The following is a 55,776-nucleotide window of genomic DNA, read 5'->3' on the forward strand; positions in this document are numbered from 1 at the left end:
CGGCATCAGGCGCAATGGGTTCTCCGATGGCGGCCGTGAAGCGGTAGGGGACATGGAGGGGGGCCTTGGAGAAGAAACGGTTGCCGGAGTAGGAGAAGATGCTCCCCCACAGCTCGTCCATGTAGATGGGAACGATGGGGCAGCGCGATTTTTTCGCCAGCATTTCCAGCCCCCTGCGCGCGGCGCACAGGGTGCCCGTGCGGGTGAGCTGGCCTTCCGGGAAGATGCAGATCACTTCTCCGGCCTTGAGGGCCTGAATGGCCTTGGACAGGGATTCCCGGGGATTCCGGGAGGAAATGGGGAGGCAGTTGAAGAGTTCCAGAATCCAGCCGAGCCAGCGGATGGCTACGAATTCCTCCGCCACGATGAAGCGGATGGGCCGCGGACAGATGAGGGAAAGGAACAGCGCGTCCCCGTACGTGACGTGGTTGGAGACGATGATGGCTCCGCCGTCCTCCGGAATGCGGTCCTGGTGGATGATGCGGGAGCGGTAGACGATCCTCATGATCCAGAGGCCCATCATGCGGATGAATTCGCGGGGAATGAGACGGAACGCCACAATCGTGATGACCACGCCCAGGGCGGCCAGCACCCAGAATTGGTTCTGGATGGAGAAGATGTTCCTGAGCATGAGCTGGAAGCCGACGGCCACCAGGCCCATCAGGCAGTCCATCAGGTTGCCCGCGGCGATGACCGTGCTGCGGTTGGAGGGATCGCAGTTGTCCTGGAGGTGAGCGTTCAGCGGCACCAGGTACGCGGCGGCGAAGGCTCCCGTGATACCGAAGCCGATGTTGCTGGGCAGCGAGCCAGGAGCGAAGAAGGACAGGAAGATGCAGCCGATAGTGAAGCCGATCGCGCCCAGGGGGATGAGGCCCAGTTCAATTTTTTTACGGCAAATGATGGAGGCTATGACGCCGCCCACCACCGTGCCGCCGCTGAGCCACGCCATGAGAATGGCCGCGGACATGCTGAATCCGGTGCCGTCAATGGGGTGCTCCTGGGCGATCTGGAGGGAGATGAGCATCAGGGCCCCGGCCAGGAACCAGAAGTAGGAGACGCCGATTTCGCTGAGCCTCAGGTCCCGCTGACTCCACAGGTACTTGAGCTGCACGAAGTGCTCGTAAAAGAGCTTCCACTCGAATTTCCGGGTCTGGTTGGCCGGGTACCGGGGAAGGGACAGGGCCGCAATGGCTACGGGAACGGCGATGCAGGTGAGGATGAGCGTGGGGAAGGCGGCGGCTTCCCAGCCGTCGTTGGAGGAAACTTGCAGGATGTCGAACCAGACGAAGATGCCGATCTGCGCCGCCAGCATGGACAGGATGAGGCTCATTTCCATCAGCCCGGAGGCGTAGCCAAGCTGGCGGGAGCCCACCATGTCCTTCACCACCCCCTTTTTCGCCGGGCTCAGGATGGTCGCCTGGACGGAGAAGACGCAGAACCAGAAGACGGCCATTTCAATGTTCTCATACTTGTAGCACAGGAACATGGCCCCCAGCACCAGGATCTGGAGGAAAGACATGAACTGGATGATGCGGGCCTTGCAGAAGCAGTCCGCCAGCCAGCCGACGAAGGGGGAGAACAGGATGTAGGGCAGTACGAAGATGCAGGCAAGGATGTACTGGAGGGAGTTGACCCAGGAGTCCGGCCCGTACACGGCGCTGTTGGCGGCCAGCCAGACGCCCAGGGGAATCAGCAGGAACTGGGCGGCTTTTTCATTGAAGGCGTTCTGGGCTTGAATGAGAATCAGGGAATAAAAGCCCCTCCATTCCTTTTTTGAGGGCATTTTTTTCTTAGATGTCTGTACGTCATCCATGTGGGGCGGATTGTAGCAGATCACAGGGGGTAGGGAAGGATAATCTGTTTCCGTACCGGAGCGCTCCGGGGAAGGCGTGCAGGAGGCTTTTTCCCGATTTTTGGAAAGGAAAAGGATGTGGGGACGGTGGAACGGCCATGGCCGGACGGAGGTGAAAGCGTGTATTCCCGCAGTGAAGCGGAGGACGCGCCACCGGGCCTGAAAACCCCCGTGGAGCGCCGCAGCCCCGTACGGCTTTGCACGGATGAGGGGCCGGAAGCCGGAGAATCCTTGTCATGAAGCGGTTCGGCAAACAGGCTTTATGGTTGACATGAAGGTAGGGGGCCGTAGGATGCTGGCAGAAAGCTATCACCCGAAGAGAGATCATATGAATACTTCCCAGACGATAGGCGTGCTGCTGGCCGCAGGCGCAATCCTTCTGCCTTCCTGTGAAACGGAACGCGTGAATGAACGCCCCATCGGCATTTATCCTACGGAAAATGTCTATCCGTCCGGCTCCGGCGCCATGGGCGCCCAGGGCAGCAGCCTGTTGAATGAGATTCAGCGTGAAAATTCTCTGGATCCGGTAGCGGGTCAGAATTCCGGCTTCAATCCGGATCCGGCCCAGACCAATTCCGGCACCATCGGCAACATGGTGGGAGGCACCAACAATATCACGCCTCCGCCGCCCGTTGCGCCCAAGCCTGTCGTTCCCAATCCCGTGAGTGACTCTGCCAGTTCCGGCATTGCCGCTCCCAGGCCCGTGGAGCCCTCCACTGCCTCCTCCATTCCCGTGGCGTGGCCCACGGCGGACCCCACGGTGGTGGTCAGCCCGTATGACCGCACCAAGAAGATCAAGATTCTGAACCGGGGCACCAACAAGCCCTACCCTTCCGGTACCGTGCTGCGGGACACCAACTTCCCGAACGAGATCAAGAAGTTCCGCGTGCCCTGATGCGGTCGCCGCGAAAAGATGATGCCCGCGCCCCTGAACATGCTGTATGTTCCGGGGCGCTGGTGTATTCTACCCCCTGTGAAACCATGAGCGAAGCTTCCAGAAAACAGCTTTCCTTTTCCTCCGTAGCCATTCTCGGCCCCGGCCTTCTGGGCGGTTCCCTGGCGCTTGCCGTCAGGAAGCAGCTGCCGCATGTCCACGTGCGCCTGTGGGGCAGGAGGGAGGAGCCGCTGGAATATGCCCGCTCTTCCGGAGCCGCCCATGCCGCCTCCACCCGGTTGGAAGAGGTGGTGGAAGGCGCGGACCTGGTCGTGCTGGCTACCCCGGTGGGCGTGATGTCCCGCCTCGTTTCCGGAATGCTCCCCCTGCTGAAACCGGGCGTGCTGGTGACGGACGTGGGTTCCGTGAAGGGCTGCGTCCACCAGTCCGTGGGTTCCGCTCTGACGGAAACCGGCGTGGCGTTTATCGGCTCCCATCCCATGGCCGGTTCTGAAAAGCAGGGCATGGAGCATGCCTCCGGGGAGCTTTTCCGGGACGCCACGTGCATTCTGACCAATGACGAGCACGTGCATGAAGACATGCTGCTGCTGCTCCAGCGGTTCTGGGAGCGCGTGGGCTGCCACTGCATCCGCATGAAAGCGGCGGACCATGATTCTTCCGTAGCCCGCATTTCCCATATACCGCATGCCTTGTCCGCCCTGTGCGTCCACACCGCCCTGGACGGGGGGGATGTGAAGCTGCTGGGGCTGGTGTCCGCCGGCGGTTTTCGCGACACCACCCGCGTTTCCATGGGGGAACCGTCCATGTGGGCGGAAATCCTGACGGAGAATGCCCCCGCCGTCCTGGACCGGCTGGACGAAGCCCTGTCCCAGTTGGGGGAGATGCGGAACCGTCTGGCCTCCGGAGACAAGGAGGCGCTGCGGGAATGGCTGAAGGCCGCGGCGGAGAGCCGGGCGCAGGCTCTTGGCCTGTGAGAGGCGCCGGGAGCGTTCTGCTGCCGGATGTGCCTTTGCAGGAAGGGAAAGGAACGGCCTGTTATCAAATTGTTAACAATCCGGGATGGACGGCCCGATGTTCCGTTTTATACTTGCCCCATGCGTTTATCCAACATGAATACCCCGCGCCGCCGCCGCCAGGGGCGCGGTTTGCACCGTGCCGCCGCCATTGGGAGCCTGCTTGTCCTCGGGCAGTCCGCCTATGCCGAGACTAAACCCGCCGCCGCAGAGGAGGGCGTGCAGGAAATGCCGGAACGCGTGATGACCATCCGTTCCAAGTCCCTGCGGGCGGAGACGGTCAGTTCCGCCACCCTCACGAACATGAAGACGGAAGAAGTTCCGCAAACGGTAAACGTTATTACGCGGGATCTGATGGATTCCAAGGGTTCCGATTCCCTGGTGGAGGCCCTGCGCATGGATTCCTCCGTCAATACGGGGGGGGACATGCTGCTGTCCCGCACGGCGGACCAGTACACCATCCGCGGTTTTGCCGGCACCGATGTGCAGATAGGCAACATGCCTCTTCCCCGCGGCATGGGATACGGCATGGATACGTCCCTGATAGAAAATATTGAAATTGTCAAAGGCCCCATCGGGTCCATTTCCGGCGGCCAGACCAGTACGCTCGGGGCATACGGCGCCGGCGGTTCCATTAACCTGATCCTGAAGGCGCCTGATTTTGAGGAACGGACGGAGTTGACGGCTTACGCCCGTCTTTCCCATCATGGGCAGAAGTACCGCGTAACTATTGACGACACCCGGTACAGGGGTAATGAAACGGACGGTTTTGCCCTGCGCACGGTGGTAGCCGCCGAGTATGAACGCCCGTTCTGGCTGAGCAACGGAGCCAACGGTGGCCAGAAGTACACGGTTTCCCCCATTTTCCGCTGGCAGCATGATTCCCGTACCAAGACGGTGCTGACGACCAGTTTCCAGTACCAGAATTCGCCGACGACGATGGGCATCCCCGTGCTGGGCGGCCACTTTGTGGGGCCGTATGACGCCTGGTACGGTTCTCCGAGCGGAAGGCTCAATGCCAAATCCCTGCTGGCGATGCTGGATTTCGAGCGCAAGCTGGAGAAGGTCTGGACAATCCGCATCGGCGGCGGCATGGGGTACAGCGATGTGGACTACAATGTCTGGGGCATTTCTTCTTCCGCCGGACGCGGAATGAGCACGGAGGATTATTACAACCAGATGATTGCTTCCGGAAAGGCCAAATACGAAGCCGCGTGGAGCGACGAGTGGAACATCAACTGGAATTTCTATTCCAACGCGCTGGCGGAGTTCAAGACCGGACAGGTGGAGCATGAAGCCCTGATGGGCGTTTCCTACACGGGGAGCAGCACCTATGGCGACGGTTCCAGCCTGGTGACGAACGCTACCGCGAACACGAACGGCTATTTCTCCCTGTACAATCCTCCGCCCTTTTTCCCCGCCGGGCGCGACTATTCCGGAGCCAATGCGACGGATACCGTGGTTCAGCGGGCGGGCGTCCTGCTGCAGGATGTCCTTAGCTACGGACAGTGGCGTTTCCTGGCCGGCGTGCGCGGGGACGCGCATTTCAGCCTGGACAATAATTACGCGTTTGCGTGGAGCCCCCGTTTCGGAATTACCCGCATGTTCGGTGAGCGCGTAGCTCTGTTCGCCAATGCGGCCCGTACTTCCGCCCCCAATTTCGGGTATCTGGATGAAAACGGGAAGGAACTGACCGATTCCTGGCGTACGGACCAGATGGAATTCGGCTTCCGGGTCAGCCCGGTGGACAAGGTGTGGTTCTCCGCTTCCTGGTTTGACATCATCCAGAATAACACTCCCGTAGCCATAGACGGATATACCAACCGGTACTATTCGGACGGCTCCAAGAGGGCGGAAGGCGTGGAACTTTCCCTGAACGGGGAAATCACCAAGAACTGGAGTTCCTACCTTTCCTACACCTACACCCGCACCAAGAACCGGACCTCCGGGGAAGTGTATCCCACCATCGCTCCGAATGCGCTGGCCCTCTGGCAGAAATACCGCATTGACGGCGGCCTGCTGAACGGCACGGTGCTGGGCCTGGGCTACCGTTGCAAGGATTCCTACTACGCCACGTTCCGCGGTGCAAAGATTGCGGATAATTATACCATACCTTCCTACAGCGTGTTTGACTTCACGGTGGAAATCCCCCTGCCGGAAACCAAATGGCTGAAGGATGCCACCCTGAGGCTGGCCGTATACAACATTTTCGACAAGAAATACGTGCAGTCCACCCGCCACGCCGTGCAGTGCACGGTGGGAGAGCCCCGCACGTTTGAAGTAGGCGTGAAGACTACCTTCTAACCATTCCTTCCAGCCATGAGTTCCCCCGTCATTTCCGTCACCCGCCTCAAGCGCAGCTTCAAGTCCGGTTCCGAGGACATAGCCGTGCTGAAAGACATCAGCCTTACCGTGAACCAGGGAGAGTTCGTCGCCGTCATGGGCGCGAGCGGCTCCGGAAAAAGCACCCTGCTGAACGTGCTGGGGGGGCTGCTGCCTCCGGATTCCGGCACGGTGACGGTGGATGGGCTGGACCTCGGCTCCATGTCTGATGCCGCCCTGACAGTGTACCGGCGCGACCGCGTGGGGTTCATCTTCCAGATGTTCAACCTGGTGGGAACCCTGAACGTGGAGGAAAACATCCTGCTGCCCTCCCTGGCGGGGGGCAAAAAAGTGGCCTCTTCCACTCTGGACGCCATGATTGAAAAAGTGGGGCTGTCCCACCGCCGGCACGCCATGCCGGATACGCTCAGCGGCGGGGAACAGCAGCGGGTGGCGATTGCCCGTGCGCTGGTTTCCGGCCCGGCGCTGGTGCTGGCGGATGAACCCACGGGCAATCTGGATTCTGAAAACACCCGGCTCATGGGGGACCTGTTCCGGGATTTGCACCGTACGCAGGGCTGCGCCTTCGTGCTGGTGACGCATGCGCCGGACGTAGCCATGTGGGCGGACCGCGTGATTGTGCTCAAGGACGGCCGCATCGTGGACGACAGGCCCACGGCGGAATTTGCCGGACCTGTAGAATTGTCCTCCTTCTATGAACGCACGCTGAATGACGCCTTATGACGCTGCTGTTCAAACTGATTTGGCGGGACCTGCGCGCCAACCCCGGCCGGGTGGCGGTCAGCGTGTTCGCCATCCTCGTCTCCGTCAGCCTCATCGTCTGGATGATGGGGAGCTATGATACGCTGGTCAAGGAGTTCGATAACGACGCGGAGGCCTACATGGGCAGCTATGACCTTTGCCTGGTGCCGGAGGCGCCCAAAGGGCTGCTTCCCCCCGGGCAGTACCCGCGGTTCAGTGATCCGGATCTGGCCGCTCGCCTGGCTGCCTCCCCTCTGGTGGAATCCGTGAACGCCGCCTGCCAGGTGCCCCGCCTCCAGATCGGCTGCGGGAATGAACGCGGCAGCTTTGACGAGCAGACGCGCGACCGCATGGGGATTCCTCCGCAGAGCCCCATCCTGGTGGGGAACCATGCCGTGGAATGTCCTTATGATTTGAAGGAAGGCGTCTGGCCGGATATGGCTTCCTCCTCCGCCATGGAGGGGGTGCTGGGCAGCGGAAGCGCCAAGTATTTCAGCGCGGGCGTGGGAACCGTCATGAACGTGCGCGTGGGAACGCACGTGTACGACGTGAAGGTCGTGGGCATCGTCAAGCAGGCCAAGGCTACCCCCGGCGTCATTATGGGACCGGGCGGCATGTCCGGACCGGCTTTTTCCTCCCTCTTTGTGCCCGTAAAGGTGTGTGAAAAAATCACGGGCCAGCCTTTTGCCCCCAATTTGATTTACGTTCAGCTCAAGGAAGGGGTGGACAAAAAGGAGTTTGTGGACGGCCTCCGGCAGGAGCTGGCCCAGGCCTCCGCCGTGGTGGCGGATACGGATTCCATTATCCAGCGGCTTTCCAGCGACCGTTCCGTCCGTTCCCAGAAGGAGAGTGCGGAGATGTCCGTCTGGCTCGTCCTGTTCTCCTGCGTCTTCATCATTTTCACGACCCTGAGCATCGGCGTCAGCGAGCGCACCCGCAGACTGGCCCTGATGCGTGCGCTGGGGATGAGCCGCATGCAGATCGCGCTGCTGATTGTGGGAGAGGGGCTTTTCCTGTGCATTCCGGCGCTGCTGGGCGGCCTGGCCGCCGGCTTTTGCCTGGTGTACCTTCTGGAGGAAGGTTCTTCCTCGGTCCCCGTCCTGACCTGGACGACGGTGCTAGCTGCCGCCGCGTGCGCCGTGGGGGGGGCCTTGCTGGCTTCCATCATTCCCGCATGGCGCGCTTCCCGCCAGTCTCCGCTGGAAGCGGCCGTGCCCTCTTCCGGATTCATCGGGAAAGTGAGCCGCGTTCCCGTGTGGTCCGTGATCGCCGGGCTGGCGTGCGTGTGCCTCCAGCCTGCGGCCCTGCTTCTGCCGGGCCTGGAGGTGGAGACGCGCAAGTGGATCTTTTTCTGGCTGGGGTATCCCGGCCTGGTGGCCGGTGCGCTGTTCCTGGCTCCCGCCTTCGTGCGCGTGACGGAGTGGGCCGGGTCATGGATCACGGGGCTGCTGCTGCGCGTGCCGCATTCTTTCCTGAAAGTGCAGCTCAGCCGCAACCTCAGCCGTTCCGTGGGAACCGCCGTATCCATGTCCGTGGGCCTGTCCCTCTTTGTAGGGGTGCAGACGTGGGGATATTCCATGCTGGTTCCCTTCTTTCCGGATACGTCCACGCCCGGAACGCTGGTTTCCTTCCTGCATACGGAGTTCAAGCCTGCGGACGTTCCGGAGCTGATGGCGCGGCCCAGCCTGCGTAATTCGCGGATGTATCCCATTTACGTGGATGAACCGGACATTGCCCCGGCGCAGATGAAGACCCCAGGTTTTTCCGGAATGCGCAACCGCTCCATCGTGCTGGCTGGCATTCCCGTGGCGGAGATGGCTCAGGGAAGCCATCCCCTGTTCAGGCCCGTGTTCGTTTCCGGCAACCCGCAGGAAGCCTATGCCATGCTGGAATCCACCCGTTCCCTGCTGATTCCGGATACCTTTGCCCGGATGGTGGGGCTGAAGGCCGGGGATGACCTGATGCTGGTGAATCCGTCCCATCAGGGGCGCCGTTCCGGGAATGCTCCGTCTGCCGGAGCTCACGGACGGGGCAGAGGCCCCGGCATGCAGGGGGAACCCTGGAAGGTGGCGGGAGTCGTCTCCTTCCCCGGCTGGCACTGGCTGACCAAGACCAGCGGCATGCGCGTGCGCCGCGGCGGCTTTGTGGCGGCCCTGGCGATTGCCGATGAACGCTGGCTCAAGGAGGAATACGGCCATCAGGGGTTCCAGTTCATCTGGGGGGACACCGCCCCCGGGGTAAGCAACCTGGAGCTCCAGAACGACCTGGGGGAATACGCCCTGATGAAGGTGAGGCAGCAGGAGAACGAAGGGGAAGGCGTGAAGCCGCTGGTGAAGGCCCTGACCCGGGAAAGCCTGGGGGGGAGCGTCACCAGCCGCGGTGACGACGTGATCTTTACGATGAGCAAGCTTCCCATCATCATGATGGTGATTGCCGTGCTGGCCGTGCTCAATACTGTTCTGGCCTCCGTGCAGTCCCGCCGCCGGGAATTCGGTCTGATGCGGGCGGTAGGAGTGCCGGCCGCCATGGTGATGCGGATGCTCTGGGCGGAGACGCTGATGGTCTCCCTGTGCGCCGTCGTCATGAGCCTGGCCCTGGGCGTGCTGGGAGCCTGGTGCTCCATCCAGATTCTGGAATACGGCTATCACTTCGGCATCGTCACTCCTCCCATCACGATGCCCTGGGCCCATCTGGGGTATGCGGTGCTTCTGGTGCTGGCCCTTTCCTCCCTGGCGTGCCTTCTGCCTGCGTGGCGCATGAAGCGCGCGTCTGTGACGGACTTGCTTTCCGTCCGGGAGGGGTAGGGGGCCTTCTGGATTATATTTGTCGAAAAAAGTATTGATTGCTGAAAATTAAGCAAATAGGATCAGCTGTATACTTTAGAATGAAATATTTTTACCATGACCGGAATGGAGAATTGCATGGTCCTGCTGAACTGGATTTTCTGGCCTGTGAGGTAAAATGGGGCGGTCTGCCTGATCATTTGATGATCCGTCCAGTAGATGGTGAAGAATGGGTTGCCCTGGCGGAGGCAGTGAAAAGGGAAACGGGAACCGGATTTTATCCGAACGTGATGTCTGTTCCGCCGGAAGAGGTAGCCGGTCTGTCGTTTTGGAAGCGTCTCCGGTATTATTATCGGAGATCATGGAGAATGGCATTCGTCTTTTCCGGACGCGCTTCCCGGCGGGAATGCCTGTCCGTTTTCCTGTCCATGACGCTGGCGGATTGCCTGGGGCTGGCGGTTGCCCAGATTCTGCTGGGGCTTGCTCTTCCTCCCCTGATGCCGGGAATCGACGTGTTTTCCTGTTTGTTCTTCATCTTCCTGCTCTTGAGATTGTTGCTGGGGTTGCTGATTGTCCTTCAATTCTTTGCCTTGTGTTGGAGAAGGCTTCATGACTTGTCCCTGGCGGGCGGTTGGTCGTTTGTTCTTCCTTTTGTCCTTCTGGCTGGCAGTTTGCCGGTAGAATGGTTGTTTGGTCGTTTGTTCCAGTCTGATGCGTGGGGAATGTTCATGGCACATGCAGGAAAGGCCGGAGTAATGGCGGCAGGAGGAATGGGAGTGGCCGTTTTCGTGTTGTCCGGAACCTGGGTTGTTGCGCTGCTGGGCCTGTTTCCCGGTACGAAGAAGGAAAATCAATACGGTCATCCCCCGGAGGTATGACCGTTCCGTTTCCCGGACAGAGAAGAACCGGGGATTTTTCCCTTCGCCGGAAAGGGAGGATAATATCGACAAACCCCGTAATGCGTGTTTGACTGAAAGGGCTTTCCCGTGAACCTGTCTTCTTCCAGTCCTGGTCCTTTTTCTGAAAGGAAGTTCAGCTTGCCTGAATGGATGGCGGCAAGATGGAGGTGGCTGTTTTCTTGGTCCGGCCGCATTTCCAGCACCTCATATTTATATGCGTGGCTGTTTTATGGCGCGTGCATGGGGACGCTGGTTTTTTCAGGATATTGGGCCGCGGTGAATGGGAGCATTCATCCGCGTTTTATGGTAACGGCTGAGCATGGAATAAACCTGGCGTGTTTGAGTGCGGCCATGCTTGTTCCATGCCTGGGACTTGTTTTTCGCAGGCTCCGTGATCTTGATCTGGGCCTCCTCTGGGCGGTTCCCGTTTACGCGGCTTCCTTGGGATGTGCGGAGACGGGCTTTTATCATGTGTACGGATGGGCGCGGGCTGCGGCGGGAGGGAATGCCTCCCTTTTAATTTGCGGCGCCATGTTTTTCTGCATGTTTCTGTTTTGTTCCCTGGCGCCGCTTGCGCTGGGATGTGTTCCCGCCAACAGCCGGTCCGGCATTTCCGGGCGAACCGGGGAAAGAACGGAAGGAAAGGAGTGATTGTGAAACGTTATTATTACCATACGCCGGATGGGGAATTGCATGGGCCGTCCGATTTTGATTTCCTGGTTAGGGAAGTCCGCTATGCCGGATTACCGCTGGGACTGATGGTCAGGGAGGAGCGTTCGGAAGACTGGATATGGATAGGAGACATTCCGGGAGCTCCGCCGGAATGGAAGTTGCTCAAGGAGCGGTATTCCGGAACCGGGGAATGGATGAAAGTGGGCAAAATATGGAAATGCGGCAGAAGAAGTCGTTTTAAGTGGTTTTTTTCCCTGCTGGTGATGCAGTCCCGTTCCTCGCGCCGGGAGGCGGCTGTTGCCTACGGCGCACTTCTGGCGTCTGCTCCTCTCGTCTGGATAGTTTGTTTTTGTGGAGCCTGCGATGTTTTTGAACCTCTTCCTTTTGGGATGCTTTTTGCTCTTCTGTCGGGGTTGTTGCTGTTGTTTTTCTTCTTGTTTTGCTTCATTGCGCTGGGCGTCAGACGTTTTCATGATGCCGGGCTGGATGGGGGCTGGTTGGCGATCGTCTGGCCGGTATGGATAGCAGTCCTGATTTGTTCTTTTAAGGGAAAGTTTCTGGCAATGTCCTTTTGCTGGGATCTTGTAGGGGGAATATTTACGGGCATAGCTGTCTTGACTGCTCCCGTCCTGTTCAGTCTTTTGCTGCCGGAGCAAAAGCGCAAAAACATCTATGGAGAGCCTTCCTGGAATAGAAAATAAGCGCATGAAAAAGAAAATAGAAATCGCTTCCTGGCCGCGAAGGTCCCATTACGAGTATTTCCAGACGTTTGAATGTCCCATGTTTTCCATCACGTCTCCCGTGCGGGTGGATGCCTTGTACCGTTATGCGAAACAGGAGGGGATTTCCTTTTTCGCCCTGTGCCTGTTTGTGCTGTTGAAGGCGGTGAATAAGATTCCCCAACTGCGCCAGAGGGTGGAGGAAGGGGAGGTGTGGGAGTATGAATCCGTGGACGCCCTGGTTCCGGTGCTGGCGGCGGATGGGGAATTCACCCAGATTTTAGTAGAGTACCGGGCGGAGCTGGCTGATTTTCTGGAGCATGCCGTTCCGCTCATTCAGGCGGCCAAGCAGGCTCCGGCCCGGGCGAATCCCTGCCATCGGACGGATATTGCCGTGTTCAGCTGCCTGCCGTGGATTCCATTTACGCAGGTGGCCAGCGCCTACAGGGTGTTCCGGGGGCAGTACCTTCCCCTCATCCATTGGGGGAAGATGGAGGCGGACGTTTCCGGCAGGCTGATGATGCCCGTGGCCATTCAGGCGAACCATGTGCTGGTGGACGGGGTCCATGTTGGTAATTTTTATAAAAATATTGATTGTTTTTGTTGCGGGTTTTAGGCTGGGACGCATGGCTTCCCTGTTGCCCCTTCCGGCGATTACCGGTCTCTGCTTTCCTACAGAAAGGCGGAGCAGATTTATGATCTGACCTATTATTTTTGTAAGGCGTACTTGTCTTCTCGCGACAGGACGGTTGATCAGATGGTTCAGGCTGCCCGTTCCGGAAAGCAGAATATTGCGGAGGGAAAGGAGGCGGGGCTGGTCTCCATGGAAACGGAAATCAAGCTGATGAATGTAGCCAGAGCCAGTCTGGATGAATTACTGAGTGATTATGAAGACTTTTTGAGAGTGAGAGGCTTTCCCGTGTGGGAAAAGGATTCACGAGAGTCCCTTTTTGTCAGAAAGAAGGGTGCGGATAAATGTCTGGCCCGGGATTATTTTTTGGAACTGGCCCGGACAAGGCCGCCGGAGGTGGTGGCCAATATGGCCATTTGCCTGATTTTCCAGGCCAAGTATTTATTAATGCGGCAGCTCAGGTTTTTGGAGGGGAAGTTTCTTGGAGAAGGGGGGATGAGGGAAAGAATGAGCCGGATGAGAAGGGATAGGGGTGATGATGGGAATTCCCTATAATCCCTAAAGTTTCCTGTGAGCCCCATAGGCCCTATTCTTCTCCCAAGGTTTTACTGATTCCCGGCCAGGCATCCCGGACAGTTCTGGACTGAGTGCCCCGGAGATATTTCCACCAGCTCCGGTTCCCGGTCCGTCAGGCAGAGTTCCGGGTTCCCGAGGGTATTTCTGGGGCGGAAGCTGCATCCGCAAGGCTCCTGCATCATGTTGGGAGGCAGTCCGGGAATGGTGTAGAGGGGGGAGCCTTTCGCATGTAGTCCGGGAATGGATTTCATCAGGGCCCTGGTGTAGGCGTGCCGGGGATGTTCCAAAAGCTCCCGCGCCAGGGCGCTTTCAACAATGCGGCCTGCGTACATGACGTTGATGCGGTCCGCATATTGGCGCACCACGCCGAGGTCATGCGTGATGAGGATGACGGAGGTGCCCATGTCCTGCTGAAGTTTTCTGATGAGGTCAAGCACCTGCTTCTGCACGGTGACGTCAAGGGCAGTAGTGGGCTCGTCCGCAATGAGGATTTCCGGCTTGGTGATGAGGGCCATGGCGATCATGACGCGCTGGCGCATGCCTCCGGAGAATTGATGGGGATAGGCGTCCATGCGCTGTTCCGCGTCCGGTATGCCTACCAGGGCAAGCTGTTCCAGCGCGCGGTCGCGTGCCTCTTTTTTGCCGGCTCCCTCATGAATGACGAGGGGTTCCGCCACCTGCTCCCCGATGGTCAGGTACGGATTGAGGGAGGTCATGGGATCCTGGAAGATCATGGAGATGCGCTTGCCGCGGATGGAACGGAGTTCCTTTTCCGGACAATGAAGCAGGTCCGTGCCGTCCAGCATGGCGGAACCGCTTTCAATGCGGCCCGGAGGCATCGGGATGAGCCCCATCATGGAGTAGCAGGTGACGGATTTTCCGGATCCGGATTCCCCCACGATGCCGAGCGTTTCCCCCGGCGCCACGTCAAAGGACACGTTTCTCACCGCCCGGACGATGCCGGCCCTGGTGTGGAAGGAGGCGCTGAGGTTCCTGACGGAGAGCATGCGGAGAAGGCGGGATTGTCAGTCATTGCGCACGCGCGAGCGGGCGGAAAAGATGACCGGGATGCCGGGAGCGGGGTAGGCTTCCCTGATTTTGTTGCGCAGGTACTGGGAGTAGCTGTCCGTGAGTAGGTTCTTGTCATTGACGAAGAGGACGTAGCGCGGGACGGGAATGGTGTTGTACTTGGGATCCACCGCCGTGGTGACGTAGTAGATTTTCAGTCTTCTGGTGGAGCCGCTGGCGGTGCCGGGAGGGTTCATCTGCTGGGCAAGCTGGATGAGGCGGTTGAGCTGTCCGGTGGTGGGCAGGTTACGGGATTCCCGGCGGATGCGCGTGATGACCTTGAAGATGATTTCCACGCCCTCCGCTTTTTTTGCGGAGGTGGCGATGAAGGGCGCATAGTTGATGAAGAAGAGTTCCCTGCGCACCTGTTCCTCCACTTCCGCCATGCGGTCCTTGCGCGGGGCATTCGGGTGGAAGAGGTCGAATTTGTTCACGATGATGATGCAGGGTTTCCCTTCCTCCGCAATGATGCCGGCGATACGGCGGTCCTGCTGCGTGATGCCTGCCGCAATGTCAATGACCAGCAGGCAGATGTCCGCCCGGCGGATGGCTTTTTCACTGCGCATGGCGGAGAACACTTCCACGGAGGTGTCCCGCCGGGAGCGCGGGCGCATGCCGGCGGTGTCGATCAGCACGTAGGGCTGGCCGTCGTGCAGGTAGGGGACGTCAATGGCGTCGCGGGTGGTGCCCGCCACGTCGGAAACGATGGTGCGCTTGTCCCGGAGGATGGCGTTGACCAGGGAGGATTTGCCCGCGTTGGGGCGTCCAACGACGGCCACCTTGATGGGGGGGGCGGCGTCCTCCCCGTCTTCCGGTTCTTCCTCCAGTTCTTCTTTCAGCGGGGCGCCCTCCTGTTTGAGGAAGTCGTCCAGCCGGGAGGCGAGTTCGGAGAAGCCCCTGCCGTGGGCGGCGGAGAGAAAGATATGGTCGTCAAAGCCCAGTCCGGCGAATTCTCCCAGGTTCAGATCCTGCTTTTCATGGTCCGCCTTGTTGAGCAGGAGGATGACGGGAACGTCCGACTTGCGGAGGTGGTCTGCAATGCTCTGGTCAATGGGGGTGAGGTGGTCCCGGCAGTCCAGCACGAAGAGGATGAGGTCCGCCGTTTTCATGGCTATGTCCGCCTCTGCCGCCACCTGTTCCGCAAAGCCGTCGGTCAGGCGCGCGCCGATGCCGCCCGTGTCCATGATTTTACAGGCGCGGTCCGTAATCTTGCAGGGGGCGGAGAGCCGGTCGCGAGTGACGCCGGGTTCATCATGCACGATGGCGATGCGCCTTCCGGCCATTCTGTTGAAGATGGCGGATTTCCCGACATTGGGCCTGCCTACGATGGCGATGGTGGGGACGTGCTGCATGCGCGCCATGTTACCCGAAGGGCCGGAGCTGTGAAAGCTAATTCCGCGCCAACGGCGGGCGCTTCCGCCGGGGGCTTATCCCTTGTGCCTGGCCTGATTGTGAAGGTACAGCGCCACGGCGATCGTGATGACGTTGGGAAGCCATAGCAGGATGTAGGGGAGCATCGTGTCGCTTTTCCGGGACAGGTCCGCAAAGATCAGGGCCACAAAGTAGAGGGAGGCGATCAGGATGCCCAGGGCAAATCCCGTGGAGGTGTCTTTTCTGCGGGTGTTGATGGCCAGGGGCACGCCAATGAGGGCAAAGACGATGCAGGCCAGGGAGAAGGAGGCGCGCCTGGGCAGTTCCGTGGCGAATTCCGTGGTCTGTTTTTTATCCAGATAGCCGGGCGTGTTCAGGGCTTCCCTGATTTCCCGGTTGGTGAAGCGGTTGGCCTTGATGCGCCGGGAGCGGGATTTGTCCAGGTTGATGCTCAGGGGCATTTCATCCATGGTCACGCTTTGGGAGATGGAGTCCTTTTCCTGCGTGGTGATGAGCGGATTGATGAGGTGCAGGTAAAGGGTTTTTTTCTCGGGAGAGAAGTCCATGGTCACGCGTTCCGAGTGCATGGCCACGGCGGGGGATTTGTCGTCCGCCTTCTGATAGATGTGCATGCCGTGGATGACGTCGTCCACGCGCTTGTCAATGTAGATTTCCAGATTATCGAATTTGGTGATGGCCTGTCCTTCATTGAGAAGCCCCTTCGGGTTGATGGAGGCGGCCTTGATGAGCAGTTCGGAAATGGATTGCTTGGCGCGGGGCGCGATGTCTATGTTGATCCAGTAGCAGAGGCCGGAGAGGGCGATGCCGATGGCGATGGCGGGGGCGCTCAGACGCCACAGGCTCATGCCGGACATGCGCATGGAGGTGAGTTCGTTGTCCGAGGCCAGGCGTCCGTATACCAGCAGCACGGCCGTCAGGAATCCCCATGGAATGGAGAACATCAGCGAGAAGGGTATTACCTGGAAGATGAATTCCAGAACGATGCTGATGGGCGCCTTGTTTTCCACCAGAAGGGGGCGCAGTTCCTTGAACAGGTTGCCCAGGAGCAGCAGGGCGCTCAGGGCCATCACCCCCAGGGCCGTAACACCCAGCAGCTGGCGGGCAATGTATCTGTCAAAGATCTTCATGCAGTAAAACCGTGCCGGAGATTTTGCCCGAAGGCCGCGGACAAGTCAATCACGCGCACGGAACAATCCGTATCCTTCCCCGGAGGGAAGGAGGAGTTGGATGGGAGGATGAAAGTCCGTGCGGCTGGTGAAAAAGGATGCGGCATGTTGTTCAGTTTTCTTTTTGTTCCAGGCTGCCGAGCAGTTTTTCCCGCTGCGGGGGAAGCTTGCCGAAGTGGGATTTCAGAATGACGTGCGCCGGAATGCCGGGATGCGCGATGCCATGCAGCCGCGCGAGTTCCTGTTCAAAGTGCAGGACGGCGCGGAGGGTGGGGTCGTTGTTTTCCAGATAGGCGTATGCCCGTTGCAGGAGGTCGTAGAATTCCGGGATGGGCGTGTCCGGCTCCAGCATTTGGAGAAACAGGCGCGCGAAGTAGCCTGCCGCGCTGAGCCGGAGGTAGCTTTTCCGGAGGGGCAGGCGGGGGGAGAGCAGGTCTGCGGAAGTCAGGGAGTGCAGGTCTCCCGTTTTTGCCTGCGTCCACTGCATGCGGCACTGGTAGAAGAGGTCCAGGCGCCCGGCAAAGGGGCTGTTGGGCTTTCTGGCGCTTTTGGCCGCCGTTCTGATGATGCCTTCCTCCGTGCACCAGACGACAATCAGGCCGTTCTCTCCCAGGGGATAGAGCTTCAGGACCGTCGCTTCCGCATTCATCAGCGGCGTTTTTCCAGCCCTGTTTTAGCCGGTTGTTCCGTTGGGACGGTCTGCCCGTAGGGGGAGGGCAGGATGCCGGCTTCCGTCATGGCGTCCGTAAAGGCCTGGATGGCGCTGGTGCCTCCGTGGATGCGGATGGCGGAAAGGAGCTGTTCCTGGGCGGCGTCCTTGTCTCCTCCCATGAATTTGATGATGGCCTGGGTGCAGTAGTAGTACGGCGTGTCGTCCATCGGGCCGTACAGGTTTTCCAGTTCCTTGGCCAGGGGCCGGTTGTCCAGCTTGCGGGCGCAGATATAGCGCTTGAATTGCAGCAGGGGAGTCATGCCGGGATTGTCCTTGAAGGGGGGCAGAAGCTCCGTGAAGGCTTTCAGCGCCCTGGCATAGTCATGATTGACGTAGTGCGCTTCCGCCAGGTTGAACTGAATGGTGAGGTTGGAGGGATCCAGCTTCTGGGCCTTTTCAAAGTTTTCCAGGGCCTTTTCAATGTTGCGGATTTCAATGTAGCATGCGCCGCGGAGATTGTATAAGCCCGGGTTTCCTGCATAAAGCTTTTCCAGCTCCGTCAGGGAGAAGAGGCATTCCATGGTTCTCTTCTGCGCAAAGAGCTGTTCCGCCTTGCGGAATTGGTCAATGTAGCTTTTTCTGGTTGCTTCCGGCAGGCTGTTGAATTCCTGAATCCACGCCGGGGACGGGGGGGCCGGCGGTGTTTGCTGCGCGGAGGCGGGGAGAAGGGCAAGCGTCAGGGCTGCCAGTAGGAAGGTGCATGCTTTCATGGATGGGTCAGGAATTCAGGTGGGGAATGATTTTTTGTAGCGCGGCTTCCGCCGTGAGTCCATATTTTTTTCTGAGGATGGGTTCCGAACCGTGTTCGATGAACTGGTCCGGCCATGCGATGGCTTCCACGGGCGTGGTGACGCCTCCGGCTTCCAGGGATTCAAGCACGGCGGAGTTGAAGCCGCCGCTGATGGAATGGTCTTCAAAGGTGCAGACCACCCGGCTGGAGGCCGCATGCCGGCGGATGCATTCGTCATCCAAAGGCTTGATGAAGCGGGCGTTGATGAGGGTGATCGTGTGGCCCTGCGCTTCCAGCAGCGCTGCCGTCTCCCGGGCGATGCCGATCATGGTGCCCAGGGAAACGAGGGTCACGTCCTTCCCCGTCTGGAGCACTTCCGCCTTGCCGATGGGGAGGATTTCCGGCGTGGAGGGAAGGGGGACCCCGGCGCCGCAGCCCCGGGGATAGCGGATGACGGTGGGGCCGTTCTGGTAATGGTTCATGGTCCGGAGCATGTGGACGAATTCCGCTTCATCCTTGGGTTGCATGAAGACGATGTTCGGGATGCTGCGGATCATGGCGATGTCAAACAGGCCGTGATGCGTGGGGCCGTCGTCCGGGGAGAGCCCGGCGCGGTCCATGCAGAAGCGCACGGGCAGCTTTTGGAGCGCGGCGTCATGCTGGATCATGTCAATGCAGCGCTGCATGAAGGTGGAGTAAATGGCGATGTAGGGCTTCATGCCTTCCGCCGCCAGCCCGCACGCAAAGAGGGCTCCGTGTTCTTCCGCAATGCCTACGTCAAAGTAGCGCTTGGGGAAGGCTTCCTTGAACAGGTCCAGCTTGGTGCCGCTGGCCATGGCGGCCGTGATGGCCGTGACGGATTCGTCTTCGTGCGCCATTTCCACCAGCGTGGAACCGAAGATGTGGGAGAAGGTGGGGGTGGCGGTTGCCTGCGTTTCGCCGTCCCGCACGCAGTAGGAGCCCAGGCCGTGGAATTTGGTGGGGTTGTCCAGTGCGGGCTGGTAGCCTTTTCCCTTCTGGGTGACCACGTGCAGGATAACGGGTTCGTTGAGGTCCTTGATGTAGGAAAGGGTGCGGATGAGGGTGGGGATGTCGTGCCCGTCCAGGGGGCCGAAGTAGCGCAGGCCGAATTTATTGAAGAGCAGGGAGGGGAAGATGAGGTTCTTGGTGGTGCCTTCCAGCTTGAAGGCGAAGTCCCTGGCCTGCGTGCCCCCCAGCTTTTCAATGAAGGAGGCCGTCTTGTCCCTCAGCCAGGAGAAGGTTTCCGAGGTTTGCAGGGAGTTGAAGTATTTTGCCAGCGCGCCCACGTTTTTATCAATGGCCCATTCATTGTCGTTCAGAATGGTGATGTAGCGCTTGGTGGTCTGGCTGATGTTGTTCAGCGCCTCCAGGGTGGTGCCGCAGGTGAATGCCGCATCCCCGGCTACGGCCACTACATGGTAGTCCTCCCCTTTCAGGTCCCTGGCCGCGCACATGCCCAGGGCGGCGGAAAGCGCCGTGCCCGCGTGGCCTGCGCCGTAGGCGTCATGGGGGGATTCCGACATTTTGGCAAAGCCGGAGAGCCCTTCATGCTGGCGGATGGTGTGAATCAGCGGCGCGCGCCCCGTGAGCATTTTATGGACGTAGGCCTGGTGGGAAACGTCAAAGATGATTTTGTCCCGCGGTGTTTCAAAGACGCGGTGAAGGGCAATGCTCAGTTCCACCACGCCCAGGTTGGGGCCCAGATGGCCGCCGGTGAGGGAAAGGGAGTGGATGAGGGTGTTCCGGATTTCTTCCGCGAGCCGGGGCAGTTCCGACTCAGGGATTTTCATCAGGTCTGCATGGCTGCGGATGCTTGCCAGCAGCTCCGGAAGTTCAGGTAAGGGAGAATTCATTGCTGTCTGGTTCATCGGGATCCGTTCCATCCTGGACGGTCTCCGGGTTGCTGAGGGTTTGGATGCGCAGTTCCGCATCATGAAGGATGCCGCGGCAGTGGCGGATGAGCTTGTTGCCTTCTTCCACCAGGGCTATCATGTCTTCCAGTTCGGTGACGGGGGCTTCCGTCAAGCGTATGATTTCTTCCAGGCGGGCTACGGATTCTTCAAATCCGGGAGCGTTTTTCCGTTGTTTGGCCATATGGGGAATTAAGGTTGAGGGGTGGAAGCGGTTTCCTGAAGGTCTTTGTAAAGAATCATGTCCGCTCCCTGGATGAATTGGCGGGAGTCCGGCGTCCCAAAGCGTTGCGACAAGGGGTAGAGCGCACGGCTGTGGTCAAAGAGGTATACGGGATTCCTGTCCTTCGTCTGAAGCAGGACGGTGCCTTCCAGAACGAGGGGGGTGAATTCCCCGTAGGAGGCGGCAATGGTGCGGAGGTCCGCGTTGAGCGTGGATGAGGGAGTCACCAGGATGCTGCCCACCTTGCCGCCGTGGGATTTCAGAATGCGTTCCAGCACCATGAATTGCTCCACCATTTTGGGGAGTCCGATGGCTTTCCTGTCTGCGTACCAGCCGACGGCGGACGGCTGGTCCGTGAGGATGAAATCCTTTTCCGACGTCTGGGCGCGAAGGTCCCGGTTGAGGCCCGGGGGGAAATAAGGGGGCCATGCCGGAATGCCGCGGCTGGCCGTCAGGATGCCCACCCGCACCATCTGGGGAAGGCTGAGCAGAAGGGGGAGGGAAGTGATGAGCAGGGCGAGCAGCAGGACGCCGCCCCGCAGGATGGGGACTACCTCCTTGTTGGAGTGCCGTGCGATCAGGTTGAGGACGAAGGCCGTGCCGTAGGCCGTGAAGAAGGGGGCGAAGAGGATTTGAATCTGTCCCAGGGAAATACCGGATTTGTTGGAGGTGTAAAGGGCCATGCCGATGACGGCGGGCACCCACATGGCGAAGACGCCCCATTTGGCCTGGTTGACTTCCGGCCTTCTGAATTTGTGCAGGAGGGCCAGCAGGAACACCATGGCCAGGGGAAGGTTCCCGAGGTTTTCGTAAAGGAGGTCGCCCTGCGTCAGGATGTTGTTGACGATGGAGGTGACGGCTTTCTGGGCGGCGATGGGAATGTCCCCGGCGGCCAGGGAGTTCATCGCGATTTCTTCATTGCCGGTCAGCCCCGTGAAGATGGTGTAATAGGCCGTTCCGAAGAAGCCTCCGCTGAGGGAGCGGTTGATGTAAACGGGGTAGGCCAGGAGGAGGAACAGGATCACAAGTCCCGGAATGCAGTACAGGCCGTGAGGCTTGAAGCGGATGCCCACGAAAATCAGAAAGCCGGCCATGGGCCACAGGCCGATCCAGCCGGCGAGGCAGACGCATGAAAAACAGATGGAGCTGTAAATGAGCGGCATCAGGAATTTACGCTTCTCCTCCCTGTTTTGCAGGGCCGTGTACAGGAAATGGATGCCCCAGGCAAAGAAGAAGAGCATCATCATCTGCGGGAGGCCGCTGGTGGCGTATTGCAGGAAGAGGTTGCTGAGAATCATCGTCAGGCAGGTGAAGCTGGCGATGGTGACGTCAAACATTTGGTGGAGGATGTAATAGCAGCTCAGGACAGACAGGATGAAGAACATGCAGGAAATGCCCGCCACGATGCGGTCCGGCAGGTAGATCATGGAGCTGCCCGTCATGCTCCAGAGGTCAAACTTGTGGACGCCGGCCACCTTGAAGACGGCGGCTTCCACCAGGATGTTCAGAGGGGCGTTGCGTGTGTCCCGGAGGGCGTAGGGGTTGAATTTTTCCGGATTGACGAGGGATTCCCCCTGTCCCGCCAGAATGGTTTCCTGTTCGCGGATCTGGGCGTCGGAAAGAAAGGGGTTGAGGCCGGCGCGGGTGCTCCCGGAGACCATCTGGATGGGTCTCAGCCAGTTGGTGGCCATCCCCTGTCCCCTGGCCACGTTCCGGGCGATCTGGGCCTGGTCCATGGCGGCGCTGGCGGTCAGTCCGTTAAAATTGAAAAAGTACTGCACACCCGTAATCGCCAGCAGCAGGATGAGGATGATGATAAACGGTGTGCGGGATGCCGTGGTGGGCGCATTCATGAAGGTTGAATATCTTGTAATTTGCGTTGAAGGGTGCGGCGGCTGATACCCAGAAGGTGGGCTGCCGCCGTTCTGTTGCCGTTTGACCGGGCCAGCGCTTGTTGGATGGCATTCCGCTCCAGCAAGGATAAATTCAAAACCCCTGCCGGGACAAGCCCATTCTGTGTGCTGGGGGCATTGTCCTCCAATTGTTCCTGCGCCATGCTCCCCGGGGCGGCCGGCTGCTGCTGCGCGTGCAGCCGGGGTGGGAGATGGGAGAGTTCTATGCTGGCGGAGTTGCTCATGACGACGCCGTGCTCCATGGCTGTGCGCAGCTCCCGCACGTTTCCGGGCCAGGAGTAGTTCCGTACGGCGTCAAGGGCGTCCCGGGAAAGGGGTTTGAATTCCTTGTTGTTCTCCCGGGCGAATTCTTTCAGGAAGGCGGTGGCGAGCAGGGGCACGTCCTCCCGCCGGTCCCGGAGGGGGGGCATCTGGATGTGGACCACGTTGAGGCGGAAATAGAGGTCTTCCCGGAATTTGCCCTCCTGGACGAGTTTCTTCAGTGATTTGTTGGTGGCGGCAATAATGCGCACATTCACCGGAATGGGCGTGTTGGAGCCTACGCGTTCAATGGTCCGTTCGGACAGCACCCTCAGCAGGCGGACCTGCGTTCCGGCGTCTATTTCCCCGATTTCATCCAGGAAGATGGTGCCGCCGTCCGCCTGTTCAAAGCGGCCGATGCGGCGCTGCCCGGCTCCGGTGAAGGAGCCTTTTTCATGGCCGAACAGCTCGCTTTCCAATAACTGGGGGGAAAGGGCCGCGCAGTTGACGGCCACGAATTTATTCTCCGGCCTGCCGGAAAGGGAATGGATGGCCTGGGCCACCAGTTCCTTCCCGGTTCCGCTTTCCCCTTCAATCAGCACCGTCGTCTTGCTGGGCGCCACCTGGCGGATGATGGAGAACACGTGTTCCATGGCGGCGGACCGTCCGAGCAGTTTTTGCAGGCCGGAGTCCGCCTGGATGCGGGTGGTGAGCTCCTGGTTGGCCGTCTCCAGATTCCGGGTATGGAGCGCCCTTTTGAGCACCAGCTCCACGGCATCCAGGTTCAGGGGCTTTGTGACGAAGTCGTACGCGCCCTGTTTCATGGCTTCCACGGCGGCGTCCACGGATCCGTAGGCGGTCATCATGATGCTCTGGGGGGGATGGGGCAGAGAAGCCGCGGCTTTCAGCACGTCCATGCCGCTTTCCCCGCCCAGCCGCAGGTCCGTCAGGACCAGGTCCGGGGATTCCTCCCGCAGGAGAGTGACGGCCTGGGAAAGATTGGCGGCGGTGTACACTTCGTAATCGTCCTGAAAGCCCATGCGCAGGGCGTCGCGCGTGGGTTTTTCATCATCTACGATCAGCAGAACGGGCATCTTCATGACGGGATGGAGGAGGGCAGGAGCCTGATGGTGCGTTCCACGCGCGGCAGGAAGACCGTGATGGTGGTTCCCTGCCCCGGCTGGCTGGCCAGGGTGATGGAGCCGCCGTGTTCCTTCACGATGCGGCGCACGATGAGCAGGCCCAGGCCGGAGCCGGTGGATTTGGTGGTCAGGAAAGGTTCGTAAATGCTGCCCATGACTTCCGGGGAAATGCCGCAGCCGGTATCCGCCACGGTGACGAACACGCTGTCATCCGTATAACCGCTTTTAACCAGAATGGTGCCTCCCTCCGGCGGGATGGACTGGTAGGCGTTTTTGATCAGGTTGTAGAAGACCTGCTTGATCTGGACGGGGTCCAGGCTGAGGATGGGGAGGCTGGGCTGGAGGTCCGTGTTGATCTGGATGCCGCGCTGGCGGATTTCCGGCTCCAGCAGTTTCAGGACTTCCATGATGATGGTTTCAATGTTGTGGGGTTCCCGGATGGGCTTGGTGGGGCGGATGGCCTGGAGGAATTGTTTCAGAATGACGTCCAGCCGCGTGGTTTCGCTCTCTGCCGTTTTCAGCAGTTCTTCCATGTCCGGCCGGTACTCCGCGGGCAGTTGTTTTGCCTTCCGGGCCAGGAGCTGGAGATGAAGGCCGATGGAGTTGAGGGGGTTGCCTATTTCATGGGCCACCCCCGCGGCCAGCAGCGTGAGGGCGTTCAGGCGTTCCGCCTCGATGTTCTCCGCGTTTTTCTTCTGCCGGGGCGTTTCATCCCGTATCAGGATCAGATGGCCCTGGCTCCTGCCGCCGATGGGGGAGATGAAAATGTTCAGGAATTTGTGCTCCGGATAAAAAATCTCCACGTCCCGGGAAACGGCGGTCCGGCTCTGCTGGATGGTGTCCCAGGTGCAGTCCCTGCCCAGGAAGATGCAGAAGTCTTCCGGCGTGATCTGGCCGCGTTCCTTGTCAAGGAGCTTGAGGGCGGCCTGGTTGACAAACAGGATTTTTCCCTTGCTGTCCAGCAGGATCAGGCCTTCCTGAATGGCTTCAAACACCTGCTGGGAAAAACCCTGCTGTTCCGCCAGCTTTACAAAGAAACGCTGGAGGTCCTCTTCCTTGATATGGTCAATGCGGCCGATCAGCTTATCGATGGTGTCTTTCTTCATGGCGGCGTTTCCGTCCGGGCTCGCCCCTATATATAAAGAGAGGGATGTCACAAATCAAGCTGATGTGACATATTGTCACGCATTTGCGGCTGGACATGCTTCCGGGAAAGGAGGCAGGATGAAGGCATGCCTGAAGAACTTCCCTGCATCCCCTTTGTCAGAACGCGCCAGGTAGCCTTTCACGATACGGACGCCTCCGGCGTGGCTCATTTCACCCGGCTGCTGTGCCTGATAGAGGAGGTGGAGCACGAGTACCTGCGTTCCCGGGGGCTGGAGGTTCTTTCCCCCGATTGCGGCTGGCCCCGCGTGCATGTGGAGGTGGATTACGCCAGTTCCGCCGGTCTGGGCGACTGGTTGAGCATTGAATTGAGCCTGGGAGCGGTGGGAACCAGTTCGCTGGAATGGAAGTTTGCGGTGTTCCATTCGGAGCATCCGGTCATGAGTGGAAGGTATGTAGTTGTCCGCGTGGGGAAGGGGGGGAAACCGCAGGCTATTTCAGAGTCGGAGAAGGAATGCCTGATTTCAGGCTTTTCAAAAGGAGGGGATGCCTGTAAATAAGGCCCATGTCTTCTAAAAAGCCTGTCGTTCTTGTCATTCGCGACGGCTGGGGCCGCAATCCGTTGGGGCCTGATGTCGCGAAAGAGTACGGTGACGCCACTGTTCTGGCTGATACCCCCTTTACTGATTACCTCCTGGCCAACTATCCCCACAGCCTGCTGGGCGCTTCCGGGGAGGACGTGGGCCTTCCGGACGGGCAGATGGGCAACTCCGAAGTGGGGCACCTGAACCTGGGCGCTGGCCGCGTGGTTTTCCAGGATCTTTGCCGGGTGGACAACGCCATCAAGGACGGTTCCATGGGTGAAAATGCCGTGCTGAAGACCGCTTTTTCCCAGGCCGCCGGCTCCCGCCTGCACCTGCTCGGCCTGGTGAGCGACGGCGGCGTGCACAGCCATATCAACCATTTGGTAGGCATCGTCAAATACGCCTATGAAGCGGGCGTGCGCGACATCTGCATCCATGCCATCACGGACGGCCGTGACTGTTCCCCCACCAGCGGGGCCGGATTCATGCGCCAACTGGAAGAAGCCATCAAGCCTTACGGCGCGAAAATCGCCACGGTTATCGGCCGCTTCTATGCGATGGACCGCGACAAGCGCTGGGACCGCAACAAGCTGGCATGGGACGCCATCGTGCTGGGCCGCGGCGAACAGTGCACCTGTTCCCCCTCCGAATATGTGGAACAGTGCTACGCCAAGGGCGAGACGGATGAATTCCTGAAGCCCGGCATTTTTGCCTACGGCAACGAACAGCGCGTGCGCGATAATGACGTGGTGTTTTTCTTCAACTTCCGTGCGGACCGCGCCCGCCAGATGAGCGATGCCTTCCTGTATCCCGGGTTTGACGGCTTTGACCGTGAAGTGACGCCCAGGGTTCATTATGTGACGCTGACGGAGTACGATGCCAAGTATCCCTCCCCCATCGTTTTTGAACAGGAGCAGCTGGACAACATTTTCGGACAGATTGTGTCGGAAGCCGGGAAGACTCAGCTCCGCATTGCGGAAACGGAAAAATACGCCCACGTCACTTTCTTCTTTAACGGAGGCGTGGAAACGCAGTTCCCCGGCGAGGACCGCATTCTGGTTCCCTCCCCCCGTGAAGTGGCCACTTATGACCTCAAGCCCCAGATGAGCGCGGAGGAAGTGGCGGACAGGTTTGTGGACGCCGTGGACAAGTACGACGTGGTGATCATGAATTTTGCCAATGGGGACATGGTGGGCCATACCGGATTTGTAGAAGCCGGAGTCGCCGCCTGCGAAGCGGTGGACAGCGCCCTGGAAAAGTGCGTGAAGAAGGTGCTGGCCCTGGGCGGCAAGCTGCTCATCACCGCGGACCATGGCAATGCCGAACACATGCGCAATGAGGACGGCTCCCCGAACACGGCCCATACCACCAATCTTGTGGACCTCATTTACGTGGCGGACGACAAGGACCAGGTCAACCTCTCCAACGGCATTCTGGCGGACGTGGCCCCCACCCTGCTGAACCTGATGGGGCTGAAACAGCCTGCCGAAATGTCCGGGCATTCCCTGGTGACGCCGAAAAAATAACGGTTCCCGCAGTTGATCTTTGGAATCCGTTTCCGGCTTGCGTGGCTGGAAACGGATTTTTTTGTCCCCGTGTTGCCCTGAAGACGCCGGAAAAGGATGCGGATAAGCAATCCGTGGTCAAGCGGTGTTTCCAAGGGAGAAAAACTTGCGATGACTCCCCCTTGCCTATCGGAGGCCGTTTGCATGGAAAGGGAAAACCTTCGGAAATGCGCGCCCGGACGGGGTGCGGCGCAAGCCTCTCCGGCATCTCAATTTGAAAGGGAACGTTAGCGAACCCTCCTCCTTAAAGCCGGTACGTCCTGGCGGACGTTTGCATTTCAGTTCCACAAAGGACTGCTCCGCTCCCCGTGGACAGGGAAATGCTTCCCCTTCTTCAGTCTGTAACGGATTGCTTATCCGTTGGCTTCCGGATATGCTGCCTGTCAGGAATTATGGATTGGATCTGCTGAGAATTTTGTTGTGCCTGACGGTTGTCTTTTTCCATTACAGCGGGGGATGGAATTGCGGAGGGAGCGTGGCTGTGGATGGCTTTTTTGTCTTGAGCGGTTTTCTGGCCGTTCGATCCGCCGGAGGTTTCACACAAGGAAGCATCGGGGAATATTGCCGGAAAAAGGCTGGCTCCTGCTGCCGGTGCTGTTGATTGCCTGGACTGCCGGTTTTGCCGTTTTTCTTGTTGAAGGCCAGCAGGCGACGGCGTGGGCCGGAGTCAGGCTGCTGATAGCCGCGCCGACACTTGCGATGTGGAAGATGATGGGGAATGCGGCGGTCTGGTTCATCGTCTGCATCATGGCCTTTCTGGCGCTGTTTCCGTGGCTTTACCGTTATTACGGGAAAAGGCCGTTCCTGTGGCTTCTGGCGGCAAGCATTCTTTTTGCTGCGTTCCGGAGCGGCACCATGATAGACTACGGCAGGCTGTATTATCAGGTGAGTTTCCGCCTGTGGCAGTTTTTGCTGGGGATGTGGTGTGCGTCCTGGAATATGGAACGGTGGAAGAGTCCATGGCGATGGTTTTGGATTGGAGCAGGCGCGGCGTGGCTGCTGGCTTCTTCCGCCGCCAGCCATGAAGGAATCGGAGCCCTGAACTATTCATTCCCGGGGTACGTTGTTTCTTCCGTCATCTTTGCCCTGTGCATTGTCTCCCTGTGGAGCGTCCGCCTGCCGTCCCTGCCTGCCCTCCTCCTGAAATGGGTGGGGATTGGCGCGGGAATGACTTACGCCCTTTTTCTGTTCCACATGCCGGTGATGCGGGGCATGGCCGAAGTATTCCGCATGCTGCGGGAACATGCGGGAATGAAGTGGCGGGTGGATGGCCCCCCAGCTTTATTCTGGGGAATCGCCTTGTGTGTTTCCCTGGTTATCGCCTATTTCGTCTATCAGCATGTGGAGGTCCGCCAGGTGGGGAAGAGGCTGAAAAAGGCGCCGGCAACCCGGAATGAAGCTTGGGAAAGAGCAGGGGAAAATGGCACGGATGAAATATTTAGGAAAAGATGAATAAAAGACTTGTCATGATATAAAATCACGTTATATTGGCCGTCCCCAAACGCGCCGAAAGGCGCAAGAAATACGTTTTCTATCGGGTTTGCCTCCGGAAAAAAGGCGCGCTTCCTGCTTACTGAAAGGGATGTTCGCCTTGAATATCGGACCAGACCGACGAACCACAACCAAAGCAGGAAAACATGCCGACCATTAATCAGCTCGTCCGCAAGGGACGTATTACTCCGGAAGAGAAGTCCAAGTCACGCGCTCTTCATAGCTGCCCGCAACGCCGCGGTGTTTGTCTCCAGGTAATGACCCGTACGCCCAAGAAGCCGAACTCGGCTCTTCGTAAAGTGGCTAAAGTCCGTCTTACCAATGGTGAAGAAGTGATCGCCTACATCGGCGGTGAAGGTCACAACCTCCAGGAACACTCTATCGTGCTCGTTCGCGGCGGTCGTGTGAAGGACTTGCCGGGTGTTCGCTACCATATCGTCCGCGGGGCTCTTGACTGCCTCGGTGTTGACAAGCGCCGCCAGGGCCGCTCCAAGTATGGCGCCAAGCGCCCGAAGGTTGCCGCCAAGTAAACATTAACATCTTACCTACTATATATTATGGCCCGCCGTAAACGCGTCTATAGAAAAATCGAACGTCGTGACCCCCGTTACGACAGCGCTCTTGTTGGCAAACTGATCAGCAAGGTTATGCTGGATGGCAAGCGCTCCCTTGCGGAACGCATTGTTTATGCCGCCATCGACATGGCTAACGAAGGCACGGACAGCATTGATCCCCTGGAAGTGATCACCCGCGCCATTGAAAATGCCAAGCCCCGTGTGGAAGTGAAGAGCCGCCGCGTAGGTGGCGCCACCTACCAGGTGCCTCTGGAAGTGGACCCGGCCCGTTCCGAATCTCTGGCCATGCGCTGGATTGTGAACTACGCCCGCAACCGCAAGGGCGTGCCGATGCACAAGGCTCTTGCCAACGAAATCAAGGAAGCCGCCAACAACCAGGGTTCCTCTGTCCGCAAGCGCGACGACGTTCACAAGATGGCCCAGGCCAACCGCGCCTTTGCCCACTTCCGCTGGTAATCCCTTCAGCGACTGTCAGCCGAACCATTCACTTTCGATCATTACAGATACTTTCCAGACACTATGTCCGATCACGTAAACAATCCCAATCGCAAGGCTCCCCTTGAGCGCTACCGCAACATCGGTATCTCCGCTCACATTGACGCCGGCAAAACTACTTTGTCCGAGCGTATTCTTTTCTACACCGGCATGATCCACAAGATCGGTGAAACCCACGACGGTTCCACCACTACCGACTGGATGGAGCAGGAACGCGAACGCGGTATCACCATTACCTCCGCTGCCGTTACCACCAACTGGAAGCAGGTGAAAAATGAAGGTATCAGCAAAATGTTCGAAGGCGAAAACTTCCAGCTGAACATTATTGACACCCCCGGGCACGTTGACTTCACCGCTGAAGTGGAACGTTCCCTCCGCGTGCTTGACGGCGCCATCGTGGTATTCTGCGGTGTGGCCGGCGTGCAGCCCCAGACGGAAACCGTATGGCGCCAGGCCACCAAGTACAGCGTTCCCCGCATGTGCTTCGTGAACAAGATGGACCGTACCGGCGCCAACTTCAACAACGTGCTGGACGACATCCACAACAAGCTGGGTGCGAACGCCGCCGCCATTCTGATCCCCATCGGCGCTGAAGACCAGCTCCGCGGCCAGATTGACGTGGTGAACCAGAAGGCTGTCATGTATGCCGACAACGACCGTCTGGGCTCCACCTACACGGTTGAGGAAATCCCCGCTGAACTCAAGGAAGAAGCCGAACTGGCCTACCATGAACTGGTGAGCCGCGTGGCCGACGTGGACGACGAACTTGCTGAAAAGGTTCTCATGGAAGAACCCTTCACCCCCAAGGAACTCAAGGAAGCCATCCGCCGCGCCACCATCACCAACAAGTTCATCCCCGTTGCCGGTGGTTCCGCCTTCAAGAACAAGGGCGTCCAGTTCCTGCTTGACGCCGTGGTGGATTACCTCCCCTCTCCGGTGGAAACCGTTCCCGCCCACGCTGAAAGCACGCTGGATGCGGAAGAAACCTTCAAGATTACCGCTACGGACGACGCCAAGCCCATGGTTCTGGCATTCAAGCTCTGGGCTGACAAGTTCGTCGGCAAGCTGGTGTTCATCCGCGTGTACGCCGGCGTCCTCAAGAAGGGTGACACCGTGTACAACCCCCGCACCCGCAAGACGGAACGCGTGGGCCGCATCATCCAGATCCAGGCTGACCAGCACACGGACATTGACGCCGTATACTCCGGCGACATCGCCGCCATCGTGGGCCTGCGTAACGTGACCACGGGCGACACCATCACCAGCCCGGACAACGATGTCTGCCTGGAACCCCCCACCTTCCCGGAAACCGTTATTTCCATGGCCGTGGAACCCAAGACCAAGGCCGACCAGGAAAAAATGTCCAACGCTCTGGGCCGCCTGTCTGAAGAAGACCCGACCTTCCGCGTGAAGACCGACGAAGAAACCGGACAAACCCTGATCTCCGGCATGGGTGAACTTCACCTGGAAATCATCATTGACCGCCTGATGCGCGAATTCAAGGTGGAAGCCGACATCGGCAAGCCCCAGATCGCCTACCGCGAAACCATCACTGCCCCCGCCCATGGCGACGGCAAGCTGGTCAAGCAGTCCGGCGGCCGTGGCCAGTACGGCCACGTGGTGATTGACGTGAAGCCGAACGAACGCGGCAAGGGCCTCACCATCGAAAACAAGATCGTGGGCGGCGCCATTCCGAAGGAATACATGAACGCCGTCTATGCCGGCCTCAATGAAGCCATGACCACGGGCGTTATCGCCGGTTATCCGGTGGTGGACGTGCACGTTGAAGTGGTGGACGGTTCCTACCACGAAGTGGACTCCAACGAAAACGCATTCAAGATGGCCGCCATCTTCGCCATGAAGGACGCCTTCAAGAAGGCCAAGCCCATCATGCTGGAACCCATCATGTCCGTTGAAGCTTCCACGCCGACCGACTACCAGGGCGACATCATGGGTGACCTGAACCGCCGCCGCGGCCAGATCAGCAACATGGAAAACAAGGCCAACGCCTGCATCCTGAAGGCCATGGTTCCCTTGTCCGAAATGTTCGGTTATTCCACCGCCATCCGTACCCTTTCCAGTGGCCGCGCCTCCTACTCCATGGAGCCCTCCCACTTTGAACAGGTGCCTCAGAACCTCGTTGACCAGATCGTCACCGAGAAGGCTAAATAAACAAACCTTTGAAGTATAACCAATAGACCGCACGTCCATGCAAAGTCCAAAAATCCGCATTCGACTCCGCGCATTTGACTCCCGCGCCATCGACCGCTCCTCCCAGGAGATCGTTGAAACCGCCAAGCGCACCGGAGCCAAAGTTCACGGCCCGATCCCGTTGCCGACCCGCATTGAAAAATTCTCCGTGAACCGTTCCGTTCACGTCAACAAGAAGTCGGCTGAACAATTTGAAATCCGCACCCACAAGCGCCTGCTCGACATCGTCGACCCGACCGCCCGCACGATTGATGAGCTCAAGAAGCTCAATCTCCCGGCCGGTGTGGACATCACGATCCGCATCTAGTTTGGTACCCGGATAAGTAATTAAAAAACAGAAAGACACACTACAATGGCTCTAGGACTTATCGGAAAAAAGGTCGGTATGACCCGTCTGTTTGACCAGGAATCCGGCGCTATGGTGCCCGTGACCGTCATTGACGTAAAGGGCAACACCTTCGCCCAGATCAAAACGGAAGACAAGGATGGCTACAACGCCATTCAGGTTGCCTTTGATGCGCAGAAGGAAAGCCGCGTGGCCAAGCCTCAGGCCGGCCACTTCAAGAAACTGGGCATCCAGCCCACCAAGCTCCTCAAGGAATTCCGCGTGGAAGCTTCCGAACTGCCTGCTGAAGGTGCTGAAGATCCCGGCGTGGACCTCTTTTCCGCCGGCCAGTGGGTTGACGTGATCGGCACTTCCAAGGGGAAGGGCTTCCAGGGCGCGATGCGCCGCCACAACTTCCACGGCTCTCCCGCCGCCCACGGTTCCATGATGCACCGCCGTACCGGTGGTGTGGGTGGCTGTTCCACCCCCGGCCGCGTCTGGAAGAACCAGAAGATGCCCGGACAGATGGGCAATGCCAAGCGCACGGTACAGAACCTGAAGGTTGTGGCCGTACGTCCGGAAGACAACGTCATTCTTATCTCCGGCGCCGTTCCCGGTGCACGCGGTTCCTACCTCGTGATCCGCCCCGCCAAGAAGAAGTAAGGCTTTAGTTAACCTCACATTGATTATAGGAAAACCTATCTATGTCCGCAAATACCTTTACATTAGAAGCCGCCGCTGCCGCCAACATCCAGCTTGTAGGCAGTGACAAGGGCTCCCAGGCCGTGCATGACCTCATCGTGGCCTACCAGGCGAACCGCCGCACCGGTTCCGCCAACTCCAAGACCCGCGCTGAAGTCAGCGGCAACAACAAGAAGATCTTCCGCCAGAAGGGCACCGGTAATGCCCGTCACGGCGACAAGCGCGCTCCCATCTTTGTGGGCGGCGGCGTGGTCTTCGGTCCCCGCCCCTGCGACTACACCAAGAAGGTGAACAAGAGCACCCGCCGCCTGGCCCTGCGCCGCGTGCTGGGCGATCTGATCGCCGCTTCCAAGGTCAGCACCGTTGCCGAATTCTCCGTGGCCGACGGCAAGACCAAGTCCTTCATCAAGGCCGTCAAGGATCTGACGGACGCCAGGAAGGTGCTCATCGTAGCCGCTTCCTTTGACGATTCCACCTATCTTGCCGGCCGCAACGTTCAGGAAGTTCTCCTGATGACCGCCGCAGAAGTGAACATTGAACAGCTCATGAACGCTGATGCAGTGATCCTCGTTGACAACGCTTTAGAAACCCTCGCCAGCCGTACTGCTTAAGAAGCCATGAAAGACATTTACCAAGTCATCAAGAAGGTGCGCATCAGCGAAAAGGCCACCATGCTCCAGGAAACCACTGGCGAGCTGGTCCTTGAAGTTGACCGCGACGCCAACAAAATCGAAATCAAAAAGGCTGTCGAAGTCGCTTTCGGCAAGAAGGTCGCTTCCGTGCGCACCGCCAACTATGACGGCAAGCTCAAGCGTCAGCGCCGTGCTGATGCAGGTCGCACCGCTCATTGGAAAAAAGCTTACATCAAGCTTGCCAACGGTGAAACCCTTGACCTCGTTTAAAGCCCCCTACTAGGAAGGAAAGCTATCATGTCCCTCAAGTCATTCAAGCCAGTTACTCCCTCTAACCGCTACAAGGTGTGGCCGTCCTTTGACGAAATCACCACCTCTACCCCGGAAAAGAGTCTCTGCAGACCCCTCAAGAAATCCGGTGGCCGCAATAACAACGGCCGCATCACCACCCGCCACATCGGCGGTGGCCACAAGCGCAAGTATCGCCTGGTGGACTTCAAGCGCAACAAGTTTGACGTGCCCGCCACCGTGCTTACCATCGAATACGATCCCAACCGCACCTGCCGCATCGCCCTGATCGAATACAAGGACGGTGAAAAGTCCTACATCCTGGCTCCTACGGGCCTCCAGGTGGGCATGAAGGTGGAAAGCGGCCAGAAGGTTGCTCCCAAGGTCGGCAATGCGATGCCCCTGAAGAACGTTCCCCTGGGTACCTCCGTTCACAACATTGAAATCCGTCCGGGTTCCGGCGGCAAGGTTGCCCGTGCAGCCGGCCAGCAGGCCATTGTTTCCAACCGTGAAGCAGGTTATGCGCTGATCAAGATGCCCTCCGGCGAAATCCGCCGTTTCAATGAGGATTGCTACTGCACCATCGGTCAGGTTGGCAATACCCAGCACATGAACGAAATGTCCGGCAAGGCCGGCCGCACCCGCTGGATGGGCGTTCGTCCCACCGTGCGCGGTATGACGATGAACCCCGTCGACCACCCGAACGGTGGTGGTGAAGGCAAGTCCAAGTCCGGCGGCGGTCGTCAGCACCTCAAGTCTCCGTGGGGCCACGTCAAGGGCCAGAAGACCCGCCGTCTCCGCAAGCCCAGCGACTCCGTCATCGTACAGCGCCGCAACGCCAAGTAACCAATACACAATAACTTTAACTAGGATCATATAACATGGGACGTTCTCTCAAAAAAGGCCCTTTTGTCAGTCAAAAGCTTCTCGCCAAGATCGACGCTCAGCTTGAAACCGGTGACCGCAAGCCGATCAAGACCTGGAGCCGCGCATCCATGATTACGCCTGACTTCGTCGGTCTGACCTTCCTGGTGCACGCCGGCAAGAACTTTGCCACGGTGTACGTCACGGAAAACATGGTAGGCCACAAGCTTGGTGAATTTGCCCCGACTCGTGTCTTCAAACAGCACGGCGGTATCGGTAAGAAGTAATCAGTAAGTTAACAATCAACATGTCGAACTCTTCTTCCATCCTTGCCTATTCCCTTACCACCCTTGTAGGGCTGGGCGGGATACTGCAGGGAGCGGAAGAGGATACGGCGGCACTGACGCGCAGAATCGAGCGTCTCGAAAAGCAGAATGCGGCCCTCAAGGCATCCTATGTCCAGGCCCGCAGCGACGCCGACAAGGCGGCCGCCCAGCTGGTGGACATCCGTACCCGGCTGGAAGCTTTGGGAGGCGCAGCGCTAGGTAATAGTGAGGAACGCCTGATTCAGGCGGTGGCAGACATCGAAGCCTCCAATGACCGCATTCAGCGGCTGGAGCAGGCGTCCGTCAAGCTCTCCGGAGCCATCCTCGCCTACATGAAACAAGCCATATCCGAGGACGCAAATGCAAGGACGGCAGTGGAAAGCTCCCTGCGCCTGCTGGAGTCCGTTCTGGGATACAGGCAACAGCCCGTGCGAGATGGCGCGGGAACCCTGGCGGAAGCCAAGGTGCTCAGCATTGACTCCGAATCCGGAGTAGTGGTGCTGAACGCCGGTAGAACGGCAGGGATGCAAGTCGGGATGCCCGTACAGGTGACCCGGGGAGCGCAAACCATCGGAGAAGCCGTAGTCACGGACGTCCGCAAGGAAGTATGTGGCGCGCTTGTTCAGAAACTTGCGGCGCCTGCCGAGCCGGTGCGCGTCGGAGATTCTGCCTCAGTAAAAACCAACGACTAAATCATCTTCATCAATAACCTGCACTACGAGGAAAAACCCATGGAAGTGAAAGCTGTTTACAAATACGCCCGCATCTCTGCCAAGAAGATGCGCGATATTGCTCAAGAAATTCAAGGCTTGTCCGTCTCCCAGGCGACCGACATCCTGTCCTACACCCCCAAGAAGGGTGCCTACCTGCTGAATAAGACGCTCAAGTCCGCCTTGGCCAACGCCGAGAATAATGCGGAACTGTCCGTTGACACGCTGGTGGTCAAGTCCGTCATGGTCGATGAAGGCCCCACGATGCGCCGCACGATGCCCCGCGCCCGTGGATCCGCCAACATGATCCGCAAGCGCACATCCCATATCACCGTCGTACTGGCCGATCAAGAAGGCTAAGTCATTCCAATCTAACACACATATAGCTGAACTAATATCATGGGTCAGAAAGTAAATCCAATCGGGTTCCGCCTCGCCGTCAACAAGGACTGGCGTTCCAAGTGGTACGCCACGGGCCAGGATTACGCCACCAAGCTGCATGAAGACTTGGTGATGCGCAAGTACATCAAGGAACAGTTGATGTCCGCCGCCGTCTCCAGCATCGTGATTGAACGTGCCTGGAACAGCGTCCGCATTACCGTCCACACCGCCCGTCCGGGTCTTGTCATCGGCCGCAAGGGTGAAGAAATTGAAAAGATCCGCCAGTACCTCCAGGGCCTGTGCGGCGCTTCCACCCAGGTCAACATTGACATCGTGGAAATCCGTTCTCCTGAAACGGACGCCCAGCTCATCGCTGAAAACGTGGCCGTCCAGCTGGAACGCCGCGTTTCCTTCCGCCGCGCCATGAAGCGCGCCGTGCAGGTAGCCATGGAACGTGGCGCCGACGGCATCCGCATCCGCTGCGCCGGCCGTCTCGGCGGCGCCGATATCGCCCGTGCCGAATGGTACCGCGAAGGCAAAGTGCCGTTGCAGACGCTCCGCACCCCGATTGACTACGGTTTCGCCGAAGCCCGCACCCTGTACGGCATCATCGGCGTGAAGTGCTGGGTCAACAAGCGCGATGAAGTCGTCTCCCAGCAGACCTCACGCCCGTCCGGCCCCCGCGGTCCCCGTCGTCCGCGTGCCTAAGAAAGCCGCCATCACATTGTTCATCACACTTAACACAAGGAGGAATAAGATATGCCTTTAATGCCCAAAAGAGTGAAGCACCGCAAGATGCACCGCGGCAGCCGTTCCGGCAATGCCACCAGCGGTACCTATGTTGCCTTTGGTGACTTCGGCCTTCAGGTGCTCGACCGCGGTTGGATCACCAACAACCAGATTGAAGCCTGCCGTATTGCGATCAACCGTTACCTGAAACGTAAAGGTAAGGTGTTCATCCGCATTTTCCCGCAGAAGTCCTTTACGTCCCGTCCCCCGGATACTCGTATGGGTAAGGGCAAGGGCGCCGTGGAAGGCTGGGTGGCCGTTGTCCGCCCCGGCAACATTCTGTTTGAAGTAGGCGGCGTGACCGAATCCCAGGCCCGTGAAGCCCTTCGTCTGGCTTCCAACAAGCTGGGCGTGCCGACCCGCTTCGTCTATCGTCAAGGCGTTCAACACTAAAGCTACTCATCACCATGTCCGATAAGAATTCCCCCAAAGAACTTCGTGCTATGTCCGCCAAAGAGCTTTCCGCTCTGGTGCGCAGCCTTCGTGAAGAACTCTTCAATCTCCGTCTCCAGCAGGCCACCGGCCAGCTGGAAAACAACCAGAGAATCCGCACCGTCCGCAAGGACCTTGCCCGCGCCCTTACCATCAAGGGTGAAACCGGGGAAGCGTAAACTGAGGATTTCCGGTAACAACAGAATATTCTAACACTTTTAGAATCCAATGTCCGAACAAACCGAAACAACCAAGAAGCCCGGCCTTCGCAAGACGCGCGTCGGCGTGGTGACCTCCACCAAGATGGACAAGACCATCGTCGTGGAATACGTTGCCCGCGTTCCGCACCCCAAGTTCAAGAAGATCGTCAAGAAGAGCAAGAAGTTCTATGCCCATGACGAAAATTCCACGGCCAAGGTAGGCGATAAGGTACGTATCGTTGAAACCCGCCCGCTTTCCAAGCTCAAGTGCTGGGAACTGGTGGAAGTGCTTACCCACTAATCAGGAATCAACCATTAAATAAAGGAGATTTGATACCATGATCCAGATGGAATCCCTAGTCCAGGTGGCCGACAACACCGGCGCCCGCTCCGCCAAGATGATTGGCGTCATCGGCAAGCGCACCCGTCAGGCCCACATTGGCGACATTATTACCTGCCACATCCGCGAGTCCATTCCCACCGCTTCCGTGAAGAAGGGTACTGTGGTGAAGGCCGTAGTGGTGCGCACCGCCGCCCCGATCCGCCGTGATGACGGCTCCGTGCTCCGTTTTGACGGCAACGCCGTCGTCATTATCGACAAGGACAACAACCCGCGCGGCACCCGTATTTTCGGGCCGGTCGCCCGTGAACTCCGTGAAAAGAAGTTCATGAAGATTGTTTCCCTTGCTCCGGAAGTGCTCTAACCGAGACACCTCAGGATTTTGAACGCCGTTCTCTGAAGAGAGGACGGCGTTTTTTTGTTGCCCGTATTTTTCCGGTGAATGTGTGTTTGAGGCGTTTTTCATGAGAAACAATAAAGTCACCGGAACTACGAGTTTGCCGGGCGTCTGGGAAGAGAGTCCGGAATAGTTTATGGGGCAGGTTTTTTCCTGTTTTTGAAACGTCCCGATGGATTCCCGTGTTTCCGAGTTGGGAACGTGTTTTTACATCGCACGGCATGAAGATGTCGATACGGGTTTTTCAGGCGGAAGGGAGGCAAGGGCCTCAGGCGGTCTGTCTGAGAGAATGTCTTGGGGCGTGCCGGGAGCCAAGAGACTTGAGATGCGCCCGTTCCGCTTCCGGGCAGGGGATGACGGCGGAAGATGCGGGAACCGCTGATAGAAGGCCATTTCAGAGAATTCGGAGAGGGAAGGCTGTTTGTCCCGTCTGAATCCGGATTTGGGGCCCAGGGATAGGGCAAAGAGCGGGAAACGCGTTGTTCGGGATTGCTGTTCTTGCTGCCGCCGGACAGGAAAGGAGCCTTTTTCCGAGCGTTACGCGCAGGAGAAAGGCCGGGAGATCCCGGGGAGGCCAAGGCGGAGGGGGCCACGCGCACGCTAGTGTTTGTGCTGTTCCGCGCGGGTTTTTTCCAACTGCTGGGAGGAACCGCAGGCCGGGCACCGGAACCAGTGGAAGAGGAATATATGCAGAGCCGTGGCAAATACGTAGCCGAAGAGGGGGATGCGATGGGCCGCCTTGTTGCGGGTGTATTTTTTAAAGGAGAAGACGTGGGCGCGGCATACGCTACATTTCCGGGGCAACGCCAGGGAAAGATACAGGATCAGCGCCAGAAACCAGGGGCCGAAGCATAGGCTGATGATTAACCAGCCTCGTTCCCCGTTGAGAAGCACGAGGGTGATGATTGCGATGGAAAAGAGGGTGCAGACGAAGAGGAGGAGGACGGAGGCGGCTCCCAGCCATGTCCGGAAAGGAGTCATGTGCTTGACGCCCTTTTTGCGCAGGTAGGTTTTTGGCTCTTGCCGGACATGGACGCGCTTGGCGGGCTGGTAGCTTTGTTCTTCCTGGCGCCTCGCCTTGGTGGAGAGATGTTTCGCAGGGCCGTCGGCACGAGGGCGTGGCCGTTTTTCCCTGCCGGGTCCGGATGTCCGCGGAGTTGTCTTCACCGCCGGAGCCAGTTCCACCACGGGAGTGGCAAGCGGGAGGCTTCCGTCCGTGGAAGCGTGCAGTGCAGCCGGTTCCGGCGCTGTGGGCATTGCAAGCGCCTGGTTCACCCATTCCCTGAAAACGGGAGCCGGAGGTATTTCCGTGCGCAGTTTCAGCATCCGTTTTGCCTGATGGAGTTCAGGCAAAACGGTGAAAGGGTCCGCGGAAGCGAATTGTTCAAGAGTACGTATGCCCACCGCTTCCAGCAATTCAATGAATTGCTCACGACCGGCAAAGTACTGTTGAAGGTCATTCATTCCCGGAAGAATAGATGATTAGGAAAGGGAATCAAGCATCCCTTTCAGTTGGGCCTGTTTTGCCTCCCAATCCGCCAGACGGGCTTTTTCCTGGTCCACGACTTCCGCCGGGGCTCTTTCTACAAAGCCCGCATTGCCCAGCTTGGAGGAGGATTTGGCGATTTCCCTGGCAATTTTGTCCAGCTCCTTGCCCAGTCGTTCCTTTTCCGCTTCCACGTCAATGAGTCCTTCCAGGGGAAGGAAGAGCTCTCCCAGCGGCGTGAGGGCCGCAGGCGTTCCCTTGGGGGCGGAGTAGGCAGTGTCCCGGGTGACGGATTTGGCGTTTGCCAGAATGGACAGCCGGGAGAGGATGTCCAGCGGGACGTCATGGGTGGTTTTCAGGATGAAGCTGACGTTTTTGTTGTTGGAGAGGTCGTATTCCGCCTTCAGGTTCCGGGCCTTGTTGGCCGTTTCATAGAGAGCCGCAGCCTGGGTGTTCGCCAGCGTGATGCGGGTTTCGTCCAGCCCTGCCAGAAGACCGTCCGCGGAGGGGAGCGGGGTGCGCATGAGCGGAAGGCCGCCGTTGGCGTCCGCAAAGCCCAGGGAAGCCCAGAGTTCCTCCGTGATGTGCGGCATGACCGGATGCAGCAGGGCCAGGTAGTGCCTGAGCACCGTGTCCATGGTGGTTAGCGTGGCCGCCCGTGCCGCAGGGTCCGCTCCGTCCCTCAAATCTCCCTTGACGGCTTCCAGGAAGCGGTCGCAGTATTCGTTCCAGAAGAATTGGTACAGGTTCTGGATGAGGGCGTTGAATTCGTAGTCCGCCAGTGCTTTTTCCACATCTGCATGGAGCTGCTTGAGCTTGGAGATGATGGAGATGTGCACGGGGGAGTAGTGCGGCGCAGCGTCTTCCTCCGCCGCGCCCTGCATCAGGCGGAAGCGGGTGGCGTTGTAAAGTTTGTTGGCAAAGTTCCTGCCCTCGCCGATCTGGTTTTCGTCAAAGCGCACGTCCGTGCCCGTGGGGGCGATGCGCATGAGGCCGAAGCGGAGGCCGTCCGCGCCGTAGTTGGCGATCAGGTCCAGCGGGTCCGGGGAGTTGCCCAGGGATTTGCTCATTTTACGTCCTATTTTGTCGCGGATGATGGACGTGAAGAAGACGTTGCTGAACGGCTTGTCATGCTGGAAGCGGTAGCCGGCCATGATCATGCGGGCCACCCAGAAGAAGATGATGTCCGGTCCCGTGACGAGGTCCGTGGTGGGGTAGAATTTGGCGCGGGTTTCGTCATCCATGGTGGAGAAGGGCCACAGCCAGGAGGAGAACCATGTGTCCATCACGTCGCTGTCCTGAGTCCAGTTTTCCGGATCCGCGGGCGGCTCGGTTCCCACGTAGAGGAAGCCTTGCTCCAGGGCGGAGGCGTCCAGAGCAGGGGCGTTCCTGAGTTCTTCCGCCTTGTCCTTCCGGTACCAGACGGGGATGCGGTGCCCCCACCAGAGCTGGCGGGAGATGCACCAGTCCTGGATGTTTTCCAGCCAGTGGGCATAGGTTTTCGCCCAGCGCGCGGGGCGGAAGGTGATGTCCCCGCCGGCCACGGCGTCCGCCGCCTCCTTCACGCACGGGTATTTGAGGAACCATTGCATGGAGAGGCGCGGTTCGATCGGGACGTTGGCGCGTTCGGAGAAGCCCACCTTGTTGTCATAGTCTTCAATTTTGACCATGAGGCCCGCGGCTTCCAGCATTTCCACGGATTTCCGGCGCGCGTCAAAGCGGTCCATGCCGTGCAGTTCCGGCACTTCCGTGCAGTTGATATGGCCGTCGGGGGTGAGGATGTCTATGATTTCCAGATTGAATTTCCGGCCTATTTCAAAGTCGGCCTTGTCATGGGCCGGGGTGATTTTCAGAGCGCCCGTGCCGAATTCTATTTCCACGTATTCATCCCCGATGATGGGAATGGGGGCGGCGTTGAGCGGGCGCATGACGTTTTTGCCGATGAGGTGGGCGTACCGCGGGTCCTTCGGGTTGACGGCCACGGCCACGTCCGCCATGATGGTTTCCGGACGGGTGGTGGCTACGTGAAGGGCTCCGGAGCCGTCTTCCAGCTTGTAGAGGACGGTGTAAAGCTTGCTTTTTTGCTCCGTCATGATGACTTCCTCATCGGAGAGGGCGGTGAGGGAAACGGGGCACCAGTTGACCATGCGGCGGCCGCGGTAGATGAGGCCTTCCCGGAAGAGGTCAATGAATACCTGCCCGACGGCTTTGGTGTATTCCTCATCCATCGTGAAGCGTTCGCGGTCCCAGTCACAGGAGCAGCCCAGCTTGTGGAGCTGGTTGATGATGATGCCGCCGTGTTTTTCCTTCCATTCCCAGACTTTTTCCAGGAAGGCTTCACGGCCCAGGTCATGGCGGCTCTTTCCCGTCGTCTGCTTGAGGTCCTTTTCCACCCGTACCTGAGTGGCGATTCCGGCGTGGTCCGTGCCCGGCAGCCACAGGGCTTCATATCCTTTCTGGCGCGCGCGGCGCACCAGGATGTCCTGGATGGTGTTGTTCAGCACATGGCCCAGGTGGAGCACTCCCGTGACGTTGGGGGGAGGAATGACGACGGAGTAGGCAGGCTTTTCAGAAGCCGGGTCAGCCTTGAAACAACCTTCTTCAATCCAGCGGGATTGCCATTTTTCTTCCACTAGGGACGGATCATATGCTTTGGGCAGATCAGACATGGGCAAAAGGGTACCATAAAGTTTTTTTCTTTCAATCCCTACCTGCCCTGGGATGGGTGGAAAAACCGGCCCTTTCCGCCCCAGGGGCAGCAGTATGAAAAAGCCGCCGGCTCCCTGGCGGGAACCGGCGGCCTGAGCGGAGTTTTTTCAGGATTTATTTGACCGTCACGGTCGTCTGGGCCGGCTTGAGGCCGTTGGAGATGACCTGGAGCGTCACTTTTCCGGATTCACCCTTGCGGGAACGCAGAATGACCTGGGCAAGACCGTTGAAGGCCTTGATTTTCATGATGTTTTTGTTTTCCGGGTTCGCCATGGTGGTGAAGTCCGTGGGATCGCCGTTGCAGATGCCGGCAATGTCCGCGGGGCCGCTTACCTTGAAGGTGAGCTGGTTTTTGCTGCGGGGCACCATGCGGCCCTGCGCGTCGCGGACGGCCACGGTGACGTAGGAGAGGTCATAGCCGTCTCCCTTGATTTCACTGCGGTCCGGCTTGAGGGTGAGCGCCGCCGGTTTTCCGGTGGTGGTTACCGTGTCCGTAGCCCAGGGCTTGCCGTCTTTTTTGACGACGACTTTGAGGGTGCCGGGCGTGTATTTCACGTCTTCCCACACGAGGCGGTAGCGGTCTTTTTCACCGGTGCCCTTTTTGCGGACGCCCTGGGATTTCCCGTTGAGGAAGAGTTCCGCTTCATCCCCGCTGGTGTAGACATGCACGGGCGTTACCTGGCCTTTGCGTTCCGGCCAGTTCCAGTGCGGCAGGATGTGGGCCATTTTGACATCCGGCCTCCAGTGGGCCTGGTAGATGTAGAAGCGGTCTTTCTTGAAGCCGCACAGGTCCACGATGCCGAAGTAGGAACTGCGGGAGGGAGCGCGGTTGCCCAGCTTCTTGAGCTCGGCCATCAGTTTTTCACGTTCCGGACCTTCCGGCACGTTCAGGGCGTTGGTGGCGTCCAGGTTGTACGGGGTGGGTTCTCCCAGGTAGTCGAAGCCCGTCCACACGTATTCGCCCGCGCTGTTGGGGTTGTCGTCCTGGGCGGCGAATTCCACGTCCGGGCGGTAGGCCCAGCCGGGGGCGTAGAGGTCATAGGAGCTGACCTGGTAGAGGAAGAAGCCCTTGCTCTTGTTCCAGTCCACGGGGAAGAAGTATTCTCCGCGCGTGCTGACGCAGGAGGAGGTTTCACTGGCGTAGAAGGGCTGGTCCGGGCGATCCTTGGAGAAGGCCTTGTACGCCCAGGGCTTGTAGTTGTAGCCATAGACGTCCATCGTGTCCGCGAAGCCGTTCCGGGCGGCCCCGGCGTCATTGCAGCCGGCCGTCACCTTGCGGGTGGGGTCTTCCCGGTGGAAGAGGTCCGTGAGGTTCTGGGAGACGCTATGCAGGTTTTTGTTGCCCTGTTCCGGCACTTCATTGCCCGTGCTCCAGGCGATGACGCTGGGATGGTTGCGGTCCCGGTGGCAGAAGTTGACCAGGTCGCGTTCATGCCATTCGTCAAAGTAGTTGTGGTAGTCCTGCCCTTTTTTGGCGCTGTGCCACATGTCGAAGAGTTCGTCAATGACCAGGATGCCCATTTTGTCGCACAGGTCCAGCACTTCCGGCGCGGGAGGGTTGTGGGACGTACGGATGGAGTTGACGCCGAATTCCTTCAGGATTTCAATCTGGCGTTCATAGCCGCGCGTATGGGCGGCTCCGCCCAGCGGCCCCAGGTCATGGTGCTGGCAGACGCCCTTGAGCTGCACGCGCTCCCCGTTGAGGTAGAAGCCCGTGGGCTTCCATTCAATGGTGCGCACGCCAAAGTTCGTGAGTTTCTGGTCAATGACCTTGTCACCCAGCTTGACCGTGGTTTTCATCTTGTACAGATGGGGGGCCTCAAGCGTCCACAGGGTGGGGTTTTTAAGCGTCAGCGTGCTGGTGACCTTGCCTTTTTCCCCGGCGGGGATCGCTTCCCCCCTGGTGGTGGTTGTGGCCACTACCTTGTCACCGTCCAGAATTTCTTCCGTAACGGAGGGGGTGACGGCCTTGTCCGTGGTGTTTTTCACCGTGGTGTCCACTTCCACCTTGGCGGAGGATTTAGTGATTTCCGGGGTTTTGACGAAGACGCCCCAGTGTTCGATGTGCACGGGGTTGGATTCCGTGAGCCACACATGGCGGTGGATGCCGCCGCCCGGATACCAGCGGGAGGAGTTGGGGGGATTGTCCACCCTGACGGCGATGGTGTTTTTCTGGCCGAATTTCAGGAAGGGCGTGATGTCCACGCGGAAGGAGCCGTACCCGTATTTCCATTCGCCGGCCAGGTCTCCGTTTACATAGATTTTTGGGCGGGACATGATGCCGTCAAAATCCAGATAGAATTGGTTGCCCTTGGCGTCCGCCGGTACTTCCAGCGTTTTGCGGTACCAGCCGATGCCGTCCCACGGGAGTTTGCCTGTTTCATTGGGAAGGTCCATGCGGTATGGCCCTTCCACACCCCAGTCATGCGGCAGGTTCAGGGAACGCCAGTTTTTGTCGTTGAAACCGGGGCTGGAGGGATGGTCCGCTTTGCTGGCTCCGGCGGCGGCCTGCGGGCGGATGATTTCCCCTTTGTCGTTTTTAAAGGTGATTTCACGGATGCTGGCCCAGTTGCTCTGGTTGTTGCCCGTGACGGTGACGCGGAAGTAGCGAGGCTTGCCGGTTTTGTTTTCCACCGTGTCTTCCTTGGAGTCGTTTTGTCCGGAAGTTTTGTCTTCAATGGTCGTCCAGCGTTTTCCGTCACCGGAGCCTTCCAGCTTGAAAAGATGGTTGTTTTGTTTTTCCCACAGGATGTTGACGGTTTTCACGTCCACGGGGCGTCCCATGTCCACAGTGATTTTTTCCCCGCTTTTGCCGCCGTCGGCACACCAGCGGGTGGACTTGTCCCCGTCCACGGCATTGTCCGCCGGATTGCCGGATTCCTCACTGGTGGCAGTGGCGAATCCCATGGCTTTTCCCGGTTCCGGCTGTGTGCTGCCATCCGGCATTTTTCCGAAACGGGCAAATTTCCAGTTCCAATCCAGGCTCTCCGTTTTGGTGGCGTCCAGGGGCGCCGCCATGAGGCTGGCGATGCTGAACGCAGTAATGCAGAGGGTCGTGCGTGTAATGTTGGTGAACATATCTGTGGTATTACGACTGGAAATCTGCAATCTTGCAAGATTTTTATTCAGCAGAATGCGGTTTCTGCACGGATTCCGTCAGCAGGGCTTCACGTATCCGGCGGGATGACTTGCAGCCGCCGTCCGGTTATGTATGGAGGCGTCTTCCGGAAATATGGTTGAGAGGAAGCTGCCCCCGGTCAAAGAAAGAGGACGAATGAATCGGTTGGATGGACTGGAACCGGGGGAATGAAAAAGAGAATGCCGGACCGGCCTTGTTGAATGGGCCGGTCCGGCAACGGGGGAAAGGGGAGAGGCGGGAGGAACTCAGATGTACACCTTGACGATGGCTTTTTTCCGGAGGCGTTCCACCCATTTTTTATAGCGTTCATTGCTGCGCTTGTTGCGCGCCATCATGTCGATCTGCTCCTTGATGGCGGAAAGTGGCGGAGGAGGGGCCAGTTCCTTTTTTTCCACCAGCACGATGGTGAAGCCGGTGGAGTCCACCAGCGGCCCGATGATTTCGCCGGTCTGCGCGCCAAAGATGATGGCGGCGGATTCCGGGGAGAGCGTGGAGCGCTCCGTGACGGGCCAATCGCCGCCTTTTTCCGCATAGAGGTCTTTGGAGTACCGCTTGGCCATGTCTTCAAAGGTGGCGTTTTTGGATTTGATTTCCTTGGCGATGAGTTCCGCCAGGTTGAGCTGCACTTCCGGCGTGGAGGCGGAGTCGTCCCCCAGCATGGGGATGAAGATTTTCTTGAATTTGATTTTGTCCTTGGTCAGGTCCCGGTATTGTTCCTTGGTTGCCTCGTATTCCTGCCGTATTTCTTCCGGGGTAGGCGGTATTTCCTGGTCGTATTTGGAGGCGCGCATGATCTGGACCTGGAGCTGTTTTTTCGTCATTTCCCGGAAGGCGCGGATGGTCATGCCGGAGAGGTTGAGGTTTTTCAGGAAAGCGGAGCGGTCACCGTTGAAGGTGGTCAGGATGGTGCGGTTGATTTCCTGGTCAATGAGGGAGTCGCGGATGACGCCGCCCATGCCTTCGAATTCGTTGCGGAGCAGTTCGCGCTCCACCAGGTCTTCAATGATGTTTTTTTTCGCCAGGGCGAGCTGTTTGTAGAATTCGGGACCCTGTTTGGGGTACTGGGCCGCGAGTTGCGCGCCGATGGGCATGAGCCGCACGCTGACTTCATTGGCCGTGATCGGGCGACCGTTGACGGTGGCCGCTATCCGGTTGACGATGCGCTGGGGCTGCATGCGGGAGGCCGGCGCTTCGTTCGGGGAGATGCGCTTGGATTCGTCCGGACGCACCGTTTCTCTTCCTTCATCCCCGTGGAGCTGAACGGCCCGGGGAAGGGAGGCCCGGGAATCCACGATGCTTTGCGCCTGTGCAGATAAGGCCATGGTACAGATGAGAAGCGCCTGGATGTGGGTTCTGATATTCATGGAGGGGAGAAAAAGAAGCTTTAATGTTTCCGGATGATAGGGAACAGCCCTGTAAAGACAATCTATTTCTGGGTATGTATGGATACCGCCCTGCATGGTAGGGAGGGCCGTCTCCACACTTTTGCTGACTGTGGATGTGCTTGGTAAATGCCGTTTTTCCCTATACAGTGTGCGCCGATGCATGATTGCCGTTTATTGAGGGGAGTGATCCGTTCCTCCCGTCCGGCCAATATTCCCACGCTGTTCACCAATGCGGCCGTGGCGTGGGCTGCCGTCCGGGGAGCGGAGCTGCCGCCTGCCGGCCTGTATGCGGGCGTGGTGCTGATGGGGCTGTGCTTTTATTTGTACGGCATGTGGGAGAATGACCGTGTGGATGCCAGGTGGGACGCTTCCCGTTATCCGGACCGTCCCGTGCCGTGCGGCGCGGTGAGCGTGTCCGTGCTGAGGCTGCTGTCCCTGGTGGCCGGGCTGTCCGGCCTGGTGCTGAATATGGCGCTGGGCGGGGAGTTTGCCGCGGGCGCTGTGCTGCTGATCGTGATTTCCCTGTACAATATGTTTCACAAGTTGTGGAGCGGCTCCGTTTTTCTGATGGGGCTGTGCCGCGGGCTGTGGGTGCTGGCCGCCGGGCTGGTGTTTGCCCATGCGGCCGGGGAACCCGTGCTGCCCGCGTCCCTGCTGTGGTATGCTTTCGGCCTGTTTGCGTTTACCTGCCTGATTTCCATGGTGGCCCGGCGTGAAGCGGGCAGGCCCCGGGTTCAGGCGGCCGTGGTGCTGCTGCTTTCCGGCATGTGCCTGTTTGATGCGGTATGGCTGTTGTGCCTGGGTTCCCTGCTGTGGATCGGCGCCGTTTTATTGTGGGCCGGAACGCGGCTGCTGCAGAAGCTCGGCTGCCGGGCTACATAGGTTTGGATTGAATTTACATGGAAAGTGTGCATCATCTGACGCGAGAAAGTGGGTTATGAATGAATTGATCATCAAGATAGGGCCGTTGTTCTGGGTTTTAAGCATTCTGGCCGTGTACGCGCTGGCGGTTGTTGCGGAGCGGATTTTATATTTCCACAGGATTCAGATTAATACCGGGGATTTTTTAAGGGGCATTTCCAAGCTGGTGAATGCCGGAAAGACGGATGAAGCCCGGCATGAGGCTTCCATTCTGCCTGGCCCGGCGGCCCGTGTGGTTGCCTCCGTGCTGGCGCATGCCGGATTGCGGCGTGAAGAGCTCCGGACCGTGGCGGAGGATTCCGTGCAGATGGAGGTGTTCCAGATTGAGAAGAATATCCGCGGCCTCCTGGTGGTGGCTACGGTGAGTCCGCTGATAGGCGTCCTGGGGACGATTCAGGGGCTGGTGGGTTTTTATTCCCAGCCGGGCCTCCTGGAAGGGAAGGCCCCCACCCTCGCCATGTCGGACGCCGTTTACCAGGCCCTGCTGAGCTCCGCCCTTGGGCTGAGCATTGCGATTCCCGCTTATTTGTTTTATTCCTACCTGGCTTCCCGCTCCCGCCAGATCGTGCATTCCCTGGAACGGGCCGGCACGGAGGCCGTGTGCCTGGTGTGCGACGCCCGCCAGAGGCGCGAGGAGGGGGAGAGCATGGCCGGACGGGGAGTGTAAGCGTAACAGGGAAGGAAAAAAGGCATGCAGATCAAGACGCGCTCAACGTTGCCCACCGGGGCGTTTTTCATGCAGGTGGTCGTCCTGCTGGATTTGGTCGTGCTTGTTTGCGTGCTGACGATCATGACTTCCCGCGTGGGGATGGCGTACGGGTATGAGGTGAAGGCCCCGTCCTCCCGTTTCCTGATGAATATTGTGGGGGATGTGGAGTTTATTTCCGTCACGGCCGGCGACCAGCCCGCTTTTTACATTGGGAACCGCCTGATTGAAGGCGGCCTTCCCGGCGTTTCCGCAGAATTGGACCGGATTTCCCGGGAGAACGAGGGGGATGGAGGGGGACGCGTGGGGATTGCCTTGCGGCTGGATTCCGCCGTTTCTCGGGCTCTGGAACAGCAGTTGGTGGATATGGTGCTTGCCAAGGGAATGACGTGCTATATTGCCGCCGAGCCTGCGGATTGATTTTTTTCCATTCTGCCGCATGAAGCTGAACAAAAAGAGCCGGGCCAAGATTTTCGACCTCCACGTGGGGTTGACGTTTGACTGGCGGGAGACCGGCATTTTGCGCTGGCGCATTTTGCTGTGGATGCTTTTGTTCGGCGTTTGCGCATCCGTGGCCGCCGTGTTTGTCCATGTGGAGGTGCCGGGAGTCCGCCGCCGTGGGGACCAGCCGGGCGCCGTGGTTCTGCTTCCTGCGGATAATCCGCGCCTGCACCAGTATGTGCTGCGCAATACTCCGCTGCCCGTGAGGGGCCCCGTCTGGGCTGATCCGGTGACAGCCGGCCCGATCGGGGAAACGGGCGTGACTCTGCCTTCCCTGCGCTCCGCCGATACGCCTCTGGCTCCTCTTCCCCCCGTGTCCGTCCCCACCGTGGCGGACCAGGTGTGGCGCATGTGGCAGCATCCGGATTTCCATATACGCGCCATGATGAATCCTTCCCTGGATGTTTCCGGCACGTGCATTCCCTACCTGTCTTTTTGTTCTCCGGGGCTGGACGGCCGGATTGTTACAGCCGGCTCCCTGTCCAGTTTTTCCAGGAGCGAGGACCATACGGGGCTGAGAAGCGAGTTTTTTGTGGTAGTGGACGTATGGGGCGTTCCCTCCCAGGTGCTGCTGCTGGAGTCTTCCGGCAGCAATGGAGCGGACGAGTCCGCCATGAGGTTTGCCCGCTCCCTGCGCTGGGTTCCGTCCCGGGAGCCGCGGAGCGGCACCATGTCCATTGAATGGAAGGAGGAAGAGCCGTGAGCATGACGCTTCATGATTTTTTGCTGCGCCTGTTTTTGCTGGCGTCCGGCGGTTTTTGCGCCGTAGTATTCATTTGCCTGGCAACGGGGTGGGTACGGTCTTTCCTGGACCGGAGGCGCAAGGTACGGTGCCGGATATGCGGGTTCCGGTTTTATGTGGAGGACGGGAATTCCCATGCGGAGTGCCCGCATTGCGGCGCGGCCAATAGAAAAGGCTGAAAAAAGCCCTGGGCGGGAGATCGCGCAGGGCAGTGGGGCCGGATTAATAAATCCGCAGGGATTCTTCATCAATGGGGAGCGAGTCCATGCCCAGGTCTTCCGCGCCGTGCGTTCCCATTTCCTCCCGCACATGGATGACGTCCACCCGGCTGCTCTTGCCTTCACCGGAACGGTAGCGGATGCGCGGTTCCCTGATGACGACGGTGTTGCCGCCCATGGCGGCAGCCTCCCTGGTGAAGTAGTCGATCAGTTCCTTGTCTTCCATGGAGACATGGACAATGCGTCCTTCAGGACCGTTAAAGTGCCCTACGTTGGTATATTCCCCCATGGGGTATTCATCAATGACCAGAACTTCGTTCTGAGGGATGGGCGCACGCGGCGGGCCGGAAGTGACCGGCGTCCACGCATTGGGTCCCGAGGGGGAGGAACAGGCTGCAATCAGACTTGTAATGAGGCAGAAGGCCAGACTGAAAAAAGGCGCTTTCATGGTTGTCCTGCCGTCAATAATCGGCAGGCGGCACAAAAATGCAACGGTAAACTTCGTTGCCGTCATGAAAGATTTGCACCATGACACGTTCCGGAGTTCTTTTAACGCAGTAGGAGTCGTGCTCTTCCGGAATGGGGGGTGCGTAACGGCGCGTGCCGCGGCGTGCAAAGACATGCTGGCGGAATACTCCCACGACGGCATGATTGCTCATTTTGACAATGGTATAGTAGTCGCTGGTAGGCAGGGTGATGGAAGGTGGAACGTCTTTGGCACTCACGGGCGGGATTATAGAGGGCGGCTGAAAACAATGTCGAACCTGAAATGTGGCATGGGATCACGTCCGGAACGTTGGCGCGCTAGTCCGTCCGCCCCATCATTTCCCGTGTTTCCTGGATGGTGCGGGCCTGGGCCTGGCGAGCGCTCATCATGGTGGGTTGTTCAAAGCTCTGCCGCTTGGCTTCAATGTCCCGGTTGACGGTGCGTCCGAGGTGTTTGTCCGCCTCCTTCCAGGAGCGGCCCTGAAGGTCGGATTGCTGCGTGGCGTATTGTTTGGAGGCATCTTGCCAGGACTGGGTATTCACGCCCTTGGCCCGGGCAATGAAGTCCGGTGTTTCCAGTTTTCCATCCGTGAAGGATTTGACGCCGTCCCATTTCCTGGTTTCAAACTGTGTGGCGGCTCCGTCAAATTTCTTTTTTTCAAAGGCGGTGGTTTCAAAGGCCTTTTTCTCAAATTGGGACATGTCGCCGTTGTACCGGAGTCCTTCAAAGGAGCTCCGTTTCTGGGAGACCATCTTGGTGTTGCCTTCCTTGTCCGTCTGCTGGCCGAAGCCGCCGGCGAATTTCGCCTCCAGGGCATCCATCAGCTCCGCGTCCGTTTTTGCCGAGTCCGGGCGCTGTTTGGGCTGAAGGCTGGTGGTCACCGTACGTTCGGTGGCGCAGGAGCAGAGCCCTGCGGCGGCGATCAGGAGAATGTGCTGTATCCGGAACATGCTCACGGTTCCCTATATTCCCGATTGCCGCGCAAATTGCAAACAAAAAGGCGCCTCCATCGCTGAATGGAGACGCCCGGTGTAATTTGTCTGGTCCCTGCGGGGATTACTTGGAGGCGGTCAGCTTGGCGACCTGGTCCTTCAGTTCCTTGCCGACCTTGAATTTGACGACGGAGCGGGCCGGAATCGGCACGTCCTGGTCAGGATTCTTGGGATTGCGGCCTACCTTGGGCTTCACTTCCTTCACCTGGAAGGTACCAAAGTTGCGAATCACCACACGGTCACCTTCCGCAAGTGTGCTGGAGATAATGTCCACGGCACGCTGTACGATGTCGAACACTTCAATCTGGGTGAAGTTGGTTTCGGCGCTGATCTTGTTAACGAGGTCTCGTTTTGTTAATGTTTTAGCCATATGGAGTGCAGAATGATATGAATGTATGAGTTTTATAGTTCAGCGTGCGTGATTTGTCTCCTAAAAAATCACACAATCCGTGGCATGCTTGATTTTTGCGTCCTCAACCGCGTGATGCGGGGATTTTGCTTGACCGGAACGGTTTGAATGCTTCCATTATTTCCCGCCGGGCGTTCCGGCGCCGGGAGGGAGCATATGCGCACCACGTTTACAACCATGCTGACTGACGCTCAGGCCGGAAGGCTTGAGTCCATTCTTGAGGGAAAGGGGTTTAAAAGAAGGGAGGTTCCCTACGCGCGCTTTTCCTTTGCCGGGCCTTCCCTGCTGGTGACGGTTTATGAGAAGAAGAACAAGCTTCTTCTGCAGGGGAAGGGAACGGACGATTTTATAGAGTTTACGCTGGAGCCGCAGGTGACCGGCCTGCTGTCACTGCCGGAGGAAGCGGAAGAGGATGAGGGGAGGACGGGAGCCCATTTCGGCATTGATGAGAGCGGCAAGGGGGATTACTTCGGCCCTCTGGTGGTGGCCGGTGTTTATGCGGACGGGCGCATAGGCGCCGCGCTGCGCAAGCTGGGCGTCTGTGACAGCAAGCTGGTGGGTTCTTCCGCCAGAATCCGTTCCCTGGCGGAAGGGATACGCAGGGTGCCCGGCATCCGGTTCCATCTGGTGAGCATCGGCCCGGAGAGGTACAACCAGCTTTATCCGGAGTTCAAGAATTTGAACCGTTTTCTGGCCTGGGGGCATGCCACGGTGATTGAGGGCCTGGCGGCCAAGGTGCCGGACTGCCCCATGGCGCTGAGCGACCAGTTTGCCAATCCGTTTGTACTGAAAAGGGCTCTGGCGGCCAAAAAGCTGTCCATCAGGCTGGAACAGCGCGTCCGGGCGGAAAGTGACGTGGCGGTGGCCGCGGCGTCCATTCTGGCGCGCGAACGTTTTGTGAACTGGATGGATGCGGCGGGAGAGGCCGCCGGCATGAAGCTGCCGCTGGGGGCTTCCGGCCAGGTTGTAAAGGCCGCTCGCCAGTTGGTGGCCCAGCATGGGGAGCAGATGCTTCCGAAGGTGGCCAAGATGCATTTCAAGACCACGCAGAACGTGCTGAAGTGAAGGGTCAGGCCGGTGTGGCGTAGGGCGGCGCTTCCCTTTTCCATTTCCCGTCTCCCACGGAGAGGACGGTGATTCTGACCCTGTCCAGTCCGTGGTGTTTCATGTCCAGCCGTTCTGCAGCTTTTTCACTCAGGTCAATGATGCGGTTTTTGATGAAGGGGCCCCGGTCGTTGACGCGCACTTTCACGGTTTTTCCCGTGCGGAGGGACTGGACGAGCACCTCGCACGGGAGGGGCAGGGTGGGATGCGCCGCGTGCAGGTGCCAGGGGCGCACGTTTTCCCCGATGGCCGTTTCTCCGCTGACGAGCCCCCACAGCGCGCATTCATTATAATGGGAGGCGATGCCCGTTTGTTCATAGGACAGCGCCTGTTCCACGCTCATGGGGTGGTAGCGGTGGCCCCGGATGGTGTAGGGGCGGGTCATGTAGCCCGTATAGTCCCGGCTTTTGGGTGAGGAGGAGCAGGAGGCCAGCCATAACAGCCCGGCCAGCATGGCCGCTCCCCTGATGATGCCCGTCTGCATGCCTTATTATATGGCCGGGAAGATGGGGTAATGCAAGACGCCGATGCGTTTTCCCGCTCCGGAGAGGACGGCGCCGCCGGGAATGCTGGCGTGTCTGCGGCAGCCGGGCCACAGGGACAGGGAGAGGGATGGAATGGCCTTTGCCGATCTTGTTTTGATTTTGGTTGACTTGACTGGGCCGCTTGCGTAGCGTTGGTGCGATTCTGGGAACTTACTACAAATAATAGATAACATAATGAGCAGACAGGCATTTTATCCGCATCTCTCAGTGGATTGTGTGTTGATCGGGTTCGATGAGGAAGGGCTGAAGGTCCTTCTGGTTGAAAAGACACATGTTGCACCCGGCCATACCGGCGCTATTTCCAAGCTGCCCGGTGATTTGATTTATGAGGAGGAAGAACTTGACGCCGCCGCACGCCGTATCCTGTTTGACATGACCGGCATGTCTTCCCCCCATTTGGAGCAGTTCCATACCTTCGGCGCGCCGTCGCGCATCAAGAATCCGGCGGACAGGGAGTGGGTGGAGGCCATCTCCGGCCAGAAGATAGGCCGCCTGGTGACGGTGGCTTACATGGCCATGCTGAGGATTTCCACCAAGCTGCGCAAGCTGATGGAGAGCCACAAAACCCGCTGGGTGCCCGTGGACGGCCTGCCGGAGCTGGCGTTTGACCACCGGGACATTATTGATCTGGCTCTGGAGAGGATACGTTCTTCCGTGAAGAAGGAGCCCGCGCTGATTTACGACATGCTGCCCGCCAAGTTTACGGCGCTTCAGCTCCGGCGGCTGAATGAGGAGATTCACGGCAAGCCCATGGACGTGCGCAATTTCCACAAGAAGATCGCCTCCCGTCCCTACATTGTGCCGCTGGATGAGAAGGAGGAGGGCGTGGCCCACCGCGCCGCGCGCTATTACCGTTTTGACCGCAAGATTTACAACCGCCTTTATTACCGGAGCTGATGCCGTCCGGCTGTCCGGGTGCGGCCGTTCCGCCTTGCCGGGCCTCTTCCCGCCATGTTTGCGGGGAGGGGCTCTTCTCATTTGACAGAGTCCGTTTTGTAACGCATCTTATCCGCACGTTGATTCCCATGACAGATCCGGCCTTCATTCCAGACGATTTTTTCAAGGTGCTGGCGCCTTCCGATATTTTTGGAACGGACGGCCCGTTTGAAGTGGATCTGGGCTGTGGAGACGGAGGGTTCCTGCTCCAGATGGCGGCCCATTATCCGGAACGCCGTTTTCTGGGCATTGAGCGGCTGTTGGGCCGCGTGCGGGGCGTTTGCTCCCGGGCAGCCGTCCGCGGCCTGGAAAACGTGAAGGTGCTCCGGGTGGAGAGCCGTTATTTCCTGGAATGGATGGTGCGGCCCGGCTGCGTTTCCCGGCTGCACTATTTGTGCCCGGACCCGTGGCCCAAGGAGAGGCACCACAAGAACCGCCTGGTGCAGGATGATTTTCTGCCCGTGCTGCACCGTTCCCTGGCGGACGGCGGGGAGTTCCTGTTTAAAACGGATCATGAGGAGTATTTCCTGTGGGTGCTGAACCATGTGGCGCGCAGCGGCCTGTTCAGCAGGTCCGGTTGGGAGGATGATGAGTTTTTTTATCCCCGGACGGATTTCCAGCTTCAATGGGAGTCCATGGGAAAACCGATTTACCGCGCCCGCTTCATTAAATTGCAGAAAGCCTGATTCCGATGCCTTTTACACTTCACCAGAAAGATTCCTCCACGGCTGCGCGCCTGGGCACGCTTGATTTGCCGCACGGCCGGGTTCCCACCCCCATCTTCATGCCGGTGGGAACGCAGGGTTCCGTGAAAACCATGCATCCGCAGGATTTGGAGACGCTGGGGGCACGGATTATTCTGGGGAATACCTACCATTTGTCCCTGCGTCCCGGTTCCGCCCTGATCCGGGAAATGGGCGGCCTGCACCGGTTTTCCTCCTGGAACCGCCCCATTCTGACGGATTCCGGCGGTTTCCAGGTCTGGTCCCTTGCCAAGCTCCGCAAGATTACGGAGGAAGGGGTGCGCTTCCAGAACCATCTGGACGGCGCGTACATGATGCTGAGTCCGGAGCGTTCCATGGAGATCCAGGCGGACTTGGGCAGTGACATTGCCATGCTGTTTGACGAGTGCCCCCCTTATCCCTGCGACAGGAAGTATGCGGAAGCCTCCCTGGGCTATACGCTCCGGTGGGCGCGCCGCTGCAAGGACTGGGTGCAGGAGCACCGGCCCCGTTCCGGGGAAGGGCGTCAGCACCATTTCGGCATTGTGCAGGGGTCCGTGTATGCGGATTTGAGAAAGAGGTGCGCGGAGGAACTGGCCACCATGGAGTTTGACGGTTATGCCATCGGGGGCGTTTCCGTGGGAGAGCCGGAGGAGGAGATGCTCCGGGCCATCGACCATTCCGCACCCTGGCTGCCTGAGGACAAGCCGCGGTACGCCATG

Annotated in this window: 55 protein-coding genes and 1 pseudogene (2 of these 56 only partly in view); 36 read left to right on the forward strand and 20 right to left on the reverse strand. The window is 58.9% G+C overall.

The window, feature by feature from the left end; all coding sequences use genetic code 11:
- Positions 1-1,783: the 5' portion of an MFS transporter gene (locus P8A25_RS03045; RefSeq protein ID WP_180971081.1), read on the reverse strand. It extends 830 nt beyond the left edge of the window; only the first 1,783 of its 2,613 coding nucleotides appear in the window; its start codon is at positions 1,781-1,783; the stop codon falls past the left edge of the window.
- Between the two features lie 397 nt (positions 1,784-2,180).
- On the opposite strand from P8A25_RS03045, the gene P8A25_RS03050 reads away from it, so the two are divergent.
- The 9 genes from P8A25_RS03050 to P8A25_RS03090 all read left to right on the forward strand — a co-directional run bounded on the left by P8A25_RS03050 (position 2,181) and on the right by P8A25_RS03090 (position 13,103).
- Positions 2,181-2,747 carry a hypothetical protein gene (locus tag P8A25_RS03050; RefSeq protein WP_215442480.1) on the forward strand — a complete coding sequence of 189 codons (567 nt, stop codon included), beginning with the start codon at positions 2,181-2,183 and terminating at the stop codon, positions 2,745-2,747.
- A gap of 86 nt (positions 2,748-2,833) precedes the next feature.
- Positions 2,834-3,721: a prephenate dehydrogenase/arogenate dehydrogenase family protein gene (locus tag P8A25_RS03055; protein WP_180972877.1), complete on the forward strand. Its 888-nt coding sequence runs from the start codon at positions 2,834-2,836 to the stop codon at positions 3,719-3,721.
- A gap of 120 nt (positions 3,722-3,841) precedes the next feature.
- Positions 3,842-6,064 (forward strand): TonB-dependent receptor, encoded by a 2,223-nt coding sequence (locus P8A25_RS03060; RefSeq protein WP_180972876.1) that lies wholly within the window; start codon positions 3,842-3,844, stop codon positions 6,062-6,064.
- Between the two features lie 15 nt (positions 6,065-6,079).
- Positions 6,080-6,826: an ABC transporter ATP-binding protein gene (locus P8A25_RS03065; protein WP_022397764.1), complete on the forward strand. Its 747-nt coding sequence runs from the start codon at positions 6,080-6,082 to the stop codon at positions 6,824-6,826.
- Complete coding sequence (locus tag P8A25_RS03070; protein WP_215442482.1) at positions 6,823-9,648, forward strand: ABC transporter permease; 2,826 nt, start codon at positions 6,823-6,825, stop codon at positions 9,646-9,648. Before P8A25_RS03065 ends, P8A25_RS03070 begins: the two co-directional genes overlap by 4 nt.
- 38 nt (positions 9,649-9,686) lie before the next feature.
- Entirely contained in the window at positions 9,687-10,505 is an 819-nt protein-coding gene (locus P8A25_RS03075; RefSeq protein ID WP_146019504.1) for a DUF805 domain-containing protein, read from the forward strand.
- Between the two features lie 668 nt (positions 10,506-11,173).
- Positions 11,174-11,899, forward strand: a complete 726-nt coding sequence (locus P8A25_RS03080) for a DUF805 domain-containing protein (RefSeq protein WP_290503441.1) — start codon at positions 11,174-11,176, stop codon at positions 11,897-11,899.
- A 4-nt stretch (positions 11,900-11,903) separates the two neighbouring features.
- Entirely contained in the window at positions 11,904-12,533 is a 630-nt protein-coding gene (locus tag P8A25_RS03085) for a CatA-like O-acetyltransferase (protein WP_022397768.1), read from the forward strand.
- 48 nt (positions 12,534-12,581) lie between these two features.
- Positions 12,582-13,103, forward strand: coding sequence for a four helix bundle suffix domain-containing protein (locus P8A25_RS03090; protein WP_286011366.1), 522 nt, complete (start codon positions 12,582-12,584; stop codon positions 13,101-13,103).
- 50 nt (positions 13,104-13,153) lie between these two features.
- On the opposite strand, the gene P8A25_RS03095 is transcribed toward P8A25_RS03090, so the two are convergent.
- From P8A25_RS03095 to P8A25_RS03140, 10 genes are all read right to left on the reverse strand, one after another.
- Positions 13,154-14,131: an ABC transporter ATP-binding protein gene (locus P8A25_RS03095; RefSeq protein ID WP_215442487.1), complete on the reverse strand. Its 978-nt coding sequence runs from the start codon at positions 14,129-14,131 to the stop codon at positions 13,154-13,156.
- Positions 14,132-14,149: 18 nt separating this feature from the next.
- Complete coding sequence (gene der / locus P8A25_RS03100) at positions 14,150-15,544, reverse strand: ribosome biogenesis GTPase Der (RefSeq protein WP_215442488.1); 1,395 nt, start codon at positions 15,542-15,544, stop codon at positions 14,150-14,152.
- 75 nt (positions 15,545-15,619) lie between these two features.
- The gene (locus P8A25_RS03105; RefSeq protein ID WP_022397772.1) at positions 15,620-16,711 is read right to left on the reverse strand and encodes an LptF/LptG family permease; all 1,092 of its coding nucleotides are present in this window, start codon (positions 16,709-16,711) and stop codon (positions 15,620-15,622) included.
- A 151-nt stretch (positions 16,712-16,862) separates the two neighbouring features.
- Positions 16,863-17,399 (reverse strand): DNA repair protein RecO, encoded by a 537-nt coding sequence (locus P8A25_RS03110; RefSeq protein ID WP_022397773.1) that lies wholly within the window; start codon positions 17,397-17,399, stop codon positions 16,863-16,865.
- Positions 17,399-18,172, reverse strand: a complete 774-nt coding sequence (locus P8A25_RS03115; protein WP_215442490.1) for a tetratricopeptide repeat protein — start codon at positions 18,170-18,172, stop codon at positions 17,399-17,401. Before P8A25_RS03115 ends, P8A25_RS03110 begins: the two co-directional genes overlap by 1 nt.
- A 7-nt stretch (positions 18,173-18,179) precedes the next feature.
- Positions 18,180-20,066, reverse strand: coding sequence for a 1-deoxy-D-xylulose-5-phosphate synthase (gene dxs, locus P8A25_RS03120; protein WP_215442491.1), 1,887 nt, complete (start codon positions 20,064-20,066; stop codon positions 18,180-18,182).
- Positions 20,047-20,307: an exodeoxyribonuclease VII small subunit gene (gene xseB / locus P8A25_RS03125; RefSeq protein ID WP_022397776.1), complete on the reverse strand. Its 261-nt coding sequence runs from the start codon at positions 20,305-20,307 to the stop codon at positions 20,047-20,049. Before xseB ends, dxs begins: the two co-directional genes overlap by 20 nt.
- A gap of 8 nt (positions 20,308-20,315) precedes the next feature.
- Positions 20,316-22,199 carry a hypothetical protein gene (locus P8A25_RS03130; RefSeq protein WP_404838759.1) on the reverse strand — a complete coding sequence of 628 codons (1,884 nt, stop codon included), beginning with the start codon at positions 22,197-22,199 and terminating at the stop codon, positions 20,316-20,318.
- Positions 22,196-23,599 carry a sigma-54 dependent transcriptional regulator gene (locus P8A25_RS03135; RefSeq protein ID WP_215442498.1) on the reverse strand — a complete coding sequence of 468 codons (1,404 nt, stop codon included), beginning with the start codon at positions 23,597-23,599 and terminating at the stop codon, positions 22,196-22,198. Before P8A25_RS03135 ends, P8A25_RS03130 begins: the two co-directional genes overlap by 4 nt.
- On the reverse strand, positions 23,596-24,747 hold the full coding sequence (locus P8A25_RS03140; protein ID WP_404838760.1) for a sensor histidine kinase: 1,152 nt from the start codon (positions 24,745-24,747) through the stop codon (positions 23,596-23,598). Before P8A25_RS03140 ends, P8A25_RS03135 begins: the two co-directional genes overlap by 4 nt.
- A 126-nt stretch (positions 24,748-24,873) precedes the next feature.
- Here P8A25_RS03140 and P8A25_RS03145 point away from each other — a divergent pair, with 126 nt between their 5' ends.
- The 19 genes and pseudogenes from P8A25_RS03145 to rplN all read left to right on the forward strand — a co-directional run bounded on the left by P8A25_RS03145 (position 24,874) and on the right by rplN (position 38,019).
- Positions 24,874-25,305: a thioesterase family protein gene (locus P8A25_RS03145; protein ID WP_215442502.1), complete on the forward strand. Its 432-nt coding sequence runs from the start codon at positions 24,874-24,876 to the stop codon at positions 25,303-25,305.
- Positions 25,306-25,310: 5 nt separating this feature from the next.
- Positions 25,311-26,855 carry a 2,3-bisphosphoglycerate-independent phosphoglycerate mutase gene (gpmI, locus tag P8A25_RS03150; protein WP_215442504.1) on the forward strand — a complete coding sequence of 515 codons (1,545 nt, stop codon included), beginning with the start codon at positions 25,311-25,313 and terminating at the stop codon, positions 26,853-26,855.
- A gap of 412 nt (positions 26,856-27,267) precedes the next feature.
- A pseudogene (locus tag P8A25_RS03155) lies at positions 27,268-28,346 on the forward strand (acyltransferase family protein).
- A 185-nt stretch (positions 28,347-28,531) separates the two neighbouring features.
- Positions 28,532-28,915 carry a 30S ribosomal protein S12 gene (rpsL, locus tag P8A25_RS03160; RefSeq protein ID WP_102721861.1) on the forward strand — a complete coding sequence of 128 codons (384 nt, stop codon included), beginning with the start codon at positions 28,532-28,534 and terminating at the stop codon, positions 28,913-28,915.
- Positions 28,916-28,942: 27 nt separating this feature from the next.
- Positions 28,943-29,416 (forward strand): 30S ribosomal protein S7, encoded by a 474-nt coding sequence (rpsG, locus tag P8A25_RS03165; protein WP_012419364.1) that lies wholly within the window; start codon positions 28,943-28,945, stop codon positions 29,414-29,416.
- Between the two features lie 63 nt (positions 29,417-29,479).
- Complete coding sequence (fusA, locus tag P8A25_RS03170; RefSeq protein ID WP_022397786.1) at positions 29,480-31,627, forward strand: elongation factor G; 2,148 nt, start codon at positions 29,480-29,482, stop codon at positions 31,625-31,627.
- A gap of 37 nt (positions 31,628-31,664) precedes the next feature.
- The gene (gene rpsJ, locus P8A25_RS03175; RefSeq protein ID WP_022397787.1) at positions 31,665-31,973 is read left to right on the forward strand and encodes a 30S ribosomal protein S10; all 309 of its coding nucleotides are present in this window, start codon (positions 31,665-31,667) and stop codon (positions 31,971-31,973) included.
- Between the two features lie 45 nt (positions 31,974-32,018).
- Positions 32,019-32,654: a 50S ribosomal protein L3 gene (rplC, locus tag P8A25_RS03180; protein WP_022397788.1), complete on the forward strand. Its 636-nt coding sequence runs from the start codon at positions 32,019-32,021 to the stop codon at positions 32,652-32,654.
- 41 nt (positions 32,655-32,695) lie between these two features.
- Entirely contained in the window at positions 32,696-33,304 is a 609-nt protein-coding gene (gene rplD, locus P8A25_RS03185; RefSeq protein WP_022397789.1) for a 50S ribosomal protein L4, read from the forward strand.
- A 6-nt stretch (positions 33,305-33,310) separates the two neighbouring features.
- Entirely contained in the window at positions 33,311-33,595 is a 285-nt protein-coding gene (gene rplW / locus P8A25_RS03190; RefSeq protein WP_022397790.1) for a 50S ribosomal protein L23, read from the forward strand.
- Between the two features lie 27 nt (positions 33,596-33,622).
- Positions 33,623-34,459, forward strand: a complete 837-nt coding sequence (rplB, locus tag P8A25_RS03195; protein ID WP_012419358.1) for a 50S ribosomal protein L2 — start codon at positions 33,623-33,625, stop codon at positions 34,457-34,459.
- Positions 34,460-34,494: 35 nt separating this feature from the next.
- Entirely contained in the window at positions 34,495-34,764 is a 270-nt protein-coding gene (rpsS, locus tag P8A25_RS03200) for a 30S ribosomal protein S19 (protein ID WP_022397792.1), read from the forward strand.
- A 20-nt stretch (positions 34,765-34,784) separates the two neighbouring features.
- Positions 34,785-35,495 (forward strand): hypothetical protein, encoded by a 711-nt coding sequence (locus P8A25_RS03205; protein ID WP_022397793.1) that lies wholly within the window; start codon positions 34,785-34,787, stop codon positions 35,493-35,495.
- Between the two features lie 39 nt (positions 35,496-35,534).
- Positions 35,535-35,873, forward strand: coding sequence for a 50S ribosomal protein L22 (rplV, locus tag P8A25_RS03210; RefSeq protein ID WP_022397794.1), 339 nt, complete (start codon positions 35,535-35,537; stop codon positions 35,871-35,873).
- 39 nt (positions 35,874-35,912) lie between these two features.
- Complete coding sequence (rpsC, locus tag P8A25_RS03215) at positions 35,913-36,602, forward strand: 30S ribosomal protein S3 (protein ID WP_022397795.1); 690 nt, start codon at positions 35,913-35,915, stop codon at positions 36,600-36,602.
- 51 nt (positions 36,603-36,653) lie between these two features.
- Positions 36,654-37,076: a 50S ribosomal protein L16 gene (gene rplP / locus P8A25_RS03220; RefSeq protein ID WP_022397796.1), complete on the forward strand. Its 423-nt coding sequence runs from the start codon at positions 36,654-36,656 to the stop codon at positions 37,074-37,076.
- A 14-nt stretch (positions 37,077-37,090) separates the two neighbouring features.
- Positions 37,091-37,294, forward strand: a complete 204-nt coding sequence (rpmC, locus tag P8A25_RS03225; RefSeq protein WP_022397797.1) for a 50S ribosomal protein L29 — start codon at positions 37,091-37,093, stop codon at positions 37,292-37,294.
- Between the two features lie 49 nt (positions 37,295-37,343).
- Positions 37,344-37,616 (forward strand): 30S ribosomal protein S17, encoded by a 273-nt coding sequence (rpsQ, locus tag P8A25_RS03230; RefSeq protein ID WP_012419351.1) that lies wholly within the window; start codon positions 37,344-37,346, stop codon positions 37,614-37,616.
- Positions 37,617-37,653: 37 nt separating this feature from the next.
- The gene (gene rplN, locus P8A25_RS03235) at positions 37,654-38,019 is read left to right on the forward strand and encodes a 50S ribosomal protein L14 (protein WP_012419350.1); all 366 of its coding nucleotides are present in this window, start codon (positions 37,654-37,656) and stop codon (positions 38,017-38,019) included.
- A gap of 633 nt (positions 38,020-38,652) precedes the next feature.
- Here rplN and P8A25_RS03240 read toward each other — a convergent pair.
- From P8A25_RS03240 to P8A25_RS03255, 4 genes are all read right to left on the reverse strand, one after another.
- Positions 38,653-39,516, reverse strand: a complete 864-nt coding sequence (locus tag P8A25_RS03240) for a hypothetical protein (protein WP_022397798.1) — start codon at positions 39,514-39,516, stop codon at positions 38,653-38,655.
- Between the two features lie 18 nt (positions 39,517-39,534).
- Positions 39,535-42,207, reverse strand: coding sequence for a valine--tRNA ligase (locus P8A25_RS03245; RefSeq protein WP_215442510.1), 2,673 nt, complete (start codon positions 42,205-42,207; stop codon positions 39,535-39,537).
- Positions 42,208-42,361: 154 nt separating this feature from the next.
- A complete protein-coding gene (galB, locus tag P8A25_RS03250) occupies positions 42,362-45,325 on the reverse strand; it encodes a beta-galactosidase GalB (RefSeq protein ID WP_022397800.1) in 2,964 nt (987 codons plus the stop codon).
- A 306-nt stretch (positions 45,326-45,631) separates the two neighbouring features.
- Complete coding sequence (locus tag P8A25_RS03255) at positions 45,632-46,750, reverse strand: peptidylprolyl isomerase (RefSeq protein ID WP_180971621.1); 1,119 nt, start codon at positions 46,748-46,750, stop codon at positions 45,632-45,634.
- A gap of 177 nt (positions 46,751-46,927) precedes the next feature.
- On the opposite strand from P8A25_RS03255, the gene P8A25_RS03260 reads away from it, so the two are divergent.
- From P8A25_RS03260 to P8A25_RS03275, 4 genes are read left to right on the forward strand one after another with little or no spacing between them, the layout of a single operon-like run.
- The gene (locus tag P8A25_RS03260; protein WP_180971806.1) at positions 46,928-47,653 is read left to right on the forward strand and encodes a UbiA family prenyltransferase; all 726 of its coding nucleotides are present in this window, start codon (positions 46,928-46,930) and stop codon (positions 47,651-47,653) included.
- 55 nt (positions 47,654-47,708) lie between these two features.
- Positions 47,709-48,359, forward strand: a complete 651-nt coding sequence (locus tag P8A25_RS03265) for a MotA/TolQ/ExbB proton channel family protein (RefSeq protein ID WP_022397803.1) — start codon at positions 47,709-47,711, stop codon at positions 48,357-48,359.
- Between the two features lie 24 nt (positions 48,360-48,383).
- Positions 48,384-48,818, forward strand: coding sequence for a hypothetical protein (locus P8A25_RS03270; protein ID WP_022397804.1), 435 nt, complete (start codon positions 48,384-48,386; stop codon positions 48,816-48,818).
- 19 nt (positions 48,819-48,837) lie between these two features.
- A complete protein-coding gene (locus tag P8A25_RS03275) occupies positions 48,838-49,602 on the forward strand; it encodes an energy transducer TonB (RefSeq protein ID WP_215442512.1) in 765 nt (254 codons plus the stop codon).
- A gap of 261 nt (positions 49,603-49,863) precedes the next feature.
- On the opposite strand, the gene P8A25_RS03280 is transcribed toward P8A25_RS03275, so the two are convergent.
- The 4 genes from P8A25_RS03280 to P8A25_RS03295 all read right to left on the reverse strand — a co-directional run bounded on the left by P8A25_RS03280 (position 49,864) and on the right by P8A25_RS03295 (position 51,744).
- Positions 49,864-50,307: a hypothetical protein gene (locus P8A25_RS03280; RefSeq protein WP_102721853.1), complete on the reverse strand. Its 444-nt coding sequence runs from the start codon at positions 50,305-50,307 to the stop codon at positions 49,864-49,866.
- Between the two features lie 13 nt (positions 50,308-50,320).
- A complete protein-coding gene (locus P8A25_RS03285; RefSeq protein ID WP_102721852.1) occupies positions 50,321-50,584 on the reverse strand; it encodes a hypothetical protein in 264 nt (87 codons plus the stop codon).
- A gap of 79 nt (positions 50,585-50,663) precedes the next feature.
- Positions 50,664-51,296, reverse strand: coding sequence for a hypothetical protein (locus P8A25_RS03290; RefSeq protein ID WP_022397808.1), 633 nt, complete (start codon positions 51,294-51,296; stop codon positions 50,664-50,666).
- A 106-nt stretch (positions 51,297-51,402) separates the two neighbouring features.
- On the reverse strand, positions 51,403-51,744 hold the full coding sequence (locus tag P8A25_RS03295) for an HU family DNA-binding protein (RefSeq protein ID WP_306419612.1): 342 nt from the start codon (positions 51,742-51,744) through the stop codon (positions 51,403-51,405).
- 180 nt (positions 51,745-51,924) lie between these two features.
- Between P8A25_RS03295 and rnhC the strand changes: the two genes are divergently transcribed.
- Entirely contained in the window at positions 51,925-52,812 is an 888-nt protein-coding gene (rnhC, locus tag P8A25_RS03300; protein WP_251828032.1) for a ribonuclease HIII, read from the forward strand.
- A gap of 4 nt (positions 52,813-52,816) precedes the next feature.
- Here the strand turns inward: rnhC and P8A25_RS03305 are convergent, their stop codons facing one another.
- Positions 52,817-53,335: a septal ring lytic transglycosylase RlpA family protein gene (locus P8A25_RS03305; RefSeq protein ID WP_022397810.1), complete on the reverse strand. Its 519-nt coding sequence runs from the start codon at positions 53,333-53,335 to the stop codon at positions 52,817-52,819.
- A 235-nt stretch (positions 53,336-53,570) separates the two neighbouring features.
- Here P8A25_RS03305 and P8A25_RS03310 point away from each other — a divergent pair, with 235 nt between their 5' ends.
- From P8A25_RS03310 to tgt, 3 genes are all read left to right on the forward strand, one after another.
- Complete coding sequence (locus P8A25_RS03310) at positions 53,571-54,293, forward strand: NrtR DNA-binding winged helix domain-containing protein (RefSeq protein WP_102721851.1); 723 nt, start codon at positions 53,571-53,573, stop codon at positions 54,291-54,293.
- Between the two features lie 128 nt (positions 54,294-54,421).
- Positions 54,422-55,018, forward strand: a complete 597-nt coding sequence (gene trmB, locus P8A25_RS03315; RefSeq protein WP_215442515.1) for a tRNA (guanosine(46)-N7)-methyltransferase TrmB — start codon at positions 54,422-54,424, stop codon at positions 55,016-55,018.
- 5 nt (positions 55,019-55,023) lie between these two features.
- Positions 55,024-55,776: the 5' portion of a tRNA guanosine(34) transglycosylase Tgt gene (tgt, locus tag P8A25_RS03320; RefSeq protein WP_215442517.1), read on the forward strand. Its footprint extends 381 nt past the window's final position; 753 of the gene's 1,134 nt are visible here — the first part of the coding sequence; it begins with the start codon at positions 55,024-55,026; the stop codon falls past the right edge of the window.

It is taken from the genome of Akkermansia sp. BCRC 18949, from assembly GCF_045011645.1.
GTDB lineage: Bacteria > Verrucomicrobiota > Verrucomicrobiia > Verrucomicrobiales > Akkermansiaceae > Akkermansia > Akkermansia massiliensis.

Excerpts from the sequence above, each read along its gene's own strand:
- rpsQ (WP_012419351.1), top strand. The coding sequence starts at position 37,344 with ATGTCCGAACAAACCGAAACAACCAAGAAGCCCGGCCTTCGCAAGACG.
- P8A25_RS03050 (WP_215442480.1), top strand. The coding sequence starts at position 2,181 with ATGAATACTTCCCAGACGATAGGCGTGCTGCTGGCCGCAGGCGCAATC.
- P8A25_RS03055 (WP_180972877.1), top strand. The coding sequence starts at position 2,834 with ATGAGCGAAGCTTCCAGAAAACAGCTTTCCTTTTCCTCCGTAGCCATT.
- P8A25_RS03290 (WP_022397808.1), bottom strand. The coding sequence starts at position 51,296 with ATGTTCCGGATACAGCACATTCTCCTGATCGCCGCCGCAGGGCTCTGC.
- P8A25_RS03270 (WP_022397804.1), top strand. The coding sequence starts at position 48,384 with ATGCAGATCAAGACGCGCTCAACGTTGCCCACCGGGGCGTTTTTCATG.
- rplD (WP_022397789.1), top strand. The coding sequence starts at position 32,696 with ATGTCCGCAAATACCTTTACATTAGAAGCCGCCGCTGCCGCCAACATC.
- P8A25_RS03205 (WP_022397793.1), top strand. The coding sequence starts at position 34,785 with ATGTCGAACTCTTCTTCCATCCTTGCCTATTCCCTTACCACCCTTGTA.
- P8A25_RS03110 (WP_022397773.1), bottom strand. The coding sequence starts at position 17,399 with ATGAATGCGGAAGCGACGGTCCTGAAGCTCTATCCCCTGGGAGAGAAC.
- P8A25_RS03240 (WP_022397798.1), bottom strand. The coding sequence starts at position 39,516 with ATGAATGACCTTCAACAGTACTTTGCCGGTCGTGAGCAATTCATTGAA.
- der (WP_215442488.1), bottom strand. The coding sequence starts at position 15,544 with ATGCAGCACGTCCCCACCATCGCCATCGTAGGCAGGCCCAATGTCGGG.
- P8A25_RS03145 (WP_215442502.1), top strand. The coding sequence starts at position 24,874 with ATGCCTGAAGAACTTCCCTGCATCCCCTTTGTCAGAACGCGCCAGGTA.
- P8A25_RS03280 (WP_102721853.1), bottom strand. The coding sequence starts at position 50,307 with ATGAAAGCGCCTTTTTTCAGTCTGGCCTTCTGCCTCATTACAAGTCTG.
- rpsL (WP_102721861.1), top strand. The coding sequence starts at position 28,532 with ATGCCGACCATTAATCAGCTCGTCCGCAAGGGACGTATTACTCCGGAA.
- xseB (WP_022397776.1), bottom strand. The coding sequence starts at position 20,307 with ATGGCCAAACAACGGAAAAACGCTCCCGGATTTGAAGAATCCGTAGCC.
- P8A25_RS03095 (WP_215442487.1), bottom strand. The coding sequence starts at position 14,131 with ATGCTCTCCGTCAGGAACCTCAGCGCCTCCTTCCACACCAGGGCCGGC.
- P8A25_RS03255 (WP_180971621.1), bottom strand. The coding sequence starts at position 46,750 with ATGAATATCAGAACCCACATCCAGGCGCTTCTCATCTGTACCATGGCC.
- P8A25_RS03115 (WP_215442490.1), bottom strand. The coding sequence starts at position 18,172 with ATGAAAGCATGCACCTTCCTACTGGCAGCCCTGACGCTTGCCCTTCTC.
- P8A25_RS03085 (WP_022397768.1), top strand. The coding sequence starts at position 11,904 with ATGAAAAAGAAAATAGAAATCGCTTCCTGGCCGCGAAGGTCCCATTAC.
- rpsS (WP_022397792.1), top strand. The coding sequence starts at position 34,495 with ATGGGACGTTCTCTCAAAAAAGGCCCTTTTGTCAGTCAAAAGCTTCTC.
- P8A25_RS03305 (WP_022397810.1), bottom strand. The coding sequence starts at position 53,335 with ATGCAGACGGGCATCATCAGGGGAGCGGCCATGCTGGCCGGGCTGTTA.
- rpsJ (WP_022397787.1), top strand. The coding sequence starts at position 31,665 with ATGCAAAGTCCAAAAATCCGCATTCGACTCCGCGCATTTGACTCCCGC.
- rplB (WP_012419358.1), top strand. The coding sequence starts at position 33,623 with ATGTCCCTCAAGTCATTCAAGCCAGTTACTCCCTCTAACCGCTACAAG.
- P8A25_RS03310 (WP_102721851.1), top strand. The coding sequence starts at position 53,571 with ATGAGCAGACAGGCATTTTATCCGCATCTCTCAGTGGATTGTGTGTTG.
- gpmI (WP_215442504.1), top strand. The coding sequence starts at position 25,311 with ATGTCTTCTAAAAAGCCTGTCGTTCTTGTCATTCGCGACGGCTGGGGC.
- rpsG (WP_012419364.1), top strand. The coding sequence starts at position 28,943 with ATGGCCCGCCGTAAACGCGTCTATAGAAAAATCGAACGTCGTGACCCC.
- P8A25_RS03105 (WP_022397772.1), bottom strand. The coding sequence starts at position 16,711 with ATGAAGATCTTTGACAGATACATTGCCCGCCAGCTGCTGGGTGTTACG.
- P8A25_RS03130 (WP_404838759.1), bottom strand. The coding sequence starts at position 22,199 with ATGAATGCGCCCACCACGGCATCCCGCACACCGTTTATCATCATCCTC.
- P8A25_RS03245 (WP_215442510.1), bottom strand. The coding sequence starts at position 42,207 with ATGTCTGATCTGCCCAAAGCATATGATCCGTCCCTAGTGGAAGAAAAA.
- rplN (WP_012419350.1), top strand. The coding sequence starts at position 37,654 with ATGATCCAGATGGAATCCCTAGTCCAGGTGGCCGACAACACCGGCGCC.
- rplV (WP_022397794.1), top strand. The coding sequence starts at position 35,535 with ATGGAAGTGAAAGCTGTTTACAAATACGCCCGCATCTCTGCCAAGAAG.
- rpsC (WP_022397795.1), top strand. The coding sequence starts at position 35,913 with ATGGGTCAGAAAGTAAATCCAATCGGGTTCCGCCTCGCCGTCAACAAG.
- fusA (WP_022397786.1), top strand. The coding sequence starts at position 29,480 with ATGTCCGATCACGTAAACAATCCCAATCGCAAGGCTCCCCTTGAGCGC.
- rpmC (WP_022397797.1), top strand. The coding sequence starts at position 37,091 with ATGTCCGATAAGAATTCCCCCAAAGAACTTCGTGCTATGTCCGCCAAA.
- P8A25_RS03140 (WP_404838760.1), bottom strand. The coding sequence starts at position 24,747 with ATGAAGAAAGACACCATCGATAAGCTGATCGGCCGCATTGACCATATC.
- rplP (WP_022397796.1), top strand. The coding sequence starts at position 36,654 with ATGCCTTTAATGCCCAAAAGAGTGAAGCACCGCAAGATGCACCGCGGC.
- P8A25_RS03070 (WP_215442482.1), top strand. The coding sequence starts at position 6,823 with ATGACGCTGCTGTTCAAACTGATTTGGCGGGACCTGCGCGCCAACCCC.
- galB (WP_022397800.1), bottom strand. The coding sequence starts at position 45,325 with ATGTTCACCAACATTACACGCACGACCCTCTGCATTACTGCGTTCAGC.
- dxs (WP_215442491.1), bottom strand. The coding sequence starts at position 20,066 with ATGAATTCTCCCTTACCTGAACTTCCGGAGCTGCTGGCAAGCATCCGC.
- rnhC (WP_251828032.1), top strand. The coding sequence starts at position 51,925 with ATGCTGACTGACGCTCAGGCCGGAAGGCTTGAGTCCATTCTTGAGGGA.
- P8A25_RS03060 (WP_180972876.1), top strand. The coding sequence starts at position 3,842 with ATGCGTTTATCCAACATGAATACCCCGCGCCGCCGCCGCCAGGGGCGC.
- rplW (WP_022397790.1), top strand. The coding sequence starts at position 33,311 with ATGAAAGACATTTACCAAGTCATCAAGAAGGTGCGCATCAGCGAAAAG.
- P8A25_RS03260 (WP_180971806.1), top strand. The coding sequence starts at position 46,928 with ATGCATGATTGCCGTTTATTGAGGGGAGTGATCCGTTCCTCCCGTCCG.
- P8A25_RS03265 (WP_022397803.1), top strand. The coding sequence starts at position 47,709 with ATGAATGAATTGATCATCAAGATAGGGCCGTTGTTCTGGGTTTTAAGC.
- trmB (WP_215442515.1), top strand. The coding sequence starts at position 54,422 with ATGACAGATCCGGCCTTCATTCCAGACGATTTTTTCAAGGTGCTGGCG.
- rplC (WP_022397788.1), top strand. The coding sequence starts at position 32,019 with ATGGCTCTAGGACTTATCGGAAAAAAGGTCGGTATGACCCGTCTGTTT.
- P8A25_RS03135 (WP_215442498.1), bottom strand. The coding sequence starts at position 23,599 with ATGAAGATGCCCGTTCTGCTGATCGTAGATGATGAAAAACCCACGCGC.
- P8A25_RS03065 (WP_022397764.1), top strand. The coding sequence starts at position 6,080 with ATGAGTTCCCCCGTCATTTCCGTCACCCGCCTCAAGCGCAGCTTCAAG.
- P8A25_RS03275 (WP_215442512.1), top strand. The coding sequence starts at position 48,838 with ATGAAGCTGAACAAAAAGAGCCGGGCCAAGATTTTCGACCTCCACGTG.